The 57671-nt window shown below is 60.5% G+C and carries 45 protein-coding genes (1 of these 45 running past the window's edge); 27 read left to right on the top strand and 18 right to left on the bottom strand.

What is annotated here, in order from left to right:
• The 18 genes from D0N36_RS08545 to D0N36_RS08460 form a co-directional block, all read left to right on the top strand.
• Positions 1-852, top strand: the end of a protein-coding gene (locus D0N36_RS08545; RefSeq protein WP_116940981.1) for a TAT-variant-translocated molybdopterin oxidoreductase. The gene continues 2178 nt to the left of window position 1, outside the view; 852 of the gene's 3030 nt are visible here — the last part of the coding sequence; the start codon falls outside the window, past its left edge; its stop codon occupies positions 850-852.
• A gap of 114 nt (positions 853-966) precedes the next feature.
• Entirely contained in the window at positions 967-2421 is a 1455-nt protein-coding gene (nrfD, locus tag D0N36_RS08540; protein ID WP_242478851.1) for an NrfD/PsrC family molybdoenzyme membrane anchor subunit, read from the top strand.
• A complete protein-coding gene (locus D0N36_RS08535) occupies positions 2414-2938 on the top strand; it encodes a DUF3341 domain-containing protein (protein ID WP_116940980.1) in 525 nt (174 codons plus the stop codon). The genes nrfD and D0N36_RS08535 overlap by 8 nt, the downstream gene beginning before the upstream one ends.
• A complete protein-coding gene (locus tag D0N36_RS08530; protein WP_116940979.1) occupies positions 2938-3681 on the top strand; it encodes a c-type cytochrome in 744 nt (247 codons plus the stop codon). The genes D0N36_RS08535 and D0N36_RS08530 overlap by 1 nt, the downstream gene beginning before the upstream one ends.
• 9 nt (positions 3682-3690) lie before the next feature.
• Positions 3691-5034, top strand: coding sequence for a quinol:cytochrome C oxidoreductase (locus D0N36_RS08525; RefSeq protein WP_317191447.1), 1344 nt, complete (start codon positions 3691-3693; stop codon positions 5032-5034).
• 94 nt (positions 5035-5128) lie between these two features.
• On the top strand, positions 5129-6205 hold the full coding sequence (locus tag D0N36_RS08520; protein WP_116940977.1) for a cytochrome c oxidase subunit II: 1077 nt from the start codon (positions 5129-5131) through the stop codon (positions 6203-6205).
• A gap of 24 nt (positions 6206-6229) precedes the next feature.
• The gene (locus D0N36_RS08515) at positions 6230-8080 is read left to right on the top strand and encodes a cytochrome c oxidase subunit I (protein ID WP_242478850.1); all 1851 of its coding nucleotides are present in this window, start codon (positions 6230-6232) and stop codon (positions 8078-8080) included.
• A 255-nt stretch (positions 8081-8335) separates the two neighbouring features.
• The gene (locus tag D0N36_RS08510) at positions 8336-9418 is read left to right on the top strand and encodes a COX15/CtaA family protein (RefSeq protein ID WP_116940976.1); all 1083 of its coding nucleotides are present in this window, start codon (positions 8336-8338) and stop codon (positions 9416-9418) included.
• A gap of 57 nt (positions 9419-9475) precedes the next feature.
• A complete protein-coding gene (gene cyoE, locus D0N36_RS08505; RefSeq protein WP_116940975.1) occupies positions 9476-10327 on the top strand; it encodes a heme o synthase in 852 nt (283 codons plus the stop codon).
• Positions 10328-10481: 154 nt separating this feature from the next.
• Positions 10482-11069: a cytochrome c oxidase subunit 3 gene (locus D0N36_RS08500; protein ID WP_116940974.1), complete on the top strand. Its 588-nt coding sequence runs from the start codon at positions 10482-10484 to the stop codon at positions 11067-11069.
• A gap of 25 nt (positions 11070-11094) precedes the next feature.
• The gene (locus D0N36_RS08495; protein ID WP_116940973.1) at positions 11095-11868 is read left to right on the top strand and encodes a cytochrome c oxidase subunit 3; all 774 of its coding nucleotides are present in this window, start codon (positions 11095-11097) and stop codon (positions 11866-11868) included.
• 72 nt (positions 11869-11940) lie between these two features.
• Positions 11941-12270 (top strand): cytochrome C oxidase subunit IV family protein, encoded by a 330-nt coding sequence (locus tag D0N36_RS08490; RefSeq protein ID WP_116940972.1) that lies wholly within the window; start codon positions 11941-11943, stop codon positions 12268-12270.
• A 3-nt stretch (positions 12271-12273) separates the two neighbouring features.
• The gene (locus D0N36_RS08485) at positions 12274-12936 is read left to right on the top strand and encodes an SCO family protein (protein WP_147320802.1); all 663 of its coding nucleotides are present in this window, start codon (positions 12274-12276) and stop codon (positions 12934-12936) included.
• Complete coding sequence (locus D0N36_RS08480) at positions 12923-13483, top strand: DUF420 domain-containing protein (RefSeq protein ID WP_116940970.1); 561 nt, start codon at positions 12923-12925, stop codon at positions 13481-13483. The genes D0N36_RS08485 and D0N36_RS08480 overlap by 14 nt, the downstream gene beginning before the upstream one ends.
• 70 nt (positions 13484-13553) lie before the next feature.
• On the top strand, positions 13554-13832 hold the full coding sequence (locus D0N36_RS08475; RefSeq protein WP_199798318.1) for a hypothetical protein: 279 nt from the start codon (positions 13554-13556) through the stop codon (positions 13830-13832).
• The gene (locus tag D0N36_RS08470; protein ID WP_242478849.1) at positions 13822-14241 is read left to right on the top strand and encodes a DUF983 domain-containing protein; all 420 of its coding nucleotides are present in this window, start codon (positions 13822-13824) and stop codon (positions 14239-14241) included. The genes D0N36_RS08475 and D0N36_RS08470 overlap by 11 nt, the downstream gene beginning before the upstream one ends.
• A gap of 110 nt (positions 14242-14351) precedes the next feature.
• Positions 14352-18104 carry a sensor histidine kinase gene (locus tag D0N36_RS08465; RefSeq protein ID WP_116940968.1) on the top strand — a complete coding sequence of 1251 codons (3753 nt, stop codon included), beginning with the start codon at positions 14352-14354 and terminating at the stop codon, positions 18102-18104.
• A gap of 249 nt (positions 18105-18353) precedes the next feature.
• Positions 18354-22289: a hypothetical protein gene (locus tag D0N36_RS08460; protein WP_116940967.1), complete on the top strand. Its 3936-nt coding sequence runs from the start codon at positions 18354-18356 to the stop codon at positions 22287-22289.
• A 189-nt stretch (positions 22290-22478) separates the two neighbouring features.
• Here the strand turns inward: D0N36_RS08460 and D0N36_RS08455 are convergent, their stop codons facing one another.
• Positions 22479-24572 (bottom strand): beta-N-acetylhexosaminidase, encoded by a 2094-nt coding sequence (locus D0N36_RS08455; RefSeq protein WP_116940966.1) that lies wholly within the window; start codon positions 24570-24572, stop codon positions 22479-22481.
• A 140-nt stretch (positions 24573-24712) separates the two neighbouring features.
• Here D0N36_RS08455 and D0N36_RS08450 point away from each other — a divergent pair, with 140 nt between their 5' ends.
• On the top strand, positions 24713-26506 hold the full coding sequence (locus tag D0N36_RS08450; RefSeq protein ID WP_147320801.1) for a hypothetical protein: 1794 nt from the start codon (positions 24713-24715) through the stop codon (positions 26504-26506).
• A gap of 80 nt (positions 26507-26586) precedes the next feature.
• On the opposite strand, the gene D0N36_RS08445 is transcribed toward D0N36_RS08450, so the two are convergent.
• The 6 genes from D0N36_RS08445 to D0N36_RS08420 form a co-directional block, all read right to left on the bottom strand.
• The gene (locus D0N36_RS08445) at positions 26587-27939 is read right to left on the bottom strand and encodes a DUF58 domain-containing protein (protein WP_116940964.1); all 1353 of its coding nucleotides are present in this window, start codon (positions 27937-27939) and stop codon (positions 26587-26589) included.
• Between the two features lie 189 nt (positions 27940-28128).
• On the bottom strand, positions 28129-29022 hold the full coding sequence (locus D0N36_RS08440; RefSeq protein ID WP_317191448.1) for a MoxR family ATPase: 894 nt from the start codon (positions 29020-29022) through the stop codon (positions 28129-28131).
• A 363-nt stretch (positions 29023-29385) separates the two neighbouring features.
• The gene (locus D0N36_RS08435; RefSeq protein ID WP_116940963.1) at positions 29386-30681 is read right to left on the bottom strand and encodes a DUF4350 domain-containing protein; all 1296 of its coding nucleotides are present in this window, start codon (positions 30679-30681) and stop codon (positions 29386-29388) included.
• A 146-nt stretch (positions 30682-30827) separates the two neighbouring features.
• The gene (locus D0N36_RS08430) at positions 30828-31526 is read right to left on the bottom strand and encodes a DUF4129 domain-containing protein (RefSeq protein ID WP_190242581.1); all 699 of its coding nucleotides are present in this window, start codon (positions 31524-31526) and stop codon (positions 30828-30830) included.
• Positions 31527-31759: 233 nt separating this feature from the next.
• Positions 31760-32794, bottom strand: a complete 1035-nt coding sequence (locus tag D0N36_RS08425) for a hypothetical protein (RefSeq protein WP_116940961.1) — start codon at positions 32792-32794, stop codon at positions 31760-31762.
• Positions 32795-32915: 121 nt separating this feature from the next.
• A complete protein-coding gene (locus D0N36_RS08420) occupies positions 32916-33860 on the bottom strand; it encodes a stage II sporulation protein M (protein WP_116940960.1) in 945 nt (314 codons plus the stop codon).
• A gap of 95 nt (positions 33861-33955) precedes the next feature.
• On the opposite strand from D0N36_RS08420, the gene D0N36_RS19930 reads away from it, so the two are divergent.
• Positions 33956-34693, top strand: a complete 738-nt coding sequence (locus D0N36_RS19930; protein ID WP_116940959.1) for an RDD family protein — start codon at positions 33956-33958, stop codon at positions 34691-34693.
• 180 nt (positions 34694-34873) lie between these two features.
• Here the strand turns inward: D0N36_RS19930 and D0N36_RS08410 are convergent, their stop codons facing one another.
• Together D0N36_RS08410 and D0N36_RS08405 are read right to left on the bottom strand one after the other, a co-directional pair.
• Positions 34874-36904, bottom strand: a complete 2031-nt coding sequence (locus D0N36_RS08410) for a DUF4394 domain-containing protein (RefSeq protein ID WP_116940958.1) — start codon at positions 36902-36904, stop codon at positions 34874-34876.
• A gap of 294 nt (positions 36905-37198) precedes the next feature.
• Complete coding sequence (locus tag D0N36_RS08405; protein WP_242478847.1) at positions 37199-38842, bottom strand: bifunctional GNAT family N-acetyltransferase/carbon-nitrogen hydrolase family protein; 1644 nt, start codon at positions 38840-38842, stop codon at positions 37199-37201.
• A 216-nt stretch (positions 38843-39058) separates the two neighbouring features.
• Here D0N36_RS08405 and D0N36_RS08400 point away from each other — a divergent pair, with 216 nt between their 5' ends.
• Complete coding sequence (locus D0N36_RS08400; RefSeq protein WP_116940956.1) at positions 39059-39532, top strand: hypothetical protein; 474 nt, start codon at positions 39059-39061, stop codon at positions 39530-39532.
• 94 nt (positions 39533-39626) lie between these two features.
• On the opposite strand, the gene D0N36_RS08395 is transcribed toward D0N36_RS08400, so the two are convergent.
• From D0N36_RS08395 to D0N36_RS08355, 9 genes are all read right to left on the bottom strand, one after another.
• Complete coding sequence (locus tag D0N36_RS08395) at positions 39627-40283, bottom strand: 3-oxoacid CoA-transferase subunit B (RefSeq protein WP_116940955.1); 657 nt, start codon at positions 40281-40283, stop codon at positions 39627-39629.
• A gap of 141 nt (positions 40284-40424) precedes the next feature.
• Positions 40425-41123, bottom strand: coding sequence for a CoA transferase subunit A (locus tag D0N36_RS08390; protein ID WP_116940954.1), 699 nt, complete (start codon positions 41121-41123; stop codon positions 40425-40427).
• A gap of 203 nt (positions 41124-41326) precedes the next feature.
• Entirely contained in the window at positions 41327-42754 is a 1428-nt protein-coding gene (locus D0N36_RS08385) for a T9SS type A sorting domain-containing protein (protein ID WP_147320800.1), read from the bottom strand.
• Between the two features lie 80 nt (positions 42755-42834).
• Positions 42835-43788, bottom strand: coding sequence for a bifunctional riboflavin kinase/FAD synthetase (locus D0N36_RS08380; RefSeq protein WP_116940952.1), 954 nt, complete (start codon positions 43786-43788; stop codon positions 42835-42837).
• Between the two features lie 68 nt (positions 43789-43856).
• Positions 43857-44717 (bottom strand): tRNA pseudouridine(55) synthase TruB, encoded by an 861-nt coding sequence (gene truB / locus D0N36_RS08375; protein ID WP_116940951.1) that lies wholly within the window; start codon positions 44715-44717, stop codon positions 43857-43859.
• The gene (locus D0N36_RS08370) at positions 44714-45520 is read right to left on the bottom strand and encodes an undecaprenyl-diphosphate phosphatase (protein WP_116940950.1); all 807 of its coding nucleotides are present in this window, start codon (positions 45518-45520) and stop codon (positions 44714-44716) included. The genes truB and D0N36_RS08370 overlap by 4 nt, the downstream gene beginning before the upstream one ends.
• 158 nt (positions 45521-45678) lie before the next feature.
• Positions 45679-45999, bottom strand: a complete 321-nt coding sequence (locus tag D0N36_RS08365) for a DUF3098 domain-containing protein (RefSeq protein WP_116940949.1) — start codon at positions 45997-45999, stop codon at positions 45679-45681.
• A 215-nt stretch (positions 46000-46214) separates the two neighbouring features.
• Positions 46215-47102 (bottom strand): cell division protein FtsX, encoded by an 888-nt coding sequence (locus D0N36_RS08360; RefSeq protein WP_116940948.1) that lies wholly within the window; start codon positions 47100-47102, stop codon positions 46215-46217.
• 215 nt (positions 47103-47317) lie between these two features.
• On the bottom strand, positions 47318-51925 hold the full coding sequence (locus D0N36_RS08355) for a translocation/assembly module TamB domain-containing protein (RefSeq protein ID WP_116940947.1): 4608 nt from the start codon (positions 51923-51925) through the stop codon (positions 47318-47320).
• A 244-nt stretch (positions 51926-52169) separates the two neighbouring features.
• Here D0N36_RS08355 and tsaD point away from each other — a divergent pair, with 244 nt between their 5' ends.
• From tsaD to D0N36_RS08325, 6 genes are all read left to right on the top strand, one after another.
• Positions 52170-53171 carry a tRNA (adenosine(37)-N6)-threonylcarbamoyltransferase complex transferase subunit TsaD gene (gene tsaD / locus D0N36_RS08350; RefSeq protein WP_116940946.1) on the top strand — a complete coding sequence of 334 codons (1002 nt, stop codon included), beginning with the start codon at positions 52170-52172 and terminating at the stop codon, positions 53169-53171.
• Positions 53172-53321: 150 nt separating this feature from the next.
• Complete coding sequence (locus D0N36_RS08345) at positions 53322-53717, top strand: thioesterase family protein (RefSeq protein ID WP_116940945.1); 396 nt, start codon at positions 53322-53324, stop codon at positions 53715-53717.
• Positions 53718-53808: 91 nt separating this feature from the next.
• Positions 53809-55272, top strand: a complete 1464-nt coding sequence (locus D0N36_RS08340; protein ID WP_147320799.1) for a glycosyltransferase family 39 protein — start codon at positions 53809-53811, stop codon at positions 55270-55272.
• Positions 55273-55407: 135 nt separating this feature from the next.
• Positions 55408-55881 (top strand): SsrA-binding protein SmpB, encoded by a 474-nt coding sequence (smpB, locus tag D0N36_RS08335; RefSeq protein ID WP_116940943.1) that lies wholly within the window; start codon positions 55408-55410, stop codon positions 55879-55881.
• Between the two features lie 9 nt (positions 55882-55890).
• Positions 55891-56694 carry a C40 family peptidase gene (locus tag D0N36_RS08330; RefSeq protein WP_242478846.1) on the top strand — a complete coding sequence of 268 codons (804 nt, stop codon included), beginning with the start codon at positions 55891-55893 and terminating at the stop codon, positions 56692-56694.
• A 235-nt stretch (positions 56695-56929) separates the two neighbouring features.
• Positions 56930-57424, top strand: a complete 495-nt coding sequence (locus D0N36_RS08325; RefSeq protein ID WP_116940942.1) for an HNH endonuclease — start codon at positions 56930-56932, stop codon at positions 57422-57424.
• Positions 57425-57671: the final 247 nt, after the last annotated feature.

Below are 57671 nucleotides of genomic sequence, written 5' to 3'. Positions count from 1 at the left end.
AAAGTGTCGCTGTGGCAGGACTACGAGTACAAGAACCACCACTGGGGGATGGCCATCGACCTTAACTCGTGCATCGGCTGCGGTGCGTGCGTAGTTGGGTGTCAGGCCGAGAATAACGTGGCCGTAGTAGGCAAGCAGGAGGTTATCAACCGCCGCGAGATGCACTGGATGCGTATCGACCGCTACTATAGCTCCGACGCCAATAAAGAACAGTTTGAAGAGAAGGGCAAGCTCGACACCTACGCGGCTATGGAAGATCCGTCGGCCAACCCGTCGGTGGTGTTCCAGCCCCTCATGTGCCAGCACTGCAACCACGCGCCTTGCGAAACGGTGTGCCCTGTACTGGCTACTACCCACAGCTCGGAAGGTCTCAACCAGATGACCTACAACCGTTGCGTAGGTACCCGCTACTGCGCCAACAACTGCCCGTACAAGGTGCGTCGCTTCAACTGGTTCTCGTACTACAGCAACGAGAAGTTCGAAGCCGTAAACGGCCACATGTTCACCGACCTGGGTCGCATGGTACTCAACCCCGATGTAACGGTACGGGCCCGCGGCGTGATGGAAAAATGCTCCATGTGCGTGCAGCGGATTCAGCTTGGTAAGCTGGAGGCTAAGAAAGAGAAACGTCGTCCCCGGGATGGGGAAGTTGTTTCGGCCTGCGCTCAGTCGTGCCCTACCCAGGCTATCATATTCGGAGATATGCGTGACCCCGAGTCGCGCCTGTCGCAGCTGTTGCGCCGCGAAGATGGTGAGCGGGCTTTCCACGCCCTGGACTCCATCAACGTGCAGCCCAACATCACCTACCTGACCAAAATCCGCAACACGGATCAAATCGATTTCAACGTTTAATTATCGGTGCTTAGCTTGTTGGGGATTTAGGGAGTTGGTTTTTTAGCGCCAGTTCATTCGCCACGAAGCCAAGTTCCCGAGTTCCTGAAGCCCCAACACCCAAATTCAACCACTATGCAGCACGTATCACCTGTACGGGAGCCGCTCGTAACCGGGGGGAAAACGTACCACGACGTTACCCAGGACGTGTGCCGCCAGGTAGAAGCCGCCCCGAATATTCGGTGGATGGCCGCCCTGAGCGTCGCCCTTCTGCTCCTCGGCGTATTCTTCTACTCCGTTTATCGCACCCTGTGGTACGGTATCGGCGAATGGGGCCTGAACAAGACCGTTGGTTGGGCCTGGGACATCACCAACTTCGTGTGGTGGGTGGGCATCGGCCATGCCGGCACCCTGATTTCGGCTGTATTGCTGCTGTTCCGCCAAAAGTGGCGGACCTCCATCAACCGGGCTGCCGAAGCCATGACCATCTTCGCCGTAATCTGTGCGGCCATGTTCCCTGTGTTGCACATGGGTCGCCCGTGGCTTGCCTATTGGGTATTCCCGCTGCAGAACACGTTCGGCTCGCTGTGGGTGAACTTCAACTCGCCTTTGCTCTGGGACGTGTTCGCCATCTCGACTTACTTCACCGTGTCGCTGGTATTCTGGTACACGGGTCTGGTGCCCGACTTCGCCACCATCCGCGACCGGGCCAAGGGCCCGATTGCTAAGGTTGCCTATTCGATGCTGAGCATGGGCTGGACAGGTTCGGCCAAGCACTGGAGCCGCTACGAAACGGTTTCGCTGATTCTGGCCGGTGTCTCGACTCCGCTGGTACTGTCGGTACACACTATCGTATCGATGGACTTTGCCACTTCGGTGGTACCGGGCTGGCACACCACCATCTTCCCGCCGTACTTCGTTGCTGGTGCTATTTTCTCGGGTTTCGCCATGGTACTGACGCTGATGCTCATTACCCGGGTTGTATTCAAGCTGGAAGACTATATCACCATTGAGCACATCGCCCTCATGAACAAAATCATGATGGTAACTGGCTCCATCGTAGGTGTGGCCTACATCACCGAGTTCTTTATTGCTTGGTACTCGATGGTGGAATATGAGTCGTACGCTTTCATCAACCGGGCTACCGGCCCCTACTGGTGGGCTTATGCGGCTATGATGACCTGCAACGTGATTACGCCCCAGCTGGTGTGGTTCCGCAAGGTGCGCTACAGCATCCCGCTCACGTTCATCCTCTCCATTATCGTTAACATCGGTATGTGGTTCGAGCGTTTCGTGATTATCGTTACCTCGCTGCACCGCGACTACCTGCCTTCTTCGTGGGCCATGTTCTCGCCCACTATTATCGACGTTGGTATCTACGTGGGTACCATCGGTCTGTTCTTCACGCTTTTCCTGTTGTTTGCCAAGTTCTTCCCGGTCATCAACATGGCCGAAGTGAAGGCTGTGCTTAAGTACACGGTGGACAACGGCCCGACCTATACCGGCCAGGACCCGCACCACGCCCCTCAACCCGTTACCACCCACGGAGTGCCTGCCTCGGCCCCGGTAAACTACGATAAGCATGACTAAGCGCTTCGCCCTCGGTATTTTCGAAGACGAGGACGTGCTGCTGCACGCCGTGGAAAACGTTCGGGAAGCCGGCGTTAAAATCTACGAAGTCTTCACCCCGTTCCCCATCCACGGCATCGACGACGCCCTAGGCATCGAACGGTCGCGCCTGCCCATTGCTGCGTTCTTCTTCGGCCTCACCGGCCTGTCGTTCGCGCTCTGGATGCAGATTTACATGCTAGGCTTCGACTGGCCGATGATTATTGGTGGTAAACCGCACATTGCGCTGCCCGCCTTTATTCCGGTAACGTTCGAGCTAACGGTGCTTTTCTGCTGCCATGGCATGGTCATTACTTTTTATGCCATCAGCAAACTATACCCGCGCTGGAAAACCCCAGTACTGGATGTCCGCTCGACCGACGACAAGTTCGTGATGGCCATTGAGGTGAACGAGAACACCGATATGAACAAGCTCACGCAGATTCTGCGCGAAAATGGCGCGTCGGAGGTCAATCAAAAAGAAATGTCCAAGTTCTAATGATGCACTCGCTGAAAATATCGCTACAGGCGTCGGCGGTGCTGCTGGCTGCGGCGCTGACCACGGGCTGTAATCAGGCCAACGATACGGGCCTGGAGTACGCTCCTGAGATGTATACTTCCATCCCGTATGAGCCGTTGAGCCAGGTTGGTGCTAACCGCATCAACCCCATGGGCATCAACGAGCGCACACCGGCCGTCGGAACCATTCCACGCGGCAAGCTGGCCTACTACACGCACATCGCTAAAGATGATGTAGAAACGGCGGAGACTACGCTGAAAAACCCTTACGCCTATACCAAAACTCACTTGGAGGAAGGCAAGGTGCTGTATTCGCGTAACTGCCAGCACTGCCACGGTGAGCAGGGCGATGGACAGGGGCCGGTAGGCATCAAGTTCAAAGGGGTGCCCAACTACTCGGCAGGTGCTTACAAGAACCAGAATGACGGGCACATCTACCACGTAATTCAGTGGGGACGTAACCGCATGATGCCGCACGGCTCGCAGGTGAACCCCGAGGAGCGCTGGAAGATTGCCATGTACGTGCGAGCACTGCAGCTTGGCAAAGGCCCCGATGGGCTGGCTGATATGGTGAAAGTTGGCAGCCCTAACGCCAACGTGCCCACGGCCGACTCGACCATGTCGTCGGGGCAGATGAAAACGAACCCTACCAAAGCTGGTTCGAACGAGATGTCGAAGTACCCCGGAGCGGGTGACTCGGCACGTAACGGCGAAGCTATTTAATCCCCTGCTATGGCAACTCTGACGCATCAGGAAAGCGCTACGGCGGAATACCTGGAGGTAACTCCAGGCACTCGTAAGAACTTCATGCTCATTATCATCGCCGGTGTGGTTATGCTAATAGTGGGCGTTATTGTCTCGCTGTTTGGTGGCGGTGGCCACGAGGCGGCCGAAGGAGCCGCTGCTGCCCATGGAGCCACGGCTGCCCACGGGGCAGCAGCAGCTCATGGTGGCGGTGAGCATCATAGCAGCGCCCCTTGGCTCAAGCGCATTATTGTGAGCTTGTGGCACAACAACGTGTTCTTCACGGGCGTGTCGGCCATTGGCACCGTGTTCATGGCTATTCAGTACGTGGCTTACGCGGGCTGGTCGGTTGTGGTAAAGCGCATCAATGAGGCCCTTAGCGCTTGGTTGATTCCCGGTCTGGTGATTATGTTGGTCGTGTTCGGCCTCAACTTCATCAACTATGATCTTTTCCATTGGACCGTACCCGGCATAATGGAAAAGGGCAATGCTGACTACGACGCCATCATTGCCGGCAAATCTGGCTTCCTGAACGTGCCGTTCTATATAATCCGGATGGTCATTTACCTGGGCCTGTGGATTTACTTCACCAAGCGGCTACGCGACCTGTCGCTGGCCGAAGACCTGCACGGTGGTACAGCCTACTTCCACAAGAGCATCAACGTTTCGGCGCTGTTCCTGGTGTTCTATGCCGTAACATCGTCTATGTCGGCTTGGGACTGGGTAATGTCGGTTGACGTTCACTGGTTCTCTACCCTGTTCGGCTGGTATGTATTCGCTTCGTGGTGGGTATCAGGTATTGCAGCCGTTACGCTGTGTGCCATCCTGCTCAAGCAAGCCGGCTACCTGCCCCTGCTGAAAGACGGCCATCTGCACGACTTGGGTAAGTTTATGTTCGGCTTCAGTATTTTCTGGACCTACCTGTGGTTCTCGCAGTTCATGCTCATCTGGTATGCCAACATGCCCGAGGAGTCAGTATACTTCAACCAGCGTTTGGGGGGCTTTAACGGCCAGTATACATGGCTGTTCTATGCCAACCTGGCCATCAACTTCGTCTTCCCCTTCATGGTGCTGATGACCCGCGATGCCAAGCGTCAGATGATCATGCTTAAAATTGTAAGTATTGCTATTCTGATTGGCCACTGGTCTGACTTCTATTTGATGTTCATGCCCGGAACAATGAAGGGAGAAAACGGGTTTATTATCGAGATTGGTATTGCACTGATTTTCCTCGGTAGCTTCCTGATTTTGATGACCAAACGTTTGGCTCAGGCGTCGCTGACCCCGGTTCATCATCCCTTCCTCGACGAGAGCGTTCATCACACTACTTAATCTCAGACATGAGTATTGAGTAGTAAAAAGGCAGTCTTGTTTTGATGACAAGTACTCACTTTTAGCCTCTCAACTCTCACTTCTACCCTTGCAAATGACTACTCTGAGCATTGTTCTGGTTTTGGCGCTGTTACTGGTCGTATTCGGCCTGTTGTTTCGTCTCCAGATTCTGACTTCCATTTTCTCAGGCAGCTCTAATCGGGAGGTGGGCGTCAGTAACCGCGTGAATGCCATTCTGTGTATGGTGTTCCTGATAGGTGGTGGCGCTTGGTTCGCTTGGTCGTTCATTGAGAACTTCGACAAGATGAACCCGCCGATTGCTTCCGTACACGGTTTGGCTACCGATAAAATGTTTTGGGTGTCGATGGCCATTCTGGGTGTAGCCTTTGTGCTGACTCAGGTATTGCTGTTCTGGTACTCTTACCGGTACCAGCATAAGGAAAACCGTCGGGCCTTTTTCTTTCCCCACAACAACAAGATTGAGGTTATCTGGACACTGATTCCAGCTATTGTAATGGCGGCTCTGGTGTTTGCCGGCTGGAAGGAATGGACCCGTATCACTGGCCCCGCTCCCAAAGATGCGGTTGTGCTGGAGATAATGGGCAAGCAGTTCAACTGGCTGGTGCGTTATCCCGGTCGCGACCAGAAGCTGGGCGTAGTGAATTACCGCCTGATTGATGCCGTAAATGAGTTCGGCTTCGACCTGAGTGACCAGAACGGTATCGACGACTTCACAGCCGGCGAAATCCACGTTCCCAAAGGTCATCCAGTGTTACTACGCATCCGTTCGCGCGATGTACTGCACTCAGTATACATGCCCAACTTCCGGGTGCAGATGTACGCTGTGCCAGGTATGCCCACCAAGTTCTGGTTTACACCCACCAAAACGACTGATGAGATGCGGGCCCAAACCGGCAACCCGAATTTCAATTACGAACTGGCCTGCAACCAGATTTGCGGTCGTGGCCACTTCGCAATGAAGATGAGCATTATCGTGGATGAGCCTGACGACTATGTTAACTGGTTCGCCCAGCAGAAATCGTTCTCAGATCAGAATCCCGAAGTATTGGCCAGCTTCAAACAGAAGTCGGAAAAATTGGTTAACAAAGCACCAGCTGTACCGGCTGCTGCTGCGGTGGTAACGCCTGCAGCAGCCAAGGCTTCGCTTTAAACATTCTTACTGCACGTTTTACCTATGGCAGCTAACTTTCCCACGCAAGAGCAGGTGCAGGGTGGCATCGGGGCAACCGAACCGGGCCACGACCACGCACACCACGACGAGCACCACGAGCAGAGTTTTCTGCAGAAGTACGTTTTTAGCACCGACCACAAAGTAATTGCCAAGCAGTTCCTGATTTCGGGTATCATCTGGGCTGTTATCGGCGGTACGCTATCTAGCCTTTTCCGCTTGCAGTTGGGTTGGCCCGAGGCTACCTTGGAGTGGCTCACGCCGTTTCTGGGTAAGTGGATTGAGGCCGGCAAGCTGAACCCGGAATTCTACTTGGCGTTGGTAACGATGCACGGCACCATCATGGTGTTCTTTGTACTGACGGCTGGTCTGTCGGGTACATTCTCCAACTTTCTTATTCCGCTGCAGATTGGTGCCCGCGATATGGCGTCGGGCTTCATGAACATGCTCTCCTACTGGTTCTTCTTCGTGTCCAGTGTGATTATGTTCGCCTCGCTGTTCATCGAAACCGGACCTGCTGCGGCTGGCTGGACAATTTACCCGCCCCTCTCGGCGCTTCCCCAGGCTATTTCTGGCTCGGGCGCTGGTCAAACGCTTTGGCTGGTATCGATGGCGCTGTTCATTGTGTCGCAGCTGCTGGGCGGTGTGAACTACATCACCACCGTTATCAACCTGCGGACTCAGGGTATGAGCATGAGCAAGCTCCCCCTGACTATCTGGGCTTTCTTCCTGACGGCCATATTGGGTCTGCTGGCTTTCCCGGTACTGTTCTCGGCCGCCTTGCTGCTCATTTTCGACCGCTCGTTTGGTACTTCGTTCTTCCTTTCGGACATCTATATTGCTGGTCAGGCTCTGCCTAACACCGGTGGTTCTCCTATCCTGTTCCAGCACTTGTTCTGGTTCCTGGGGCACCCCGAGGTGTATATCGTGATTATGCCTGCTATGGGCATGGTGTCAGAAATTCTGGCTACCAATGCTCGTAAGCCCATCTTCGGCTACCGCGCCATGATTGGTTCGCTACTCGGCATTTCGTTGCTATCCTTCATTGTGTGGGCTCACCACATGTTTGTGACTGGCATGAATCCTTTCCTTGGATCGGTATTCATGTTCCTGACGCTTATTATTGCGGTGCCTTCGGCCGTGAAGGTGTTCAACTGGCTGGCTACGCTGTGGCGGGGTAATATCCGCTTTACTACGGCCATGCTGTTCTCTATCGGCTTTGTGTCGTTGTTCATTGCCGGTGGTCTGACGGGTATCGTTCTTGGTAACGCTGCCCTCGACATCCAGCTGCACAACACTTACTTCGTGGTAGCTCACTTCCACCTTGTAATGGGTTCGTCGGCCTTCTTTGGCCTGTGGGCTGGTGTATATCACTGGTTCCCCAAGATGTTCGGCCGCATGATGGACGAGAAGCTGGGTTACATCCACTTCTGGCTGACGTTCATTGGGGTATACTTGGTATTCCTGCCGATGCACTATGTTGGTATTGCCGGTTTCCCCCGTCGCTACTACGCCTGGACTGGTTTCGATACGTTCAGCCAGTTCGCCGACCTGAATAAGTTTATTTCGGTAGCTGCTATCGTGGCATTCATTGGGCAGTTCATCTTTATCTTCAACTTCTTCTACAGCATCTGGCGCGGCCGTCGTGCCACCGAGAACCCTTGGAACTCGACGACGCTGGAGTGGACGACACCGGTAATTCCCGGCCACGGCAACTGGCCCGGCGACATTCCCGCCGTGCACCGCTGGCCTTACGACTACAGCAAGCCTGGCGCTGAGGAGGACTTCATTCCGCAAACCGTACCCTACTCGCAGACGCAATCTTCGAATCTGCCCTACGAGAAGGAGATGGAATAAGCGCCATTCGGTGCATGTACTTGAGAACAGGCCGCCGTACCAACGGCGGCCTGTTTTTTTGCGCGACAATAGCTAATGGCTGCCCATCTGAATAAGGATAATTATAGTCCCTGCAGAGAAGCAATTTGCTTCTTAAATGGTTGTATATAACAGGGCAGGTAGCAGGGGTACAGCTCACCTGACGGGCCTTTGATTGCTCTTTAAGGCCGCTTTTTTCCGCTGGTCAACAGCTAACAGCCACCAGTTTCTCAATTAATGGTAATTCCTGCTTTTGTGCGCCGCTTCCGGTTCGTAGGTATCCTGACCGTGGCGGCCGTGTATGTTCTGATTCTGATAGGTGGCATTGTACGTAGCACTGGTTCGGGCATGGGTTGCCCCGACTGGCCCAAGTGCTTCGGTACCTGGGTGCCGCCTACGCACATCAGTCAGTTGCCGGCCGATTACAAGGATATCTATTTGGCCCAACGGGTGGCTAAGAATAAGAAACTGGCTGCCCGGCTCGAAAGCATGGGCTTTCATCAGGTAGCAGGCGATATTTTCGACCACCCTTCGCAATACATCGAAACTGATTTCAACCCGGTCAAAACCTGGATTGAATACATCAACCGCTTGGTAGGGGCGCTTATCGGGGTATTCGTGTTTGCCACCGTGCTATTTGCATTTCCCTACTGGCGGCGCGACCGGCCGGTATTCTGGCTGGCGTTGGGCTCGTTTCTGCTTACCGGTGTGCAGGGCTGGCTGGGCTCGTTGGTTGTTTCTACCAACCTGTTGCCCATTATGGTAACCGTACATATGGGCTTGGCCCTCGTGATTGTAGGGATGCTGCTGTATGCTGTGATACGCTCGCAGCGCCCGGGCAGCGGCGCCGGGCAAGAGATACAGGCGTTGCCGGGCCTGAAAGCCGCGCTGGTCGTGGCTGTGCTGTTCACCTTCGGGCAGATTGTATTGGGTACTCAGGTGCGTGAGGAAGTAGACTTGCTGGCTTCGGCCAACCACTACCTTGGCCGTGCTGGCTGGATAGACCAGCTGGGAACCACCTTTAAGGTACACCGCTCGTTTTCCATCCTGATTGTGCTGCTGAACGCCTACTTGGTGTACATGCTCTATAAGCTGCCTTCGCGGGGGCTGCATCAGCTGGCTACGGCCATTGCTGTGCTGGTAGTAGCCGAAATTGCGGCGGGTATCACGCTGGCTTACCTTGCCTTTCCGGCTTTCGTACAGCCCATTCACCTCACGCTGGCTACTGTACTCTTCGGGGCCCAGTTTCAGGCGCTGGTAGCCTACAACCGGGCTACGAAGATGCAGCCGCAGGTGGCTACTCCGGCCGTTGTTGCGTAGCTTTGCAGCCCCGTCAGGGGGCGGTTTTCCGCCATATATACCGTTTTTCTCCCGTTAATGAGTAAGGCTAAGGCGTACTTTCAGCTGATTAAGTTCCGGCTGGCCCTCACGGTGGCTTTCTCCAGCGCCATTGGTTATCTGCTGGGGGCCAACGAACTGCATTGGGGACGGGCACTGCTGGTAATGGTGGGCGGGCTGGCCGTTACGGGAGCGGCTAACACAATCAACCAGATTTTCGAAATCGACCTCGACCGCCAGATGAAGCGTACCGCTCAGCGGCCGCTGCCATTGGGTATTCTCAGCCCATTGGAGGCCTGGGGATTTACGCTCGTGCTGGGCGGGGCGGGGCTGACGCTGCTGGCGTTAATGTTCAATCCGCTATCGGCGGCACTGGCGCTACTTTCGCTGATTTTGTACGGGTTTGTGTACACGCCACTCAAAACTATTTCGCCGATTTGCGTGGCCGTCGGGGCAATTCCGGGTGGGCTGCCGCCGCTTATCGGCTGGGTGGCAGCTACCGGCTTTCTGGGCCTGCAGGGCTGGATTCTGTTCGGCATCCAGTTTATGTGGCAGTTTCCGCACTTCTGGGCTATTGCCTGGGTGCTCGACGACGATTACAAAAAGGCCGGATTCAAGATGCTGCCTTCGCCTGGCAAGAAGGATTTGCGCACGGCCTTCCAGATAATGACTTACACCATGGTGCTGATTCCGCTCAGCCTATTGCCCTTTTACTTCGGGATGACCGGAACTGTGTACCCGATGGTGGCGGCTGTATGCGGGGTGTTGTTTTTGATGCAGACGTTTTACCTGATGCGGACTGTCAGCAAAAAAGCCGCCATGAGCATCATGTTCGGCTCCTTTTTGTACCTGCCCATCGTGCAGATTGCGCTGGTGCTGGATAAAATATAGCTCTTTGTTTAGAAGTGAGATTTGAGACCTGAGAAGTGAGACAAAAGGCTCTTTTTCAGTGTTAAAAACAAACAGACGCAGGCCCCGGATTCTTCAAAATCCATGTCCCGCCGCCTGTCTCGCTTCTCAATTCTCATATCTCACATCCAAAAATATGCTTGCTAACGAAGCCCTGAATACCAAGGAGCCGGCTACCGGAATACATCCGACCCGGTTTCTGCTCATGCTGATGATGGTCAGTATCTTCATGATTTTTGCCGCCTATACGAGTGCCTACATTGTGCGCCGTAACGAGGGCAACTGGCTCGAATTTAATTTGCCACCGGGCTTCCTCTATACCACCGTGGTACTGTTGCTGAGCTCGGCAACGGTGCAGTGGGCGTGGGTGGCCGCGCGCCGCGACGACCTCAAGCAAGTGCGCTTGGCGCTGCTGCTCACCTTCGGGCTGGGTATGGCGTTTCTGTTGGGCCAGTGGATGCTCTGGGGCCAGCTGGTCGAAGGCCGCATCTTTTTTGCGGGCACCGACTCCAACCCTTCCGGCTCATTTCTGTATGTATTAACCGGAGTTCACGGTTTTCACCTCGTTACGGGCCTTATATTTCTGCTGGTTGTAGTGTGGAAAAGCTTTAAGTATCAGGTGCATTCCCGCCAGATGCTCTCCATTGGCAACGTTACCATCTACTGGCACTTCCTGGGCGTACTTTGGTTGTACCTGTATTTGTTCTTACTTTTGAACCACTAGATTGTTGTAAACTCCCCCGCACGCTATGTCCACCATTTCCCCGACGACGCAGGCAATTCCCGATTCCGCCCTGGACAAGCCCCGCACCGGCACCTGGGACGGCGGCAACGAGCCCTTCAATGCCAGCTACGGCAAGCTTATGATGTGGTTCTTCCTGCTGTCGGATGCCTTCACGTTCGCTGCCTTCCTGACCACCTACGGCCTTATCCGCCACCGGTATCAGCCTTACACCGGCTCGCCTGAGGCTTTCGAGTTCTCTACCGCTTACTGGCCCATTCCGGAAAAGGTGTTCAACTCCTTCCCCGGCCTGCATGGTGTCGACCTGCCGCTGGCCTTTGTGGCCCTGATGACGATGATTCTTATCTTCTCGTCGGTGACGATGGTACTGGCCGTAGAAGCCGGTCAGCGTTTCGATAAGAAGGACGTGCAGAAGTGGTTGCTATGGACGATTCTGTTCGGTACTATCTTCGTAAGCTGCCAGGCTTGGGAGTGGGGCCACTTCATCACCGGTACCGATAAGGGTACGCTGATGAATGACGGCACCACGTTCTTTGGGGCTAACCTGGCCATGAACCAGTACGGTCCGGTGCTGTTTGCCGACCTGTTCTTCTTCATCACCGGCTTCCACGGCACGCACGTATTCTCAGGTATCTGCCTGCTGGTCTACTGCTTCATTGCCACCACCAACGGCACGTTCGAGAAGCGTGGCCACTACGAGATGGTGGAGAAAATCGGCCTTTACTGGCACTTCGTTGACTTGGTGTGGGTGTTTGTATTCACCTTCTTCTACCTGGTTTAATTTTCTTGGCTCCGTGGCCGGCTGCCACCCCCTGGGGTGGCCAGTCGGTTATCGTGATTTCCCTCTACGCTCATGGCTAACCACACCACGCAGATGCCGGCCCATGCCGGTGAGATTCCGAAGCCCAACACGGCCTGGATCTGGAAAACCTTCTGGATCATCACGGCTATTACGGCGCTGGAATTCGCTATTGCCTTCATCATGCCTTCAAGCACGATGCGCAACTCGATTTTCATCATCCTGACCATCTTCAAAGCCTTCTTCATTGTGGCCGAGTTCATGCACCTGAAGCATGAAACCAAGGGCCTAATCTGGACGATTATGATTCCGATGGGCTTGTTAATCTGGCTGCTGGTGGCACTCATTACCGAGGGCAACGCCATTCACGAAGCTATTTTCTAGCCTATGCGGCCCCAACAAGTATTACTGTTGGGCCTGATGTTGCTGGTTCCGGTCCTGGCTTTTCTGTTTCTGAAAGGCTTCGGTACCAACCGTTACGCGCTGCCGTTTTACCTGCCCGAACGCGTTGACTCAACGCTGGTGGCCGGAAAATGGCAGCGCGATACTGTTTTCCACCAACTTGGGCCGTTCCGGTTGCGCGAGGGTGCCGGCGGGCGCGAGGTAACCGGCGCCGAGCTAAAGGCCCAGAGCCTGTACGTGCTAAGCACAATACCCCCCGGCTGCCCGCCCGAATGCCAGCGCCAGACGGCCCAAATGGTGCGTCTGCAGGAGAAGTACCGGCAGGAGCCCCGGGTGCGGCTGGCCTCAGTGCTTATCAGCCCCGAGTCGGTGGCCGCGGCAGCACGCTACGCTGAGCAGGCAGGAGCCATTGCCGGTAAATGGTTTTTTCTAACTGGAAACGAAAGCACGGTGAGCCGGTTAGTAGAGCAGGAACTCCGGCTTCTGCCTTCCGCTACAACCACCGGTGCCAGCACGTATCCGCTCGTTGTGTTGCTTATAGACCGCGACGGCTACGTGCGCGGCCGCTACAGCGGCGCCAGCGAGCGGGATATGAACCGGCTCATCACTGAAATCAGCGTGTTGCTGTACATCTATGACCACCCCTAATCCGCTTGCCAATCCTGCTGCCGGTGCTGCCAAGTACAAAGTGCTGGCCGCCGTGCTCGGTGCCGTTGTGCCCCTGGCAGTAGCCGTGTTGTACTTCTTCCCCGGCGTATTCGCCATTCCGGGGCTCAATGTGAAAGTCCTGCCCGCCGTAAACGCCGGGCTCAATTCGCTGACTGCGGTATGCCTGATGCTGGGCTACTACTTCATCCGCAACAAGCAGGTAGCCCGGCACCGCGCCATGATGGGGTTGGCCTTTCTGCTGGGCTCGTTGTTTCTGGTGTCGTATGTAACGTATCACTCGCAGGTTACCAGCACCACGTTTGGCGGCCAGGGGCTGATTCGGGGCGTGTATTACTTCATTCTGCTGACGCATATCGTACTGGCCGCCGCTACCGTGGGGCTGGTTCTGTTCACGCTTTATTTCGCCCTCACCGAGCAGTTTCAGAAGCACCGCCGTATTGCCCGCTGGACTTACCCGGTATGGCTGTACGTATCGGTAACGGGAGTTATTGTGTATTTCATGATTTCGCCCTACTACAGTTCCTAGAAAGAGTTGCGGCCGAACCTTTGGGGCCGGTTTCAGGGTTATACGAAGACACGCTTACCATCTCAACGCCATGAAGAAATTTGCTGTAATGGGGCTGCTGGCCCTGCTGGTAACGCTGCTACTGAGCGTGCTGGTCCCAGCGCCCGCCCAGGCGCAGTGTACGCTGTGCAAAACCCAATTAGTATCGGGTGGCAAAGACAAGGATAGCTACGATACAACGGGCCTCAACAAAGGCATTGTGTACCTGATGGCTATTCCATACCTGCTGATTGGCAGTGTGGGCTTTTTCTGGTACCGCCATACAAATCAGCAGAAGAAGAAAAAGAAAGCGGCTCAGAATGGACTCTGAGGCTTATCCTGCCGCGACTGACTCGATGCTGGCAGGCATTGTGCAGCAGCGCTGCCCGCGTTGCCGCCGCGGCCCGCTCTTCACGCACTCGGCGCTCAACTTGGCCCGTTTCACCGAAATGCCGGCTAAGTGCCCGGTGTGCAGTCAGGCCTACGAGCCCGAGCCGGGGTTCTACTGGGGCGCCATGTATATCAGCTTCGGCTTCTCGACGGGCATGATGCTGGTAATCGGCGTGCTGGTGTACCACCTGCTCGGCGACCCCGATACGTGGGTATACGTAACGGCCGTAGCAGTAATGGCCGTGTTGATGACGCCCTTTAACCTGCGCTACTCCCGCACGCTGATGCTCTATCTGTTTGGCGGTGTGGAGTATAATCCGCAGTATTCAGAAACCAGCCAGGTCCGCTAGGGGCGTGGGTACTCTGTGCAAAGCTGTTAAAATATACGCCGCCTTCGGGGGGCGTTTTTTTTGGCCCCAAGGTTGTAGGTTTACAGCACTGCCTTACTTGTGGTATCTGCTTGAAACTTCGTCGTAATCTTCCGCGCTGGCTGCTGCTGCTGGCAACGCTGTGCTTTGTGGGGGCGTACGCGAGCAACCGCTACGGCCAGGACCCCAAGCTGGTACTGCAGGCCTCGGCTACCCGGCTGCAGGAGGTGCTGATGGAAGCCGAGATGACGGGCGAGCGGGAATCGACGGATGTGCTGCAGCGCCTGGCTACGGGCCGGGTGGATTTCCGCAGCCTGACGAGCCACACCACTTACCCGACGTTCGTGTTCCGGGGCGAGCAGCTGCTGTACTGGTCCGACCACGCGGTACGGCCCGACGTGGAGCAGGCCACCCAACGCTACCACGAGCGGCTGCTGGAAACCCGCTTCGGCAAGTTTCTGGTGCTGCGCCACGCCGAGGGTCCGTACGTGTTGCTAACGTACATTCCGCTCGAAATCAGCTACGGCATCAGCAACCGCTACCTGCGCGATGGGAACGGCCAGGGTATTTTCCAGGGCCAGAACGTGCGGCTGTTGGTGGAGAAAACCGACACGGGCCGGCCCCGGGTGGTATCGAACGAGGGCAACTATCTGTTTTCGGTGGAAAGCCTGCAGGCTGATGCCATCACGGGCAAATACCTGCCGCTGGCGCTGCTGCTGCTGGGCGTGGGAGCCTATGTGACGGCCTGGCTGCTGTGGGCGCGCCGCCGGTTTGTCCGGGGCCATGCGCTGGCCGGGGTGCTGCTGGTGCTACTGCCGCTGCTGGCCCTGCGCGCAGTTATGCTGCAGTTAAGTCTGCCGTTTTCGTTACTGGAGTTCCGGCTCTTCGACCCGCGGGTGTATGCGGCCTCCTGGCTTTCTCCTTCGCTGGGCGACCTGCTGCTGAACGCCCTGCTGCTGGCCTTGGCTGCCTGGTACGGGCTGCGCCTGTTTCGGCGCTACGGGGTGCCGCGCCGGGTAGAGCGGCTGCAGCGCTGGCAGCTGCGCATGGCGTTGGGGGCCGGCGTAGTGCTGGGCTTCTATGGGCTGCTGGAGCTGCTCTACGATTTCTATAGCAGCAGCTTCAGCAACTCGCAGCTGCTGCTCGATATCACCCAGGACATTCAGGTGAGTCCGTTTAAGATATTGCTGGGCCTGGCCATTGTGCTGCATACCGGCAGCTATGTGGTGGGTTTTTATCTGTTGGCGCAGGTGTTTGTGCGGGTGGTGCGGCCTTCCACGCGCTATCTGGGGGCGGGGCTGCTGCTGCTCTCGGCCGTCGTGTTTCTGGCGGCTGGCCTGGGCTTGCAGCTGGTGCATATCACGCTGCTGGGATTTACGCTTGCCTTTTTTCTGGGGCTGCGGCTTACGGGGCTGGTAGCGGCCGCCGCCCTGCCGTACCAGCTGTACCTGTTCGTGTTTGTGCTGCTGGCTCTGAGCTCGGCTGTGGGGGCGTTGGCCCTCTACGAGCATTTCAACCGTCAGCTCACGCTCAACAAGCAAAGCCTGGCCACCAATCTGCTAACCGACAATGATTTGCAGGGAGAGTACCTGCTGGTGGAACGGGGTGGTGAAATGGCCCGCGACCCGGTGCTGCGCACGATGCTGGCCAGTCCCTTCATCAACCTCGACCTGATCAAGCAAAAGGTTGTGAAGTATTACCTGCGCGATTACTTCGACAAATACGAGGTGCGGGTGCTGCTGTTTCGGCCCGAAGGGCGGGGAGTAGCCATTGGGGGCAATTTGCAGACCACCCGCGACTATCTGCTGCGCAATGCCAGCCCCACCGACTATCCTAACATCTATCTGGTGCGCGAAGGCAACAGCGCCTTCGATTCGAGACGCTACGTGGCCTTTATTGCCGTGCCCGCCCCCGAGCCCGAGCAGGGCAACAGCACGATTGCGCTGGAACTGACGCTGAAAAAGCTGACTGCCAACAGTGTGGTACCCGAGCTGCTGGTCGACCAGAAGTTCTTTCAGCCCCAGCTGGGCACCGACCTGAGCTACGCGGGCTTCGAGAAAAACCAGTTGGTATATAGTGAAGGCGACTTTGATTACATCAACGAGCTGCTGCCCCGCCTCTTTGAGGATCCGCGCCTGTACTCCACGGGCCTGGTGATGAACGGCTACCACCACCTGGCTGTACGCGGACCCGGTACATCCGACCGGGTGGTTGTGGTAACAACGGCCACGTACTCGTTCACTGGCTGGCTGGCCAATTTCTCGTTTCTGTTTCTGCTCTACAGCTTCTGCTGGCTGCTGCTAATGGGGGCTATACTGCTGGCCCGCGGACGGTACCGCTCCATGCTGCGCACCAATTTCAGTACCAAAATTCAGGTGTTTCTGAACCTGGGAGTGCTGGTGCCGCTGGTAGTGGTGAGTGGCGCCATTGCCGGGCAGGTAACCAGCTCGTACAAGCGCGATTTGCTGCGCTCGTACCTGCGCCGAGGCCAGGCCGTGCAGGAAAACCTGCTGAAAAACCGGGCGCTGCTGGCCGAAGACGCCAACCGGGCCGACCTCGTGGAGCTGGCCGAAAACGTGGCGTCGCTCACCGAAACCGACCTCAACCTCTACGATGCCCGCGGCGAGCTGCTCGTGAGCAGCCAGCCGCTCATTTTCGAGGCCAGCCTGCTAAGCACCCTCATGAACCCGCGGGCCATTACGGAGCTCAGCGAAGATGGTCAGCCCCGCGCCCTGCTCACGGAGCAGGCGGGCACCCTTTCCTTCAATGCGTTGTACCTGCCGTTGCGCTCCAGCGTGGTACAGGATGGCCGTCCCGGGCCGGTACTCGGCTACGTGGGCATTCCATTTTTCGATTCAGAGAAGGACCTCGACAACAAGCTCACCGAGCTGGTGAGCACCGTGCTCAACATCTTCACGTTGATGTTCATTCTGTTTCTGGGGCTGGCCTTTATAGCCTCGCGCCTGCTTACCGAGCCGCTTAAGCTACTCACCGAAAAGCTCCGCCAAACCACGCTCACGGGCCAAAACGAGATGCTGGCCTACGAGTCGGACGACGAAATAGGGCTGCTGGTGCGCGAGTACAATAACATGCTGCTGAAGCTCGATGAGAGCAAGGAGGAACTGGCCATTCAGGAGAAAGAAGCCGCTTGGCGCGAAATGGCCCGGCAGGTAGCCCACGAAATCAAGAACCCGCTCACGCCCATGAAGCTGAGCCTGCAGTTTCTGCAGCGTGCCATCCAGGACCGGCGCCCCAACCTGGAGGAGCTGCTCACCAAAGTGTCGCAAACGCTTATCACCCAGATTGATGTGCTGACTGACATTGCTACCTCGTTCAGCAATTTCACCAACCTACCCGCCATGCGCCCCGAGCGGCTCGATGTGGTACCTATTCTGCGTCGCTGCGTGCATCTGCACCAGAGCCGGCCCGGCGGCGGCGGCATCCGCCTGACGCTGCCGCCCGAAACGGCCCCCGACCAGTACGTGGTGTTTGCCGACGAAAGCCTGCTGGTGCGGACGTTTAATAACCTAATTATAAATGCGTTGCAGGCGGTGCCGGAGGAGCGCACCCCCGAGGTAGTGGCCATACTGGAGCCCTTGGGCGACGAGCCGGGCCAGGGGCGGGTGCGCATCTGCATTGCCGATAACGGTACTGGTATTCCGGCCGAGGTGCAGTCCCAGATGTTTGTGCCCAACTTCACGACCAAGGAAACCGGCTCGGGTATCGGGCTGGCCGTGGTGCGGCGCGGCATCGAAAGTGCCGGCGGCCACATCTGGTTTGAAACCGAAGAGGGCGTAGGCACGCGGTTTTATATTGAACTGCCGCTGGCAGGGGGAGGGTTCTAAGCTGAATTATCGGTGCAGTAGCCGTCGTTTGGGGCTACTCACAGGGCCTGGACTTATTTATGATGCTCCGCCAACAACTGCTTAGCCCGCTGCGGGTGCTCGCGAAAACCGGTTGCTGGGGCCGCAGGCCTGGGGTAAAAGCCGAAGTTGGATAACGCCGGCAGAAGGGTGAATTTTACGGGAGCCGACAGACGTTGGGCTTGCGTCGGGCGTTAACCCGAAAACTCCGGTACGACGGTTTCTGGATGAATGATTTTTAGCCTCTCACTTTTACAGTTCACCCAAAACCCGCGCTTCTGGGCGAGGCTGGCGGGGCTATGGCTACTGCTGTGGCTGCTGCCAGCCGCGGCGCGGGCCCAGCAACGGCCCGCACCCGCCGCCGCCGACGCGCCACCCAGCACCCGTCGCTGCGTGTGGGTGCGGCTGGCAGCGGGGCAGGATACTACGCTTTTCGCCCTCAAGGATACGCTGACGGTAGTGCCGGCCTCGGTGAGCCTGAACGGCCGCTCGGTGGCCTACGACCCTGCCACCGACCAGTACCGCTACGTGCGGCCCTCGTCGCGCTTCCCCAGCCCCGAGCCCGGCCAGCCCGATATTGTGCTGCCGCCTGCCGGGCCCGACTCGGTGCGCGTGTGCTACCGGGTGCTGCCGTTGCGGCTGGCCGAACCCCGCTTCCTGCGGCCCCGCAGCCTGCTCGATACGCTGCAGTTCTGGCAACGGCCCACGTTCGGGACCCAGGATTTCTCGGTGAAGGAGCAGATCCTGAGCACCCCGGGCATCAACAAAACCGGCAACCTGTCGCGGGGCGTCTCGTTTGGCAATGCCCAGAACGTGTTCGTCAACTCCTCGCTCAACCTGCAGCTGGAGGGCAAGCTGACGGATAACATTGACCTGACGGCGGCCATATCCGACCAGAACGTGCCCTTCCAGCCCGAGGGCAACACCCAGCAACTGCAGGAATTCGACCGGATATACATCACCCTGACCAACCCGCGCTGGAGCCTGACGGCCGGCGACGTAGTGCTGCGCAACAAGCCCGACTACTTCCTGCGCTACTATAAAAACATCCAGGGCGGGGCCGGGGAGGTGAACTTTGGCCAGCTGCCGACGGGTGGCTTTGGCGGCGGGGCCGGAGCGGGCATCAGCAATCAGCAGCTTTTCCAGTATCCCAACGCGGCGGGCGGCAGCACCGGCACCTTCATCACCAGCCCGCCCACCATTGCCCCGGCGGCTGGCTCGGGCCAGCAGCAGCCCGGCATTCCCACCGTCGCCGACCCCTATGCGCCGTCGGGCAGCTCCGGCGGCGTGCTGACGCCCAACGGTATCGGGCCCAACACCAGCCAGAGCGTAACGACCCGCCGGGCCGGTGGGGTGCGGCAGCCGCTGCTGTCGGTGGCGAAAGGGGAGGCGTTTGCCACGACCTCGGTGGCAGCGGGCGGGGCCAAGGGCAAGTTTGCCAGCATTGATATTGCGCCGCTCGAAAACGTGCAGGGCCCGTACCGGCTGCGCGGGCCCAATGGCGAGCAGTTCATTATCGTGCTGGCCAACTCCGAGCGCGTGTATTTGGATGGCCGGCTGCTGGTGCGGGGGTTCGATGCCGACTACATCATCGACTACAACCAGGCCGAGCTAACGTTTTCGCCCCGCCACCTCATCACCAGCAACACCCGCATCAAGGTCGACTACGAGTATTCCGACTTCAACTACGCCCGCTCGCTGGTGCAGGCCAGCCACTACCAGCAGCTGGGCCGGTTGCAGGTGCACGCCAATTTCTACCGCGAAGCCGACAACCCCGACAACTCGCCCAACCTCACGCTGAACGACGGCCAGAAGGCGCTGCTACGCCGCAGCGGCAACGTGAGCCGCGTAACGGCCCCCGGCGATACGCTCGTGCCCTACAACCGGCGCCAGATTCAGTACCGCCGCGAAACCCGGCCCGACCCCGCCACCGGGCAGCTGACCAACGCTTTCGTGTACCCGCCGCTCGATACGCTGAGTCTGGTGTATAATGTGCAGTTCACCAACCTGGGGCCCGGCCGGGGCTCCTACAACCTGGGCACCACGCCCGGCGAGGCCAACGCCAACGGCCGCGTGTACACCTTCGTGGGCACCAACCGCGGCAGCTACGAGCCGGTGCGGGTGCTGCCCACGCCGCTCAAAAAGCAGCTGATAACGGTGGGCACCAGCTACGCCCTCGACTCGACGGCCACCGTGTTCGTGGATCTGGCCTCCTCGGAGCTGGAGCTGAACCGATTTGCCAGCGACGGAGCCACCGGCCAAGCCATGCGGGTGGGCTATGTGGTGCAGGACCGCCCCGTGAACCTGCCCGGGCTGGCGGGCTACCGGCTGCGCAGCAACGTCGATTACGAGTATACCAGCCGCCGTTTCACGCCCATCGACCGGTACCGCGACATCGAGTTTGACCGCAACTGGAGCACTGGCAACACGCTCATCGGCAACAACCAGACGCCCCGTGAGGAGAATATTTTCAATGCCGGAGTAGGGCTGATAAAAGACGCCGACAATGCCCTGGGCTACCGCCTGAGCCGCCGCTACCGGGCCGGTGAGGTGAGTGGAGTGCAGCACTGGCTCGATGCGGCCCACCAGTTTGGCCGGGTGCGGGTGCGGGGCAATCTGTTTCTGCTGAACTCGGAGGCCGGCCGGCGCGAGTCGCGCTGGGCGCGGGGCGAGGCGGGTGCCCGCTACGTGGGCGGGGCCCTGGAGCCGGGCTACGCCTACCGCTTCGACAAAAACCGAGTGGCCCGCGCCGATGGCGATTCGCTCACGTCGGCCAACTACTACGACGAGCACGCCCTGTTCGTGCAGAGCCGCGACACGGCCCGCCTGCGGTTTCGGGCCGATTACAGCTTCCGCCGCGACCAGACGCCCAACGCCGAGCAAACTGAGTTGCGCGAGCGGGGCCGGGCCCACACCTGGCAGGGCACGCTCAACTCGCACCTGAGCGCCACCCAGGACCTGAATATTCTGGCTACCTACCGCGACCTGAGCGCCCGTGACACTGTTGGCCAGACCCAGCCCGGCGCGTCCGCCCCCGGCTTCGTGCGCGACCGCACGGTGCTTGGCAAGCTCGACTGGAACGCCAGCTTCTGGCAGAACACGGTGCGCTCGGAGCTGAGCTACGCCGTGGCCACCGGCCGCGAATTGCGCCGCGACTTCGCCTATCTGGCCGTGCCCAACGGCCAGGGCACCCACTTCTGGAACGACCTGAACGCGGACGGGCTCCAGCAGAAAAACGAGTTTTTCGAGGCTCAGACGCCCGACGCGCAGTTCCGCACCTACATCAAAATATTTCTGCCCACCGACGACTACCTGCCCGCCTTCACCAACCGCTTCAGCTACCGCCTCACGCTCTCGGCCCCGCGCGAGTGGCGCGACGCGGCCGGCTGGCGGCAGCTGCTGGGCCGCTTCAGCACCCTGACCACCGTCACGCTGGACCGCAAGAGCACCGAAAATACGCTCAACGCCCGCCTCAATCCCTTCGCCTTCCAAACGGCCGACTCGTTGCTGCTAAGCCTGAACAAGCTGCTGCGCAACACGCTCTATTTCAATCGCTCCAACCCCATCTTCGGGGCCGAGTTCACGGTGCAGCAAACCCAGCAGAAGGTGCTGCTGACCCAGGGCTTCGATACGCGCAACCTGGCCAGCCAGAACCTGCTGCTGCGCCGCACGCTGGCCCAGTCGTTTACGGGCCGGCTCAACGGCACCCGCAGCATCCGCGAAAATCAGTCGGACTACTTGGAAAACCGCAATTTCCGGGTCGAGCAGTATGAGGTATCGCCCGAAATCAGCTACCAGCCTTCCACGGTCTGGCGCTTCACCACCACCTACCTGTTCACCACCAAGCGCAACCTCGCCGGCTCCGACCTGGGTACAAAAGGCACCTTCCACGAACTGGGCCTCGAAACCCGCATCAGCCAGGTGGGCAAGCGCACCGTGTCGGCCACCGGGCGCTACGTAGGCGTGGGCTTTGCGGGCAACCAACTCAGCCTCGTAGGCCTGGAAATCCTCAACGCCCTGCGCCCCGGCACCAACTTCACCTGGAACCTGAACCTGGAGCAGCGCCTGAGCAACGGCCTCAACATCACGCTGGCCTACGACGGCCGCAAGCCCCAGGGCCTGAGCGCCATCCACACCGGCCGCATGCAGGTGGCGGTGCTGTTTTAGGATGTAAAATGTTTCATCCTGAGTATTTTATACTTATAGAATGACCGATTGCGGAGGGCGATGTAGGGGCGGGGCTTGTCCCCGCCCGCCGTTGAACGATTCGGCAACGGGCCGTTGCGCAAACCAAGCGGCGGGCGGGGGCAAGCCCCGCCCCTACACCGCCCTCCGCAAGCTCAGTATGACAGGCGCCTACTTCAGCTCCACCAGCCGCCGGATAGCCGGCAGCACCGCCAGTTCTGTCTGGCCGGCCGGTTTGTTCAGCGCATCGAGCTGCTTGAGGGCGGCGGCCTGCCACTCGGCCTCGGGTTTCTGCTGCTTTTCCAGCAGCGCCAGCCGCTCCAGGCCCAGGGCGGCGGCGGCGCTCAGGGCGGCCGATAGCGGGGCATACTCGGTTAGGGTGGGGGAGGAGCCCAAGCGCGGAATCAGCTTGGAGTGGTTGGCCTGCCAGGTTTGCAGCTGCTGGCGCATAGCCACGGCATTGCGGCGAGTTGCTATCATGGTAAATACCGACCCGCGGTCAGCAAGCGCCCCGGTCGCTCCCATCAGCGAATCGACCCGACAGTTGAAGTCGCGGGCCACGTCCGATTCGGCGGGAGCGGCATCGACAAGGCGGTTTAGGGGCGTGCTGGGCGTGTAGGTGAATCCCTGGAAATGGCGCTTGTACTCCTTCACCGGCTCCAATACCTGGGCCAGCGTGCGCAGCGGGCCCACGTCGGTGGGGCCGGCCAGCTGCCGCAGCAGCTGCTCGGGGGCGCGGCGATGCTGCAGGCCCAGCCCCTCCAGCTGCCGCGACACGGTGGCCAGGCGGCGGTACATATCCGGCGTGCTGGTTACCTCGCGGGCCGACCACAACCGCTCGGCCACGGCCGCGGCGCGGGGCCAGATGCGCGAATCGACGATTACGCTGTCGGCAAACTCGCTCCACATTGTGGCTTCGCCGCCCATAATAAGGCGCTGCTGGGCCACGCTGAGCGGGTTATCGACGGGCAGCGGGTCGGTGCCGTAGGCGTTGGCGGCCGACAGGTAGAGGTCGAGGTAGTAGCCGTTGGAGAGAATAGCCCGGTTGCCGGCCTTGGCCGCATCGTAGAGGCCTTTTTTGCCGCGCCAGCTCTGGATTACGGCATTTTTGGGCAGGCCAGGGCCTAAAATTTCGTCCCAGCCCACCATCTGCTTATTGTACTTGGTGAGGATGGTGAGCACCCGGCGGTTGAAGTAGGTTTGGAGCGCGTGCTTGTCGAGGGTTTTGCCATCGGGCTTGAGCATCTTTTTCGCCTTGGCAAAAGCCATAATGTGCGGGTTGCCGCGCCACTGGCGCCCGTCGTTTTCGTCGCCCCCGATGTGGAAGTAAGGGTCGGAAAACAGGGCCGTCATCTCGCCAAACAGCGTGTCGAGCAACTTATAGGTGGTTTCCTTGGTGGGGTCAAAGGCTACGTTGGCGAGGCGCCAGCTCTGGTACACGGTTTTGTAGAGCGTGTCGCCGGAGGCCAGTTGCGGGTAAGCGGCCTGCCACGCAATGGTGTGGCCGGGCACGTCGAACTCGGGCAGCACCCGGATGCCGCGGGCAGCGGCGTAGCGCAGCACCTCGCGCACCTGCGCCTGGGTGTAGTACTGCCCGCTTACTTCGTGCAGGCGGGGTAGCGTCTTGCTCTCCACCCGAAAACCCTGGTCGTCGGAAAGGTGCCAGTGCAGTACATTGAGCTTCACGGCCGCCATGGCGTCGAGGTTGCGCTTGATAACGGCCACGGGCATAAAGTGCCGAGCCACATCAATCAGCAGCCCCCGCCAGGCAAAGCGCGGCTGGTCTTGGATATCCACTTCAGGCAGCACCATGTTGCGGCCTTCCCGCTGCGGCAGTTGTTCCAGCGTGGCTAAAGCGTGCAGTACGCCCAGGGTGGTGGGGGCATCAATCGTGATGCCGGTGGGCGTTACGCGCAAGCTGTAGCGCTCCTCATCAAACTGTTCGGGCCGGCCCACTTTGCCGTAGTTAATCTGCAATGGCAGTGTAGTGGCCGACTGGTTCTTGATTGGTGCGGTCAGCCCTAATCGAGCCAGTGTTCGGGTTACGGCCGCGGATGTGGCCGAATCGGGCGGCCCTTGGAACTGCGGCCGTAGCGTCGTTCTGGGCTTCAGCGTGGCTGTGCCCCAGCGCACCGTAGTAGGCACCGGCAGCAGACTGCGGGTGTCGGCGGTAGGCTGGGCTGGCTGGGCCAGTGCGGTAGAGGCCATCAGCAGCACTAAAACCAAGGCGGACAACTGGCGGGGCAGAGCAGAAAGAAGACGCATACGTAGCACTATAAGCAGCAATGGGTGGGTGGCAAGGTACGCACGAGCGTGCGACAGCCGGATGCCCGCGCGCAGGACCCGGCCGCCGGCAAGTTCGAAACTACCCGGAGCAATCCGTTTCCTGGCCGTACTTTCAGGCCATGAAATCTGCTTCTTGGTGGGCTTGGATTATGTGCGCAGCCCTGATACTGGGCGTGGCCTGGTGGTACTACCCGCCGCCCCAGCCGAACAAGTCGCGGGTGCTGCAGTGGGACGCGGCGGGTTACTACCTCTACCTGCCGGCCATTTTCGTGCACCACGACCTGCGCGACCTGAAGTTCCGCCACCAACTCGTGCGCGATTATGCTCCCTCTGGGTCGGGCTTCGACTCGGCCTTCCCGCACCCTAGCAGGCATATGGTTATGAAGTACCCCGCCGGCCTGGCCGTGCAGGAGCTGCCGTTTTTCCTGGTGGCCCACATCCTGGCCAGTCCCCTGGGCTATGCGTCCGACGGCTATTCGGAGCCCTACCAACTCGCCATGAAGCTGGCGAGCCTGCTGGTAGCCGTGCTGAGCCTGTGGCTGGTGCGCCGGGCGCTGCTGCCCCGCTTCGGGGAGTGGGCCACGGCCGGTACGCTCCTTATTATAGTATTGGGTACCAACTACCTCAACTATAGCGCCGGCCAGGGCTCCCTCACCCACAACTGGTTGTTTGGCTGGTACGCGGCCCTGCTGCTGCTCACGCCCGCCTACTACGCCCGCCCCACAGCCGGCCGCGCCGCCGCCATCGGGGCCATTGTGGGCCTGATGACGCTCACCCGGCCCACCGAGTTGCTGGCCGTGCTGCTGCCGCTACTGTGGGGGCTGCGCTGGTCGCGGGCCGGCCTGCGCACGCAGCTGGCCTTTTGGCAGCAACACGCCGGCCACCTGCTGCTGGCGGCCGGACTTGGCGCGGTGGTGCTCAGCATTCAGCCCCTCTACTGGTATTACGCCAGCGGCGAGTGGATCGTGTATAGCTACCAGGAACAGGGCTTTAGCTGGCTGAAACCGCACCTTTGGGAAGGTATTTTCAGCTTCCGTAGTGGCTGGCTCATGTATTCGCCGCTGCTGCTCACGGCCCTGGTGGGCTTCGGGCCGTTGCGCCGCCAGCAGCCCGCGGCTTTCTGGCCCATGCTTATTTTCGTGGTGCTGTTTATCTATGTGGCTTTTGCCTGGGATGAGTGGACTTACGGCGGCGGTCTGGGCCAGCGGGCAATGGTGCAAACCTACGCGGTGCTGGCCTGGCCGCTGGCCGCTGCCTTGCGCTGGCTGCTGGCGCGCCCGGTATGGGCCGCTGCCTACGGCGTACTGGCCGTGCTGGGCTGCGCCTACGGCTTCTGGCTCACCCAAATGGCCTTGCCCGGCGGCCTGCTGGCGGCCGGCGACATGACGCGCACCTACCTCTGGCGCATCTTGTTCCGCTACCAGGTGCCGCCCGAAACCCAGCTGTTACTCGACAGCAATTCCGAATTTACCGGCACGCCCCGTAACCTGCGCGTGCTCTGGCAGCAGAGTTTTGAGCAGCAGCCCGCCGCTACCTGCGGCGCGCCGGCCCTGGCGGGCAACTGTTCGTTGCGGCTGAATGCCAACCACCCGACGAGCACCGAATACCGCATCCCCGCCCGCCCCGGCACGTTCACTTGGCTCCGGGCTTCGGCCCTGGCGGGGGCAACGGGCCGCGAGTGGGATGTGGGCCGCATGACGCAGTACGTGGTGCGGTTCTGGGACGGCCCCACTATTGTGAAGGAGCGTACCGTGCGCCTGCAACGCGCCCTGGAACCCAACTGGCCCCGCACCCTCAGCTTCACCATCCGCCCCCCGCGGCAGCCGTTCGACCACGTATCCATCGTCTTTCTCTACTACGGTACCACCACCAACCTATTGCTGGACAACGCCCAGCTGGAAGCGTTCGACTGAATCACAGCTGGTGCAGAGGCCGCCACCGATACCACAGATTCGTTTTGCGGTATCGGGGGCGCCTCTGCACCAGCTGTGATTTATATGAGGCCCCGGGCTTTGAATTCGAGGTATTTATTGATGGTGTTGGCCGTCAGGTTTTGGGGGGCGGTGAGCAGGGAATGGATGCCGTACTGGTTCAGTTCGCGCACAATCTGGCGCTTTTCCTGAGCGAATTTCTCGGCGACGGTCTGGTTGTACACTTCCTGGGTAGTGGTGGCGGGGGCGTTCAGGTAGGCGTTCAGCTCGGTGTTTTCGAAGAACACGACCAGCAGCAGATGGCTCTTGGCCAGCCGGCGCAGGTAGGGCAACTGGCGCTGCATGCCGTAGAGCGTTTCGAAATTGGTGAACAGAATCAGCAGGCTGCGCTGGCGGATTTGGTGGCGCACCGTGAGGTAGAGCCGCTCGTAGTCGGTTTCGAGGTACTTGGTTTTCTGCCGATACAGCACCTCCAGCAGCTTGCGCAACTGCCCGCTGCGGCGGTCGGCGGGCACCATCGCGCCGGGCTGGTGCGAGAAGGTGATGAGCCCGGCCTTGTCGTGCTTGAGCAGGGCAATGTTGCTGACGACCAGCGTGGCGTTGATGGCGTAGTCGAGCAAACTCAGGCCCTCGAAGGGCATGCGCATCACCCGGCCCTTGTCAATGAGGCAATACACCTGCTGGGCGCGCTCGTCCTGGTAGTGGTTCACGGCCAGCGCGTCGGTGGCTTCGGGGGTGGTGGCGCGGCGGGCCGTGGCTTTCCAGTTGATGCGGCGCGGGTCGTCGCCGGGCACGTAGGGCCGAATCTGGTCGAATTCCAGGCTCTGGCCCACCCGCCGGATGCGCTTCACGCCCACTTCCGTCAGGCGGTTGCTGGCGGCCAGCAGCTCGTACTGCCGCATCTGCAGAAACGACGGATACACCGGCACCATGCGGTTTTCATCGAACCGGAACCGTCGTCGCACCAGCCCCAGCGGCGAGGTAGCGTACACGTTCAGGGCCCCGAACTCGTACTCGCCCCGCCGGGTAGGCCGCAGCTGGTAGCGAATCACGCTCGTTTCGCCCGGCTGCACCAGCGCCCGAAACAGCACGTCGCGGCGCTGAAACTGATGCGGCACCTCGTCGATGGTTTGTGTCTGCAGCGGAAAGCGGTACCGGTTTTCGAGGTAAACGGCCACGTCGTTGTCGGAGCCGTTGGCCAACTTGTCGCCCAGCACCCGCCGCCCGAACACGCCCCCGCCGGTACCATACAGCAGCGCCGCATCCAGCAAAGTCAGCAGCGCCAGCAGGCCCAGCAGCAGCTGCAGCGGCACCAGCCAGCCCGGCAGGAAAAAGGCCACGGTCAGCCCGACTACCAGCGCCGTAAGGGCCAGGAAGAAGCGGCGAGTAAGGAAAAAGCTACGCAGAAACTGCATCAGTAATACCAGAGCTAAAAGCTAGTTCCCCTCCTCAGCTGAAGGGGGATTAGGGGTGGTTGACTCGTTGCACGGAACAGCAGTAATTCGTTCGCCGGGCCGTACAACGAGCCAACCTCCCCAGCGGCGGTTGAGCCGCCGCGCGCCCTCCTCGGCTGAGGAGGGGAGTGTCGTTTATTCCCTTGGTACTTACCGAGGCACCTCAATCTGCTGCAGAATCTGCTTCACTACGTCGTCCGGGGTGCCGCCTTCCATCTCGCGCTCGGGCGTGAGCTGGATGCGGTGGCGCAGCACCACCGGGGCCAGGTACTGGATGTCTTCGGGTGTGATGAAGTCGCGGCCCCGGAGGGCAGCCAGGGCTTTGGAGCCATTGAGCAAAGCCAGCGAAGCGCGGGGCGAAGCACCCAGATACAGGCCTTTGTGGGCGCGCGTCTGGCCCACGAGCCGGGCAATGTACTCCAGCAGCTTGGGCTCGACGTGCTGGCGGCTTACCTGCTCGCGCAGCTGCCGCAAATCGTCGGCCGACACCACGGGCTGCACTGCCTCCAGCGGGGTACCGCCAAACCCGGCGTGGTGGCCCTGCAGAATAGCCACTTCCTCCTCCATAGTCGGGTAGCCCACGCTCAGCTTAAACAGAAACCGGTCGAGCTGGGCCTCGGGCAGGCGGTAGGTGCCTTCCTGCTCGATGGGATTCTGGGTGGCCAGCACCACGAAGGGGGTGGGCATGGCGTAGCGGACGCCGTCTTGGGTTATCTGCCGCTCCTCCATCACCTCAAATAGCGCCGACTGCGTTTTGGCCGGGGCGCGGTTGATTTCGTCAATCAGCACTACGCTGGCGAAAATAGGGCCGGGCCGAAACTCAAACTCGCCCTTCTGAGGACGGAAAACGGAGGTGCCCAGCACGTCGGAGGGCATCAGGTCGGGCGTGAACTGCAGGCGGCTGAACGGGACGCTGAGGGTGCGAGCCAACAGTTTGGCAGTAAGGGTTTTAGCCACACCGGGCACACCTTCGAGCAGCACATGGCCGTCGGCGAGCAGGGCCGTGAGCAGCAGCTCGGCCAGGTCGCGCTGCCCCACAATCACTTTGCCTAGCTCGCCCCGAATAGCGTCGGCGTGGCGGCTCAGGGAGCTCAGGTCGGTTCGTGGGGCAAAGGCGGCCGGAGCCTCAGTGCCTGCCGCTGCATCAGCAGCCGCGTCGCTGCCAGCAGTTGGCTCACTAGAAGCAGAAGCCGGTCTGCTGGAGGGTGGCATGGGGGAGGGCAGATGCTCGGCAGAATCTATGTTCAGGTTATTCTCCATATTGGGGCTTGATTTGCAAAGAGAAGACGGTATAGTCTTAATAGGTTTTACAAAATGTTATTAATAAATAGCTAATGAGGTGCTTTGAAACAAGTTATTAGAATAGTCATAAATAAGAAAAAGTCAATTTAGGTTGATAGTGCAATTTCACGCGGCTTGCTGGCGGAAGCGGCTGATGGCCTGATTCAGCGCCAGCAATTCCTCATCCGAAACCTGGCGCGCAGTGAGGGTGCGGTTCATGCGGCGCACCAGCTCATCGAGCTCCGGGCGCGGCACGCCGGCTTTCTGGGCCAGTCGTTCGCGGGTCGGCTCGTCGGTCAGGTCGAGGCCGGATTCATGGTATCGAGTGCGCAGGAAGTCTTGGAACAGCCCGATTTTCTTTTCGGCAATCAGCGCGTGGTTGCTGCCCTGCCGGTAGAGGCTGGCCACGGTACTCGTAAACAGCAGCGTGGTGTTAGGCAGCGGCCTGATGATGGGGATGATGCGCTGCCGCCGCCGGGCCTCAAACAGCACGAACAGCACCAGTCCCGCCAGCCCCGTCCAGAGGGCCCAGCGCAGCGGCTCGTGCGCCGCCAGCACCCGCAGCAACGACTGTTCGCCCAGCGGCCCCTGCTTCTGGTACTCATCCCAGAAAACCGGCTGGCTCGCCGGCAGCCCCGATAACGCCGCAAAAGCAAAGCCCGCCGTGGCCGGCCGCAGCAGCCGCAGGTTGCTGAACGCGGCCGGCGTCGAACTCAGCAGTATTTCGCCCTGGCCCACCGGCACGCGCACCAGCACCGGCCGGCGACGGGCATCGTGGGCCAGCACCGTGGCCCGGCTGCCCGCCGTAGCCCGGAAGAAATACGCCACCTCAGCGGCCGGAAACGGGTAGCTTTTGGCGGCCCCGGCCGGCGGGTTTACCAGCGTGAGGGTGGTGGTACGGGCGCGGGCGCCGCTACCAGCCGGCAGCCCGCCACGCCGCAGCCGCCGCAGAAGCAGCAGGCTATCCAACTCCAGCACCGGGCGTAGCTCCAGGCGCAGCGAATCGAGCAGCGCGCCGCTGATATTCTCGCCCGTAATGAGCACATGGCTGCCCCGGGCTACGTAGCGCAGCAGCGCGTCCCGGTCGAGCGGCGAGCAGAAGAAGCCGTCGTTGATGAACAGGTAGCTGGCCCGGCCGGGGCGCAGGGCGGGCGCGGTGCTGCTAACGGTGGTATCGGTGTTCACATCGGCCCCCAGGCCGGGCAGCAGCTGGTTGGCAATGGGCAGGCGCACCGTGCTGATGGGCTGGCCCGGAAACAGGGCCGGCAGCTGGTCGTAGAGCGCGTAGGTGCCGTAAGGGATTTTGTCGCGGTTGATGAACGTGGGAGTCCAGTTGGTGGGCTGGGGCCGGAAGTACTCCACCGCCACAAACGCTACGAACAGCGCCACCAAACCCAGCAGTAAAGCACGAAAACGAGTCATTTTGTTGATCTATTAGCTGACAGCGGCTAGCTGTCAGCTTTTGTTCGGTAGGATTGGGTCAAGCAAGGTAACCAAGAAGAGAATAGCGGTTTGGGCATAGAAATCAGGATGGTTCGGGGGCGGAAAAAGACCTGGCATGAAGGAAGCTAACCGCTAGCTACCAGCCGCTTACCAGCTAGTTGTCGGATGAATGTCTGCTGCTGCTCGCGTAGCTCCGGGTACTGGTCGGCTGCGAGGGGCAGCTCGCCATACCAGACGTATTCGAACTGCCGGGTGAGGGTGCGGAAACCGGCGGCCTGGGGCGTGCCGGCCAGTTCACGCAAGTAGTCTTGGTTGGTTTTTTCGGGTTGCCATTGAATGAGCGCCCGGTCGGTGAGGTGGCGCAACGTGTGCAGGTAGCCCAGGCGCAGGGCCAAGCGGTAGTTGCCGGCCTGCTCAGCCCGGTCCAGCTCCGTCACGAAATCAATGCCCCGAATATCTTCGGTCAGCGCCTCGTAGGGGAGGGGCAGCGTGCGGCCGCGCCGGCCCAGTAGCCCCGTTATATCCAGCCGCAACAGGCGGAGCAGCACGTAGCCGAAAGCCGCCGCAAACAGGGCGTACACCACGTAGCGGCCCCGCGTCTCGTAGGTTTTTCCCGAAAACAACCCGGCAATCCGCCGCCAAAGCTCCTGCCAAAACCGCGACCACACGCTGTCGGAGCTGCTTTGCTCGGGCTCGGGCTCCACGTACTGGAACTCGGACTGCCGACGCAGGTTGGCCAGCCGGCCGGCCGCCGGCTGCCGTAGCGTGCCGGCCGGGGCGGTATCGGCTCGCAGGCGCACGTAGCGCGGCGCGGCAGGCGCCACCCACCGAGTCGGGCGCGGGCGACAGTACCGGCGGGCGGGGTGGCGCCTGAGCACGGCCGCTCGCCGGGGCCAGCAGTAGCGCCAGGCCCAGCAGCCCGGGTAGCAGGGCGGCTGGGCAGAGGTGGCGCAGGGAAGGAAGCTGGGGCATAGTGAAGGAGAGTGCAGCGTTGGCCGGGGCGTTGGCCTGATTGGCCGGGACCAGAGGGCGCGGCCGGCCGCCGGGCGCGGTAGGGCTAGTATTCGCCCTCGTCATCGGGCCGCAATGCCTGGGCGGCGGCAACGGGCACCGGCGCGCCAATGGCCTCCACCATCAGCCGGGTGCCGGTGCCATCGAGGCGCTCGACGAGGTTGAAGTACTGAAAGCTGATGGCAACGAGAATAAACGGATAATACACCAGCGTAACCAGGCTTTGCAGGGCCGAATACACAATCAGCAGCACCCGTGTCGAACTGGCATCAGGCTCAACGCTTACCAGCCCTCCAATGGGCAGCCCCACCACCGACAGCAGCCCCATCGACAAAAGCAGAATCAGGTACATAATCAGCGTGATGACCACCAGCAGTCCAAACGTGGACCACCACTTGCCCCACACCAGCCGAAAGCTCCGGCCAATACTGCCGAAAAAGCCCCGCCCTTCGCGCAGCCAGACGATAAAAAACAGGCTCAGCGGCGCAATGGCGTAGAATATGGCGATGTAGAAGAAGAAGACAGGCAGCAGAGAAAGCGCGGAGGAAACGGACTGTAACAGCATCCCGAACCCGGCAATAAAACCACCCATGAGCAGTAGCCCCGCTACAAACAGCAACCCGAGCCCGACAAGAGAACCTATCATCCCCAGAAACCGGGACTTTACCACCTGCCAGACCTCACCCGCCGTTATCGGCTCGTCAGTGGTGCGTTCGGCCTGCAGAATGACGTAGCCGAATACCGTCAGGTGGACCACTGCAAACAACAGCATGCCCGAAAGCATGGTCAGCCAGAGAGTGGGCGAAGTAAAGAACTCAGGCATTATATTGTTGCTGTAAGGGGCCTGGGTGCCCATATTCTTATGGCGGACAACCGACGCCAGAAAAGTCAGCATCTGGCCCTGCAACAGGCTGGTGCCGATGCCGGTGAGCAGCGCCAGCGGCAGTACTAATACTACCAGCACCCGCACCAGCGGCGTGGCGTGGGCCCGGATGAAGTCGAAGGTGGCTTCCATTTTCTGGCTGAAGTCGCGGCGGCGCAGAAAATCGGTGGGCCGGTTGAAGGCAAGGTGACGACGCATGTTTTTGAGCTTTTAGCTGTCAGCTGCTAGCTGTTAGCTTTTTTTGTTCAATAATGATTGATGTTCAGATGATTGCCTATTTTCAGCTAACAGCTAACAGCTAACAGCTAACAGCTAACAGCTAAGTAGCCCGCCGCGCCAACCACCACGGGTAAGCCACAAAGTAGCCTATAATGAGGGCCGCTGAGGTGCCGATGATGCTTAGGCTGGCGTAGAGTGGCATTTCGGTGTGGCGCGTCACGAAGCCTTCGAGGAAGCCGGCCAAGATGAATACCGGCACCAGCGCCAGCACCAGCTTCATGCCGTCGCGGGCGCCGCGGCGCAGCGAGTCGCGGCGCGAGTAAGTGCCCGGAAACAGCAGGCTTTGGGCCATGATGGCTCCGGCCCCGCCAGCCAGTACAATGGCCGAAATTTCGAGCGTGCCATGAATCCAGATGGTGAGCACCGAGGGTAGCAGCAGGCCTTTCTGGTGGAAGAAGAACTGAAATGCACCCAGCATCACGCCGTTGCGAAACAGCATGAAGAAGGTAAACAGCCCCGCCGTAATGCCCCCGGCAAAGGCATAAAGCGCAACCTTCACGTTGTTGAGCGTGATTTGCAGAAACATCAGGCTCTCATCGGTGCCCTTGTACACGGCCATTGGGTCGCCCTTCTCAATGTTGGCCAGCGTCTGGTTCACGTAGGCGTCGCCGAGTATCAGGCGCACAAATGAGTCGTCGTAGGCCGCCGACAGGGCCCCGATAAAGCAGGTGAGCAGGAAAAACACCAGTGTGGCCAGCAGTATGCGGTGGTGGCGAATGATGATGAATGGCAGCTCGCGGAGCCAGAAATCGGCGAAGCGGCCGTGCTCCTGCTTTTTGTTTTTATAGAGCGACTGGTGTAGCTTGCCCGTCAGCGCGTTCAGGTAGGCCGTGGTGCCCGATTCGGGGTAGAAGGTCCGCGAATAGGCCAAATCGTCGGTTAGCTCTACGTAGCGCCGGGCCAGCTCGTCGGGGCCGGCAGGCGGTTGGGCCTCGTAGCCATGCCAGCGGGCTTCGTTGAGCCGCAGAAAGACCGTTTCGCGCATCGCTTTTGCTGCTTGTGTTGAAAAGCAGACCAGTCCGCCGGGCTAAATATACAGGATTCCAATGGGCCGTTACGGCTCTTTTTTACGCTTTTTTTATGAGTACGATCCGCATCCAGACCACCCAGAACGTGGTGCTCGAATACGAGGCTGCCAGCGTGGGCGACCGGGTGCTGGCCCAGGTGCTCGATGTGCTGGTAATGGTGCTGTGGGCGGCGGTAGTCAGCTTCCTGATCAAGCAGATAACCGAGTCGGATGATGGCCGGCAGATTATGGCCTACGGGCTGATTTACGTGCCGTTGCTGGTGTACCATCCGCTGTGCGAAATCTTTTTCAATGGCCAGAGCCTGGGCAAGCAGGCCCGTAAAATCAAAGTCACCCGCCTCGATGGTACCCGCCCCGGCACCGGCGACTACCTGCTACGCTGGCTTATCGGGCTGTTTGAAATCGGGATGACGGCGGGTTCGGTGGCGTTGGTGGCCACGCTTTTCAACGGCCGCGGCCAGCGCCTGGGCGATATGGCCGCCGGCACCACCGTGGTCAGCCTGCGCCCCCGCGCCCCCGATGTGCACACGCTCACGGCCGAAACCCTGGTGCCGGCCGGCTACCAGCCCGTTTTCGAGCAGGCCCGCCACCTCTCCGACCACGACGCGACGCTTATCCGCCAGCTGTTCCGCCAAGCCGGCTCCCAGGGCGACTACGCACTGCTCAACGAGCTGGCCGGCAAAGTCAAAACCGTCACCACCATCTCCACCGACCTGCCCGACGAGCCCTTTATCCGCACCGTGCTCCGCGACCACGCCTACTTCGCCGCCCAGGAAAGCCCGCACGGCTAGCGGTAGGCGCGGTATGAACTACCCCCGTTATGGCGAGCATCCCGCATATGGAGCGGCGGCGAAGCAAGTTAGGGTGTACCAAATCGACAAGCTGCCAACAGCAAAAAGCCCCTGACGCCGGCAAGGACGTCAGGGGCTTTGCAGTTAATTCTGCCCCAAAGTGAGAGGCAACGCAGCTACTTACTTCGCTACCACGATGCGCTGTACGCCGGCCGACTGGCCATCGACGAGCAGACGGAGCAGGTAGATGCCGGCACGGTGGCTGGCTGGGTTCCAGTTGAGCGAGTGCGCACCGGCAGCGCGGTTGCCCAGGCTCTGGCGCTCCACAATGCGGCCCAGCGCGTCAGTCAGCACCAACTCGGCGGCACCAGCACGGGGCAGACGGAAGCTAATCTCGGCCCGGTCGGCCACCGGGTTCGGGAACAGCACGAAGCCCGTAGCCACGGCCTGGCTGCGGATACCGGTCGTTACGCCCGCACCGGCCGCAATGGCCAGGTCACGCACCGTCAGGCCCAGGCCAATCTGGCGGGGGCCGGAGGCAGCGCCGGTGGTCAGGTTCAGGTTGTAGAGGCTGGAGTTGGCCGATGTGCCGGTGGTAGCCACCAGGTAGGCCGTGTTGGCGCCCTCGGCGGTGCTGTAAATGTCCATGTCCACGTTCGGACCGGCCACTACGGTTACGCCCGAAGTGCCCACAGTAGCCAGCGTGCCGGCGTTGGCGGGGTTCTGGTTGGCCAAAATGTTCAGCGCCTCATCGTAGGCAAACAGCTGCGTAGTGCGGGGGCCGGTAGCGCCAGTAGGGTTGCCCGGGCCGCTGTAGCTGTTGGTGTAAGCTACCGAGCCAATGGCCGGGGTAGCGGCGGCGTTGGCATCGCCCGTTGCGTAGGCCAGGGTGCCGTCCACTGTGGGGGCGGCGGTACCGTCGTTGGGGTTGATACGGAAGTTAGCGCGGTTCACGCCCTCCACCCGAATCCGGTCGACGGTGGGGTTGAAGTCGAAGGCTATGCTGCCCGTGCCCAGGGGCAGGCTCAGGTTGGTCGTACCGCTGAGGTTGGTGGCCACGCCGGTTGCGGCGTTGATGGTGTAGAGCTGGCCGGTTTGGGTGGTGGGGTTGTAGCCCAGCGCGTACAGCGCATTGTTGAGAGGCCGTACATCCATGCCCACCAGCGTCTGGCCGGTGGCCACGCCCGTAATGCCCACCGACGTGCGGATAACGCCGGGCAGGTCGGTGTCAAAAGAAAGCAGGTTGCCGCCAGCCAGCGCGTAGGCCAGGTTGCCGGTTACCGCCGCGAGTGTCGCGGGGCGCACAATCTGCAGTGCAATATCGGTTACGGCCACCAGCGTACCCGTACCCACATTGTTCACCAGCGTCGCTGCGCCAGTCGTCAGGTTCACCGTGTAAAGCTTGGTAGCAGCCGAGAAGGTCGCGATGTTGATTTCGGCCACCGTCAGATAGGTCGTCTGGACGCCGGTAACGGGGTTAAAGTAGATGTCGAAGTCGGAAACCGTGGTGCCGCCGTTCGTGGTTACGCCCAGCGGGCCCACGGTTACCAGCTTGCCGTCGTTGGGCGGATCCTGCTTCACGAGGCGGTTGTTGGCCTCGTCGAGCCCGTAGAGGACAGTGGCGGTGGTGCCGATGTAACTGTTGGTGTAGGCCGAGGAGCCCACGCCGGGCGTCTGGCCGAAGTTGGGGTCGCCGGTGGCGTAGGCCAGCCGGCCATCGGTGGCCGCCAGAGCGCCGTTGTTGGGGTTGAGGCGGAAATCGGCCCCGTTACCGGCCGTCACCCGAATCCGGTCTACGGTCGGGTTGAAGTCGAAGCCAATGCGGTTGATATCAGTGCCCAGGTCGAGGGTGATGGCCGGGCCGGCGGCCGTGGCGACGGCCGTGGTGCGGCTGATATTGTACACCTGCACCTGCGTGCCGGTGGCATTGTAGCCGAGCCCAAACAGCTCGCCGGTGTTGGGCCGGAAGTCGATGCCCACCAGGTTCTGGCCGGTCGTGATGCCCGTAACCGGCAGGTTAGTCAGGAAAACGCCCGGTGCCGTAATGTCAAACGTTACCAGGTTGGTTGTCAGGCTGGTCGTCAGCGACAGGCCAAAGGCGGTGGTAGTATTGGTCTGGGCCGACACGGAGCCAGCGGCCAGCAGGCCCAGGGTAGCCAGCAACAGGCCATTGCGCCGGGCCTTTGGCCGGAGAGTAGAGAAGGAGGGCATACGCGGGTAGAGTTTGGTGAATGGGGTAGGATTAAATAAGCACGGAGTAGCCCGTGTCCGCCACTACTTACGGGGCAGCGCTTACGGTTGGGTTAGGATACTTTCACATTTAATTCGGCTTTAACCCAAAAGTGCCTGCCAACCCCATTTTTAGTTCCAAGAAGCCTAAATTATGTACATATTCAAAAGTTTATAGCACACTAAAGCCAAAAGCCGCCCGCCTGGAAATGGCGGACGGCTTTTGGCCTGATTAAGAGATGGTACAGCTAAACGCACAGCTGAGCCGTAGCAGACCTACGCCACCGTAATGGGCGGGTGGAGGGTGGACGTTTTGGGCGCGCGCTCCTCGCCCTGGCTCAGCAGCTCGTCGGCGCGCTCCGAGTTCTTCACCCAGCTCACCGAGTACAGGTCCTTGCGCCGGTCGCGCAGGTTGCGCACGGCCCCGCTAGTGTTCAGGTCTTTCAGCAGGTCCAGGTTAAGGTCGGCAATAAGCGTCATCTCAGTGTTGGGCGTCGCCTCGGCCACAATCGAGTCGTGGGGGAAGGCGAAGTCGGAGGGGCTGAACACGGCGCTCTGCGAGTATTGGATGTCCATGTTCTCGACCCGCGGCAGGTTGCCCACCGAGCCGGTAATGGCCACGTAGCACTCGTTCTCGATGGCCCGGGCCTGGGCGCAGAGCCGCACGCGCTGGTAGGCGTTCTTGGTATCGGTCCAGAAGGGCACGAACAGGATTTTCATGCCTTCGTCGCTCAGCATCCGGCTCAGCTCGGGGAACTCCACATCGTAGCAGATGAGGATGCCGATTTTGCCAAAGTCGGTGTCGAAGCAGCGCAGCTTATCGCCGCCGCGCATGCCCCAGTAGCTGGCCTCGTCGGGCGTTACGTGCAGCTTGTACTGCTCGTCCACGGTGCCGTCGCGGCGGCACAGGTAGCTGACGTTGTGCAGCTTGCCATCCTCGTAAAGCGGCATCGAGCCGGCAATGATGTTGATGTTGTAGCTCACGGCCAGCTCCATCATCTTGATTTTGATGGGTTCGGTGAAGGCCGACATCGAGCGGATGGCCACCGAGGGCGACTCCTCGTTGGTCAGGGCCATCATCGGGGCGTTGAAGAACTCGGGGAACAGCACGCAGTCGGACTTGTAGCCCGATACGGTGTCCACGAAAAACTCCATCTGCTGGAAGAAGTCCTCCAAATCCTTGGTGGCGCGCATCTGCCACTGCACAATGCCAATGCGCACGTTCGACTTCTGGTTGCCGATGAGCTTGTCGGTTTCCTCCTCGTAGTACACGTTAATCCACTCCAGCAGCGTGGCGTAGGCCTTGCTCTCGGAATCATAAGGCAGGTAGCCGCGGATGATTTTACGAACGTAGAAGTCGTTGGCCAGCTGGAAGGTGAGGATGGGGTCGGTCAGCTCCTTATTACGCACCATCTCCACGTACTTGGCGGGCGTCATCTCGCCCGAGTAGTTGCTGTAGCCCGGAATGCGGCCGCCGGCCACCATGGCCCGCAGGTTAAGGTTCTCGCAGAGCTCCTTGCGGGCATCATACAGGCGGCGGCCCAGGCGTAGCGAGCGGTACTCGGGGTCCACGAACACATCGACGCCATACAGCGTGTCGCCGTCGGAGTCGTGGGTGTCGAACTTGCCGTTGCCGGTTATTTTAGCGTAGGTGTGCTTGTCGCCGAACTTGCTGTATTCCACGATGATGGCTAAGGCAGCGGCCACGATTTTGCCGTTGTCCTCGATGCAGATCTGGCCCTCCGGGAATTTCTTGATCAGGGCATTGTACTCGTCCTGGGCCCAGGAGCCCTCCATGTTGGAGTACACCTTGTCCATGATGGTTTTTACCTCCTTGAAGTCGTTGCGGCGCAACGTGCGCAGCACCAGTTTGTGGGAGGGTTCGGGCGTAGGCGTATTTGGCTCAGGATGCGCAGGCATGCCGGGCAGTGTATTCTTTTTGGCGGCCTTACCGCCGGTTTTTCCGTGTGAACTCGCGGCCATATACTCAGTTGCTGATTACAGAAGATTGTACCCAAAGGTACGGAAGGGGAGATGGTGGGTTGGCGAAAGAAGGAAATGGCGGGTGGCCCCGGTGTAGTCTGAGCAGGTCGCGCACTCACCAACTCCCTGTTTCACCGTGCGTACCTTTGCCGCATGTCGCCGCTGCCGGAACGCCGTTTGCAAACCCTGGCCGCCGTGCTCGAAGACCCGCAACGGTTTCCGGCCACGGCTTGGCTGTGCGCGCCGCCCCTGCTGCTCGGCTGGGCCCCCGAAAGCCCCGCCGCCGTGCTGCTCACCGCCGCCCCGGGCCAGACGGTGCCCTGCCCACCCGGCCTGGCACGTCTGCTGTTCATGGATGAAGTGCAGCTGCTAATGGAGCGCCTGACGCGCCAGGTGCCCGGCGCTACCGCCGAGCTGCGCGTGCAGGTGCTCTACCGTTACAAAACCCAGCATGAGTTTCCCGCCCTCACCAGCCACCCCGACGAGCTGGCGGGCCACCTGGCCGCCGCCGTAAAAGCCGGCTCGTTATCTGCCCCCGCTGCGTTGGCCCACTTCCAGAAGTGCTTTTCCCACTTCACCCTCGAAGCCGTCCGGCACATACTGGCCCAAGCCATGCTGCGTATTTAGAGCAATAGGCGGAACGCTGTAGCTATGGAGGGTAGTGTAGGGGCGGGGACAAGCCCCGCCCCTACACTACCCTCCGCAACTCATCCAACTAAACTCAGATAACCATTTCCGGCACTCCGCCTTCGGGGATAACCAGTTTGCCGGCGGTGGCGGCCTGTATCTGCTCCACGCTCACGCCGGGCGCCCGCTCGCGGAGCACGAAGCCGTCGGGCGTCACGTCGAGTACGGCCAGCTCGGTCACGATTTTCTTCACGCAGCGCAGGCCGGTGATGGGCAGCGTGCAGGCCGGCAGCAGCTTGCTGGCGCCGTCGCGCGAGGTGTGCTGCATGGCCACGATGATGTTCTTGGCCGAGGCTACCAGGTCCATGGCGCCGCCCATGCCCTTCACCATCTTGCCCGGAATCTTCCAGTTGGCAATGTCGCCGTTCTCCGACACCTCCATGGCCCCCAGAATAGTCAGGTCCACGTGCTCGCCCCGAATCATGCCGAACGAGTCGGCCGAGCTGAACAGGCTGGAGCCGGGCAGTGTGGTCACCGTCTGCTTGCCGGCGTTGATGAGGTCGGCGTCCACCTCGTCCTCGGTCGGGAAGGGCCCCATGCCCAGCAGCCCATTCTCGCTTTGCAGCTCCACGTTGATGCCCGCCGGGATATAGTTGGCCACCAGCGTCGGAATGCCGATACCGAGATTGACGTACGAGTTGTTTTCTACTTCCTGCGCAATGCGCCGGGCAATACCGTGTTTATCGAGCATGTCTTTGGGGAATTGTGGTTGTCATGCTGAGCATAGCGCAGCGAAGTCGAAGCATCTCTACCGCAGTAGTAATTATATACTTTGGCGGTAGAGATGCTTCAACTACGCCTGCGGCTACGCTCAGCATGACGGTTGGGTTGATTACGACTGGCGAACCGTCCTTTGTTCGATGCGCTTCTCGTAATCTTTGCCTTCGAAAATGCGCTGCACGAAGATGCCGGGGGTATGGATATGGTTGGGGTCCAGCTCGCCGGCAGGCACCAGTTCCTCTACTTCGGCCACCGTTATTTTGCCGGCCGTGGCCATCATGGGGTTGAAGTTGCGGGCCGTGCCCTTGAAGATGAGGTTGCCGGCCGTGTCGCCGCGCCAGGCCTTGACGAAGGCGAAATCGGCGTGTAAAGCGTGTTCGAGCAGGTACATTTTGCCGTTGAACTCGCGGCTTTCCTTACCTTCGCCCACCTCCGTGCCGTAGCCGGCCGGCGTGTAGAAGGCCGGAATGCCCGCCCCGCCGGCCCGGCAGCGCTCGGCCAGCGTGCCCTGCGGAATCAGCTCCACTTCCAGCTCGCCGGCCAGCAGCTGGCGCTCAAACTCGGCGTTTTCGCCCACGTAGCTCGAAATCATCTTGCGCACCTGCCGGGTCTGGAGCAGCAGCCCAATGCCGAAATCATCGACGCCGGCGTTGTTGCTGATGCAGGTGAGGTTCTTCACGCCCCGGCGCAGAATTTCCTGGATGGAGTTCTCCGGAATGCCGCACAGGCCGAAGCCGCCGAGCATGAGCGTCATGCCATCGGTAAGGCCCTCCAGAGCCGCCTGGGGGCCACTTACTGTTTTGTCTATCATATTAGGTGGGAGTTAGAACTGGCAAGGTAGCATTTCCCTCCGCGCACTTCTGCACCGAATGCCCAATACGCTGCCAGCACCGCTTCAGTATCCTGTACCAGTTGGCCGTCTACTTCTCCAGCCCACGAATTTATGTTTGTTACGCATGCGGGCAATGGTCGCGAGTTGGCTGCCCTCGAAGCCAATCAGGTAATGTCAGCCGGTTACTTTTTCAATACCCTCAGCACGGAGCGCTGGCCCTGTGAGTCGGTGAGCTGCAACTGATAAAGGCCCGCAGTTAGCCCCGACAACGATAAAGCGTAGCGGCCTGGGGCCGTGAGTTGCATGCGTCCGCTGCGCACGACGCGGCCCTGCATATCGGCGAGCAGATAGGGGCCGGTCAGCGGGACGGGGGCTATAATGGTCAAACGCTCCGCCTCCGTTATTGGATTGGGGTAGAGCTGGGCAGCTGCCGCCGCCGTTGCGGGTGCCGCCGCCAGCACGGCATCTCCACTCAAACCAACCATCTCGTAATCCCCGCTAATACTAGTGGCCAGGGCGAATTGGCCAGTTACCGGATTCACCTGCATAAGCGCTTTATCGGGGGTGCCGAGGTCTAGGCCTGAAAAATAGAATCCGCTACGGAGCGGCGTACCATCGGGTAAAACCCAGAGCAGGTCCACCTTTACAGAATGGGAGCCCTCACCAGAAATGGTTACAAACACGTAATTCCCGCTGGTAGTACGGACGCCCTGCAACAAGGCCCTGGCCCCAGGACTGCTCGGAGAGGCCTTAAAATCTTTCCTCGTCCATAGGGTGGTAAAGGTGGGAGAAAGCTTGGTGGCAGCACCGGAATCAACCACTAAGAAATTACCGTCCTCGACGGGAAGGAAGCTTCGGATACCTCGGCCGGGAAGAAGATTATGAATCGAATTACCATAGGGGATTCTCAAAGACGTGAGGTACTCGGTGCCGCGGACGCCGGCATCACTCACAAACACCATCTTGATAGTACCGGAATCGGTGCTGCTGGTCGAGGAGTTTACGGCCACCCAATAGCCACCCGCGCCACGGGCCATGCGGGTAACGCCGCCGGGCTGGCCGGGGGCATAGTCCACGGGGGTTTGGCGGGTAATCTGGCCGGCGGCCGACATGCGCACCAGGTAGGGGCGGCCCTCGATGTTGGCCGTCAGCACGTAGTCGTTGGCCGGCGTCCAGGCCAGATCGGTGTAGTCGGGGGCCGTAGGTCCTGTCAGCGTCCGGGTCCAAATCGTGTCGCCGGTGGCCTGGTTGAGCAGCACCAGGAAAGTAGCGGTTGCTACGCCCTTATTTCCGGTGCCAATGAGCAGCAGATGGCCCTGTTCGTCTTCGCGCAACAAGTCAGTGGCTTTCACGGAAGTGAGCTGCTTCATCCTGAGCTTTTTAGTCCAGATGGTATCGCCTTGGTCTTTGGTCCGAACCAGGAAAAGGCCGGAGCTTTCAGTGCCACTGAGCAGATAGCCCCCGCTGCGCATGATTAGCGTACCTTGCAAATTATCCTGGACCGGGGAGCGGTAGCGACTCTTCCATAGCTGTGATTGAGCCTGGACTGGCATGGCCCCGACGCATAGCAATAGCAGCAGCGTAAACAGCAGGGGTGTATAGGCTTTCATATAGGATATTTTAGGGGGGAAACGGCCCAACAACTTACCCAAAGAAAAGCGCACTTCCTATACCAACCAGTAACGTGGCTCTAGTCGCCCGCTAAGTGTTGCCGGGCTTCCTCAGCATCCAGCGCCAGCTGGGCTTTCAGCGCATCGAGGCCATCGAACTTCTGCTCGTCGCGCAGGCGGGCCACAAATTCTACGGTCAGCGGCTGGTCGTACAGGTCGCCTTCAAAGCCTAACAGGTTCGCCTCCACTGTCTGGGCCAGGTTGCCGGCTACGGTAGGTCGCACACCGATGTTGAGCATGGCTGGCCAAGTTTCGCCAGCCGCGGTGGTGGCGCGCACGGCGTACACGCCGCGAGCGGGCACCAGCTTCAGGTCTTCGGCGCAGACTAGGTTGGCCGTGGGCCAGCCGATGGTGCGGCCTAACTGCCGGCCCCTTACTACGGTGCCCGTGAAGGGGTACTGGTAGCCCAGGTAGCGGTTGGCGGTATCCACGTCGCCAGCCTCCAGCGCCCTCCGGATGCGGGTGCTGCTCACGCCCACCGCGTCCACATCCTCGCGCGGAATCTCCTCTACGCTCATGCCGTAGCGCCCCGAATGCTCGCGCAGGTAATCAAAGCCGCCCTCGCGGTTGCGCCCAAAGCGGTGGTCGTAGCCGATAACCAGCTTGCTGGTGCCCACTGTGTCGAGCAGAATGCGCTGGATAAACTCCTCCGATGACCAAGCCGCGAACTCGCGGGTAAACGGGATGATGAGCAGGTAATCGACCCCGAACTCGGCCAGCCGGGCGGCGCGCTCCTCCAGGGTATTGAGCAGGTAGAGGTCGAGCGGCTCGGGGTGGGAGGGGGGCGGCGCCAGCACCAGCCGCGGGTGGGGCCAGTAGGTAATGACCACGGCCGGCCCGCCGCTGGCCCGCGCCACCTCGCACAGCCGCGCCAGAATCTGCTGGTGGCCCACGTGCACGCCATCGAATGTGCCGCTGGTAACCACGGCATTGCCGAGGTAAGGAAACTGGGCCGGGTCGTGAATTACCTCCATTAAATCACTGGTTCGCGCTGGTTTTATTGATTACGCTGATTTTTGCTGGCTGGCCGAAGATAGCGCCATTACTCCTCGGTATTCGCGGCTGGATCAGCCGCTGCCGGGCCTGTCGAATCCGGCGTGTCGGCGGCGGCGGCGGGGGTGGCGTGGGTGTTGTTGAAATACTCCAGGCCGGCGCGGCGCTCGGGCAGCCGTTCGCGCCGCGGCCGGCGTGCGGCGCGGTCGGCTTCGCCTTCGGGGCGGGGCGGGCGCAGGGCCTCCAGCTGGGCCATCGTGAGGGCGTCGTCCAGCCGGTACTCGCCGATGCGGGTGCGTACGAGCTTCGTGAGGTGGGCCCCGCAGTGCAGGGCCTCGCCCAGGTCGCGGGCCAGGCTGCGGATATAGGTGCCCTTGGAGCAGCTGATGCGGAAATCCAGTTCGGGCAGCGCAATGCGGGTCAGCTCGAACTCGGCAATCGTTACCTGCTTGCTCTTGATAACGGCCTCTTCGCCCCGGCGGGCCACCTCGTAGGCCCGTTCGCCATTCACCTTCACGGCCGAAAACAGTGGGGGCGTCTGGGTGATTTCGCCTATGAACTGCGCCACAGCAGCCCGTATTTCGGCCTCGGTGAGGTGCTCATAGGGCCGCTCCTGGTCGACGGGCGTTTCCAGGTCGAAGCTGGGCGTCGTCTGGCCGAGGCGGAAGGTGCCGGTGTACTCCTTCTGCTGGGCCTGAATGAGGTCGATTTGCTTGGTTTTCTTGCCGGTGCACAGAATCAGTAGGCCGGTGGCCAGCGGGTCGAGGGTGCCGGCATGGCCGATTTTGGGAATGCGCAGCGTGTTCTTCACCTTGCGCACCACATCAAACGACGACCAGGTTAGCGGCTTATCGACGAGCAGGACTTCCCCGGTTTCGAAGTCAAAATCGGCTACTGTTTTCTCGCTCATATCAGTTGTAAGTCAACGCCCAGGCCAATCATCAGCAACAGAATGCCGCCCACGATAATGCGGTAGATACCGAAGGCCCGAAACCCGAATTTGGTAACGAAGCCGATGAAGAGCCGGATAGCCAGCAGCGCCACCACAAAGGCCACCACGTTGCCGAACAGAATCAGCTGCAGGTCGGCCCCGGTGAGGCGGCCGCCGTCCTGGTAGAAGTCGAGCAGGTCTTTGGCGGCGGCGGCGGCCATGGTGGGCATGGCCAGGAAAAAGGCGAATTCGGCGGCGGCTTTGCGGGTGAGTTTCTGGGTGAGGCCGCCGATGATGGTGGCCGCCGAGCGGCTCACGCCCGGCACCACGGCCAGGCACTGGAACACGCCAATTACAAAAGCCTGCCGGAAGCCGGGCGTTGTAACCGGGCTGCCGCCCTCCTCAACGCTTTCCTGCGGAAACCATTTGTCCACAAACATCAGCACAATGCCGCCCATCAGCAGCATCAGCCCCACCGTCGTCACCGATTCGAGCAGAATGTCGATATACTTCTTGAGCGTGAGGCCCACTACCACTACCGGCAGAAAAGCCACCAGCAGCTTGAGGTAGAAATCGAAGCTCTGGAAAAACCGCCGCCAATACACCACCAGCACCGAAAGGATGGCTCCGAGCTGAATAACGACCAGGTAGAGCTTGGTAAACGGGGTGGCCGGAATGCCCATCAGGGCCGAGGCAATAATCATGTGCCCGGTGCTGGAAACCGGCAGAAATTCGGTCAGGCCTTCGATGATGGCCAGAATAAGGGCTTGCCAGTAGGTCATTTCAAAGGGCTGGGTAACATAAGGTCCGGGGAACAGGGGTGCGGGGCAGAAAACGCCTGTCATCCCGAGCCACGCGAAGAATCCGGACAGAAGCCAGCCTGTAGCTTCGGTATAGATGCTGCGCGCAGCTCAGGATGACAGCGGGTTGCTTTTGCCGACTACCGCTTATAAGTAGGTGCGGCAGGAGCGGCCGGGGCAGTTGTGGCCGGTGGCACGGGCTGCGAGGGCACGGTGGTTACCGTGGCTTCGTCGCGGGCTACGGGGGCAGTAGTGCCGGGGCGGGCCATAATGGCCCAGAACTCAATCAGAAAGCCCACGGCCAGCAGAATTGGGCCCAGCGTAATACCCAGAAACCCTTCGCCGTATTCTTCAGAATCGAGGGTCATGGTGATGAAGCCGGCCGCCAGCACGGCCAGCCCGATAAACATGAGGCGGTAGTTACGCGGCCCGAAGGCGAAGCGGGGAGTAGTCGATTCCATGAGGGCAAAGGTAGCGGAGTTGCGGCAAGCCGCCGCCGAAATTCAACCAATAAGGGATTTGGGAGAACGAGTGGATGATCAGGCATCGGAAAGAACGTCATTCAGAGCGCAGCGAAGAATCTCGCGTGCTGACGTTGCAAGACCGTTATTCAACGGAGCACGCGAGATTCTTCGCTGCGCTCTGAATGACGTTTTCCCAAGCTCCCAATTACTTCCTAATACAGCTCGTCCAGCGACATGCCGGCGTACTTGCGCACGGCGCGCCAGGAGCTGAGGAAACCGATGCCCATGCCCAGCGCCACCAGCATAATGCCCAGCGCCGCAAACAGGCGGTTGTCTTCGAGCAGGCGCAGCTCGCTAAGCTGCAGGTAGGCGTACTGCAGCAGCGCCGCCAGTAGCAGGCTCGCCAGTATACCACTTACGAGGCCCTGCCACACCGCCCGGCGCAGAAACGGCCACTGGATAAAGCCCGGCGTGGCGCCCACCAGCTGCATGCTGCGAATCAGGAAACGCTGGGAAAACAGGGCCAGCTTGATGGTATTGTTGATGAGCACCACCACCACAAACGTGAGGATGGCCGCGAAACCGATGAGCACCAGGCTGACGTTGCGCAGGTTCTCGTTCACCGACGTAATCAGGCTCTCCACGTAATCGACCTCGAACACGCCCGGCATCTGGCCCAGCTCCTGCTTGATGCGGGCGAGGTTTTTGGCGTCGGCGTAGTCCGCATTCAACTTGAGCAGGTAGGCGTCGCGCAGGGGGTTGTCGCCCAGAAACTGCTGGAAATCCTCGCCGGTCTGGTCGATGAGCTGGCGGGCGCCTTCTTCCTTGGACAGAAAGCGCACCTGGGGCTCGTTGTTCTTGCGGGCCACGTAAGGCTTGCGGGCCAAATCCTGCTGCAGCTGCAGCAGCTGGGTTTCGGGCAGGTCGCGCTGCAGGTACACCTGCATCTCCAGGTTCTCCTTCACCAGCGTCGACACCTTGTGGGCATGAATCAGCAGCAGCCCGAACAGGCCCACGACCAGCAGGGCCAGCGTAATGCTGAACACCACCATCAGGTGCGGATAACTACCGAGCTTCTTTTTGCGGGTGGGCTGCTTCATGCGGTGAATTAGTTGATGTTTTGGCGTTGCGCCTCACGTGCGCCTCACCCCCTAGCCCCCTCTCCGAAAAAGGAGAGGGAGAACTAGATTTCAGTTTCTAGAACTAAAAACAGAACGCTTAAAGCTAGAACACTAGATGCAAAGTTAGCAACTAGTTCCCCCTCTCCTTTTCCGGAGAGGGGGCTAGGGGGTGAGGCGCGACGATAGAACGAAGCTTATATTTCCGTGCGCGGGTCGTTGTCTACCTGCAGCTCGCGGGCTTTGCGGGCGTCCCGGTCGCGGCGGCTCAGGCGCTTGCGGGCAAACAGCTCGCGGAAGGTGTCGAACTGCTCGGTGTGCAGCAGCGAGATGCCGGCGCGGGCCTGGTTCACGTTCTGGCCCAGGCCGGTAAAGTCGCGCGGAGTGGTTTCGTAGCGCAGCTTGGCCCGGAATTTTCCGTCGGGGCGCAGGTAGTACTCCAGGCTCAAATCACCGATAACCGAGTTCTGGCCTGTGCCCACCGGTGCGCCGCCCGCGCTGGTACCCGCGTTGCTGTTGCTGCCGAAGCTGCCGTCGCGGGTGATGCGCAGGCGGCCGTTGAGGAAGGAGTAGCTCAGCCGCAGCTGCAGGGCCGCCAAATCGTCGGCCGAGAGGCCATTGATGTTGAAGCTGATTTCCAGGTTGGGGTCAATCTGGGAGGTCAGCAGCCCGAGCTGGGTACTCAGAATCTGGCCCAGACTGTTGCCCAGTGCATTGTTGCCGCCGTCGAGGCGGGTAACGGCCAGCGAGCCGGGCGGCGTAAGCTGCCGGAACACCACCAGGCTGAACACCTGCCGGTTCAGCTCCTGCTCGTCGTTGCGGATGGCCGACAGGAAAGGGGCCAAGTCGCCTTCCAACGACGAAGGAATATCGTTGAATTCGAGGTTGAGCTTGATAATGGGCTGCAGAATCGGGCCGGTCAGGTTCATCACGGCCGTTACGGGCACGAGCGACGTGTTGGGCGCCGTATTGCCGGTTTGGTAGAGCACGGGGGCCAGGCTGGTGCGCTGGGTGTAGGTAGCGGTTACGTTCAGCTCGCCGGCCAGCGGGTCGCCGTTCCAGGCAATGGTGCCGCCGGGCCGCACCACAAATTCCTTGTTTACCAGCCCCTGCAGCGTGAAATTGTAAGCCCCGCGCACAATTTCCACCTGCCCGTACATGTTGAAGTCGCCCCGGGTATCGATGTTGAGCCGCAGCTGGCCGGTGGCCGTGCCCCGAATAATGTCGCCGGTGCTTTCATCAAGCAGCAGCTCCACGTAGGCATCGGGCGTAATGTCGAGGTTCATGTTCAGCCGCAGGCCCGACAAATCGACCTTGCCCGTGGTGACGCCCTTGGGGTTCTGGGCCGCCAGCACCGCCCGCGCCGAATCGGAGAGGTTGCGGTTGACAAACTTGATGTAGCTGGCCTGCTCGGCCTTGGCGGCGTTGTCAAACGGCAGCGACATGCGCGTGCCGGCCTCGCTACGGGCCGTTACGTTGATGAACAGGTTATTGGCCGGACCGCGCACCACGGCGGTGCCCGTAGCGTAGGCCTGCCCAAAATACAGCTCGTTGTCGCGGCGGGTGGTATTGAGCACCTGCAGCTTACGGAACGAGGCGCTCAGATCCAGCCGCATGTTCTGGAAGCCCCGCTGGTAAATGTTGCCGTTGATGACGCCCGAATTACCTTGGGGGTCGCGTAGCGTAATGTTCTGGAGCGCAATCCGGTCTTCCAGAAACCGGATTCGGTCGGCAAACCGGTAGGTGGTACCTAGGTAAATGAACGTCATTTGCCCATCCGACACATCAATGTTGCCGGTGAGTACGGGAGCCGCAAACAGCCCGTTTACGCGCAACGTGCCCACGCCGGTGCCGCTCACATCTTTAAACAGCGTGTTGAGGAAAGGCTCAGCCAGTTTGATGGGCGTCTGCTCCAGCACCCCGCTCAGGTTGAGCTGCTGGGTGTCGGAGCCGGGCGCGATGTAGCCGGTTACGGCCAGCACCCGGCGGGCGTCGCGGGCCACATCGAGGTTCACGTTGAGCCGGCCGAGGGTGTTGTCCCAGTCGCCGCGGCCCTCCACGTTGCCAATCAGCGTCTGGTCAAGCGTCAGCGAATCCACTTTCAGCGTCGAGTTGATGACCAGCGGGCCGAACACGCCGCTAACGGTACCCAGCGCATTCACCCGGCCCCCGAATTTCTGGGTGCCGGTGAGGCCGTTGAGCGTGGCCAGCTCAAAGTTGGTGACCGTGAGGGCCAGCGGCTTGGCAGGATTTTGCGATATAAACCCCTGGGCACTCACGCTTTGCTCGCCGTTGCTGAGCGTCACGTTCTGGAAGTCCAGCTCGCGGCCGCCACCCGAAATTACCAGCGAGTTGTCGGGCGCAATCGTCCAGTTCTTGCCCAGCAAATTCACGCCCGACTGCCGGAAGATGATTTTCACGGCGTCTTCCAGAAACACCAGCGCCCCGTTTATCTGGGCCTTGTTAGTGGTGCCGGTCTGAGCCAGCGAGGTCGAGAAGTTGATTTTCTCCTGGTCCCACACGCCTTCCACGTAGAAGTTCTCGGTGGCCCCCAGCCCCGGCAGCCGCTGCCGCTCCGAGGTAACGCTGGCCTGGGCCAGAATTTCGGGCTGGTAGGGCAGCTTGGAAGTCGTCAGGTCCACATCGGCATTGAATACCTGCACGCTGTCGTACTGTACGCGGGCCATTTGGCCACCCAGCTGGAAAATAGAGGTCTGTCCGTTGCGGAACGAGCCGTCGAAACGGGCAGAGTCGGCAATGCTGAGCTGCGGCACAAACAGGTGCAGCACCGGATTAAACCGCTTCAGGTACAGGTTGAGGCCAATCTGATAGTCGGGTAGCGGCTGCTGGCGCTTGCGGCGGTAGTAGGCGGCAATGGCGTCGTCGTTGCTCTCGAAGTTGAGCTTGTACTCTTGCACCAGCGTTTTCACGTCGCGGATAACGGTGCTGGGCGTAAAGTCGCCGGCCAATGAAAGGTTAAGCACCTCCGAGCGTACCCGCACCTGGCGCTGCCCGGCTTCCAGCTGGCTCAGTATATCAAGCGTGTCGATGTTCACGGTGCGGCCGGCATAGCCCACGCGCGAGTTGCGCAGGTGGGCATAGCCCAGCAGCGCATCGAGGCGAAGGCCCTGAAATTTGACGTCGGCGGTGGTGGCTACCGTTACGCTTTCGTTAGTGAGGCCCAGGGCCCGCAAGTCGGCCTTCTGCACCCGGGCCCGCAAGTCAAACGCCTGCTCGCGGGGCCGCAGGTTAATGGTGCCCTCGGCGTTGAACTTCAGATTGGGGTCGTTGGCCGCAATCTTACCCGTAAACGAGCGGCGGCTGAACACGCCGTTGGTAGTGATGTTGCGGTAGCGGTAGCCGTTGAGCCAGATACTTTGCACGTTGGCGTTGGCCGTGAGACGCAGGCTGCTGGCTTCGAAACCCACGCCTTCTATCCGGCCGTTAAACGCCACATCGCGCACGAGGCTTTCGTCGCCCAGCAGCTTCCCCAGTTGGAAGCCGTTGGTGCGGATTTTTCCCTCGTAGCTGGACAGGCGCGGATTATCTTTGAGCTTGATGTTGACGTCGGAGGTAACCGAGCCCAGGGCCGTCTGGAACGAGCCGTTGGCTACAAAGTCGTTGTAGAAGCCCAGAAACTGGCCGTTCAGCTTCACCGTGCCCAGCCGCTGCACGTAGGGCCAGCCTTTGGCCGGGATGTAGCGCCGCAAATCGGTACCGCGCAGCACCGAGGGCTGCAGCCGCATCACAATAAAGCTTTCCTTGAAATTGGGCAGCCCTTCCACGTTGATGTCGCCGCGCACCCGCGTGCCCTTGCCGTAGCTGATGTCGAGGTTTTTGGTGGTGAAGTTGCGCACGTAGCCCTTCGCCTGGCCCGAAATGAGGATGGTTTCCTTCAGGTCGCGCACGCTGGGCTGGGGCGCGAACTTGGCAATGTCGTCGGAATACAGGCGGCTCGGCTGCAGCCGGGCAATCACCTTCACCGAGTCGTTGAAGCTGGTAAAGTTCAGGAACCGCTCGTACTCAAAACGCAGGTAATCGTGGATTTTGCTTTCTCCCACCCGCAGCATCAGCTTGTCAAACTCCCAGAACTTGCTGGCGTAGGTCATGTTGGCAGTCAGCTCGCGCAGGCGGGTGCCCGAGGGTGTGTCCACGGTGCGCAGGCCCGTGATGTTGGCATGGATGGAGTCGCCCCGCAGCCAGAGCTGGTCGGCATCGACGTAGATGCTGTCGAGCTGCATGTGGGCGTAATCCATCGCCCGGCCGTACTCCGGAATGCGCGGCACGTCCTGCCGGTCCAGCACAAACTGTCCGTTGCGCAAGCTTAAGGCCTCAATCTGAAAGTTGAAGGGCTTGCCGGTTTTGGTGGTATCGGAAGGCCCCAGCAGGCGCTTAACGGAGCTGATGAACTGGTCGAGCGTGGTTGAATCGGGGTTGTTTTTATAGGTAACCAGATGAAAGCGCGGCTCCTCCAAGGTAAGCCGCCCGATGTGCAGCTGGTTGGGGTCGAAGATGCTGAAGAGCTTGATGTCGGCATCGGCCCGGCCGATGTTGAACAGCTCGTTGCCGCGCTTGTCGAGCACCCGTACGCCTTCGAGCAGCACCCGCGAGAAGGGGCGCACGTCCACGCGGTTCACCAGCACCTTCTGGCCGAGCTTTTCGGTGAGCATGCGCGCGGCCCGCTGGGCCAGGTTGGTTTGCACGCTCGGCACTCGCAACGCCACCAGCGTGCCCACCACGGCCAGTACCACCAGCAGCAGCAGGCCAAACAGCACTTTTAGAATAATGGACAGAAACCGGGGCACGGGACAAAGATAGGAGCTAGAAGTCAGGATTTAGGAGCCAGAATCGGGCGAGGAGGAACGAGGGGGCCCGAACGATGCAGGGGCGGGGCTTGCCCCCGCCCGCCTCTGCAACTGCGGCATTACGCATCGTTCAACGGCGGGCGGGGGCAAGCCCCGCCCTTACATCGTTCGGGCATCGTGTTGCTTCGTTGTAGTTTTGCTTCTGAATTCCAGCTCCTCGCTCCCAACTCCTAGCTTCTCCAAAATGACCATCCTCGCCATCGAATCATCCTGCGACGACACCTCGGCGGCCGTACTCGTCGACGGCGAAATACGGTCGAACGTGGTAGCCACCCAGCAGGTACACGTGCAGTACGGCGGCGTGGTACCCGAGCTGGCCTCGCGCGCCCACCAGCAGCACTTGGTGCCGGTAGTGGACGCGGCCCTCAAGCAGGCCGGCATCACCAAAACTGACCTCGACGCGGTGGCCTTCACGCAGGGGCCGGGGCTGCTGGGTTCGTTGCTGGTAGGCGGCATGTTCGCCAAAACGCTGGCCCTGGCGTTGGGCAAACCGCTGATTGCCGTCAACCACATGCGGGCCCACATTCTGGCCCACTTTATTGAGGAGCCCCGGCCCGAATTCCCGTTTCTGTGCCTCACTGTAAGCGGCGGCCACACCCAGCTGGTGGTGGTGCGCGGGCCGCTGGACATGGAAATCATCGGCCAGACCATCGACGATGCGGCTGGTGAGGCCTTCGACAAAACGGGCAAGCTGCTCGGGCTGCCCTATCCTGGCGGGCCCCACCTCGACAAGCTGGCCCGCCAGGGCGACCCGCTGCGCTTTCCTTTCCCGGTCGGCACCATGCCAGGCTACGATTTCAGCTTCAGCGGCCTGAAGACTGCCGTGCTCTACTTTCTCAGGAAAGAAACCACCAAAAACCCCGATTTCGTGCAGCAGAACCTGGCCGACCTCTGCGCCAGCATCCAGCACACCATCATCCAGACGCTGCTGCGCCAGCTGCGCCGCGCCGCCGCCGACCAAAACCTCGCCCAGATTGCCCTGGCCGGCGGAGTGGCCGCCAACAGCGGCCTGCGCCAGGCCCTGCAGGACGAAGCGGTTGCCCAAGGTTGGCAGGTGTTCATCCCCGCCTTCCAGTACTGCACCGACAACGCCGCCATGGTCGCCCGCACCGCCCAGTTCCAGTACGAAGCCGGCGACTTTGCCACCCAGCTTGTCAGCTCCGACCCGCGGCTGAAACTGGTGTAGGGTTCAGTTGTAAGGACAGAAAGAACGTCATGCTGAGCGGAGCCGAAGCATCTCTACCGCATTGCCAATCCTGACGTGAGAACATTGCGGTAGAGATGCTTCGGCTCCGCTCAGCAAGCAAGATTCTTCCCTAATCCCTAATCCCTCCCAATGACCAATCCTTTCCGGCCCGGCGATGAGCAGACGTACCAGCTGACCGTAACGGCGGCCGACTTCGCGGTGCTCAACGGCCGGCTGATTCATCCGGTGCTGAGTACGTTTGCGCTGGGACAGGCGCTGGAATGGACCAGCCGGCAGTTTGTGGAGCAGATGATGGAAGCGGGGGAGGAGGGCATTGGTACGCTGCTGACGGTGGAGCACCGCGGCCCGGCCTTCGAGGGTGAAACGGTGGAGTTTCGGGCGGTTTTTGAGGAGTTGCGCGGCGCCGAGCTACTGTGCCAGGTAGAGGCGCTGGTGGGCGCACGGCTGGTAGCCACCGGCCGCACCGGCCAGCGCATCGTCAGTAGCGAGAGGCTGCAGGCCCGTTTTCGGGAGCTGCGGGGGTAGGCCGATAAGGAAGCAGTTCACTGGTTCTCGTAACAGCTTCAACGGCGAGGCGCGTATGTTTGCCTGCCGAAAAGCATTTTGTTGCCCCCTCATGCCCTTTTCCTCGCCGTCCGCTCGTTTGCTGCCCCCGCGCTTCTATTATGTAGCCCTGCTGGTTGTGTTGGCACTATTTGCGGCTTCGCTGGTGGGGCGATACACGCATTTCGATGATGCCTGGTCGGCAGAGGAGGCTTTTTGGCTGCTGCGCGACGGGTACGTGCATTCGGAGCTGTTCCGGGGGTTTGGTGGTTGGGAAAACCGGCTCTACATCTTTCACAAAGGCTATATCTACCTGATGGCGGCCGAGCTGGCGGTGCTGGGCGAAAGCCTGGTGGCCGTGAAGTCGGTCGCCCTGCTTTCGGCTGTTGCCACGCTGGGGCTGCTGCTGCGCTACTTTAGGGCCGCGCCCGCCGAGGCCCGCTGGCTGGCGGCGCTGCTGTACGTGGGCTGCGGTTCGGTGATGATGTTCGGCTTCGCGGGCCGGCCCGAAACCACGGTGGCACTCTGCGGATTCGCCTCGTACCTGGTGCTGCACCGGGCCGACGGCCGCCTGGGCCGCCTCGCTGCTGCTGGCGCACTGGCCGGTCTGGCCGGCCTGGTGCACCCGAATGGCACCTTGTATATGGCTGCCGGGGCCCTGTGGCTGATCTGGTACCGGGCCGGCTGGCGGGCGTTGTTCAGCTTCTCGGTGCCCGCCGCGGCGGTACTAGCGCTGTTTGCGCTCGATGCCGCTTTGGTCGGAGAGCTGCCCGTGCTGGCCGACCAGTTCGTGAACTACCCGGTAGTGGCTCCCAACCTGCACCTGAGTGATAAGCTGCGGGTAATGGCCCGCTACCACAGCATTTTCTTTCATAGCGCGGGCGAAATTGCGCTTTCGGTGGTGGCGCTGGTGGCCCTGGCCCTGGCCTGGTGGAGCCGCCGCGCCACTGTAGGGCTGCCGCCGCTACCGAAACCGGTTTTGCGCTACATCGTGCTGTTGCTGGGGCTATTCTGGCTGCTCACCAAAAGCCCCACGGCCTATTACTACCTGCTATTTGTGCCGTTTCTGGTAGTATTGGTGGTTGAAATTACCCTGTCGGCCGGGCAATGGAAGCCGGGGACGCGGCGGGTGCTGCTGGCGCTGGTGGTGCTGTATCCGGTGGGCACACTGGCCCAACTCCTGTACGTGCGCCAGCTCAACCAGCGCAGCCCCGATATCATGGCCCTCAACGCCCGGCTGGCCGCCCAAATGCCCGTGCGCGGTGCCAAAGTCATTGCGCCACTCGACTTCATTTTCGGGCAGATTGATAATTACCGGATTCGTGGCCTCACCTTCCTGACTGCCCCGGCTACGCCGCTCGACTCGGTTTTTGCCCGCGCCGCCGCCGACTCGGTGCAGTATATTATCCCCGACTACAACACCAGCAACGACGTCTACCACATTCCGCCTACTGCCCCGGCCCGCATCGGCGAGTACCAGCGCGTGTACCAAGACCAGTGGCGGGCGCTGTACGAGCGGCAGCCCGCGCAGCCTTAAGGCTGGGCCGGACATCGGACGGCGCATCTTCCAACCCCCGACGGCGGCCAGCCGTTAAGCCTTTTTTACGTTCCTTGCGCGGCGGCAAGGCTCCGGAGCCATTTTCGGGGCGGGCCGCTGCCAGCTTTTTATCCTATGGCCCACGCCAAAGACGACAAACCCAAGCACATCAACATCCAGAACCGCCGCGCCCGGTTCGAGTACGCCTTTCTGGTCAATTACACCGCCGGCATAGTCCTGAAGGGTACCGAAATCAAAAGCATCCGTGTTGGTAGCGTACAGCTGGCCGACGGCTTCTGCGTGTTCCACCCCGATGGCAGCCTGTGGGCCCACAACATTACTATTGCCCAGTACACCGAAGGCACCTACAACAACCACGAGCCCACCCGGCCCCGCAAACTGCTGCTCAACAAGCGCGAACTGAAGCAGCTGACCGGTAAAAACCAGGAGCAGGGCCTCACCATCATTCCCGTGCGCCTGTTCGTAAGCGACCGGGGCTTTGCCAAGCTCGAAATTGCGCTGGCCAAGGGCAAGAAGCTCTACGACAAGCGCGACGACCTGAAGGCTAAAGACCAGAAGCGCGAAATGGACCGCGCCCGGGACTTTTAATTGACGATTGTGGAACACGGAATTTGCGCCCTGAGCGCCGTGCCGGTACGGGCCGAGGCCACCGATAAGGCCGAAATCGTCACCCAGCTCATTTTCGGGGAGTGCTACTCGGTGCTGCTCGTGCAGGGCAACTGGCTGCAAGTACGCCTGGCCGCCGACCAATATGTGGGCTGGATGGATGCCAAGCAGCATCGCCCCGTGTCGGCCGATTATTTCCGGCTCTGGCAGGCCGAAGACCATCCCCGCACCCTCGATGTGGTGCAGATGGTGAGCGACGACAGTACTAAAATGCCCGTTACGCTGGGTACCCGGCTGCCGTTTTTTGATGGTATGACGCTGCGCCTCGGCGACCAGCCCTACTTCTACAACGGCTCGGCCACCAACCCGCGCAACGGCCACGGCCCCCAGGGCCCCGCCGATATGCGCCTGAAGCTGCTGCAGAAAATGGCCCTGCAGTACCTGAAAGCGCCCTACCTGTGGGGTGGCAAAACGCTGTTCGGCATCGACTGCTCGGGCCTCGTACAGCAGCTCTACGGCCTGATAGGCGTGCAGCTTCCGCGCGATGCCCACCAGCAGATTGAGGCGGGCCAGCCGGTACACTTTGTGGCCCAGACCCGCCCCGGCGACCTGGCCTTCTTCGACAACGCCGAGGGCCGCATCGTGCACGTGGGCCTGCTGCTCGACGACCAGCAGATTCTGCACGCCAGCGGCGAGGTGCGCATCGACCCGCTCGACCACAACGGCATCTTCCGCCGCGACCAGCAGCGCTACAGCCACAAGCTGCGCCTCATCAAGCGCATTCTGAGCGAGTAATAAGACGGGTAAAGGATACGAGTAGTAGAAGCAACCGGTCATTCTGAGCGGAGCGAAGAATCTCGCGAGCAATGGTAATTCCATTATCGGAAGTTGCCATTGCTCGCGAGATTCTCCGCTCCGCTCAGAATGGCAGTTCCATCCATCCCGCCGCAACCAGAACGGGTTGCCTATTGTTAATGCGCTTAGAATCATCTAGCTTTCTGGCAGAGTAGGTTCTTTTTCTTCGCGCTGTATGGACCACAAGGTGCTTGTACTGAACGGCGACTACACGGCCATTACGCTGTGTAGCGTCCAGAAGGCTTTCGTGTTGCTTTATCTTGAAAAGGCCGAGCTTATTGCTAAGTCGGAGCACGGCGTGCTGCGTACTGTGAGCCGGGCGTATCCTAAGCCCAGCATCATCCGGCTGCAACGCTACGTGCGCGTGCCCTACAAAGGCATTGCCCTAAGCCGCCACAACGTAATGAAGCGCGACAACTTCGAGTGCCAGTACTGTGGCTCCACGAAAAACCTGACCCTCGACCACGTAATCCCCCGAAGTAGAGGCGGCGACTCCAGCTGGAGCAATCTGCTCACGGCCTGCTCGCGCTGCAACCACGCCAAAGGCCACTACACGCCCCAGGAAGCGGGCCTCACCATCCGGCAGCAGCCCAAAAAGCCTACCCTCACCGGCTTCCTCAAGCTCAGCGCCGGCACCCTCGATCAAAACTGGCACCCATACCTGCAATAAACCCGGCAGCCTAACGGCTGGCCGGGTTTTTTAGTGGAGCTTTTCAGAAAGTCGTTGCTAACCCAAGTTGCGAGGTATAAATAAGGCCAAAAAAAAGTCTGTTCGGCGTGAACAGACTAGGTTTGAAGTATTCGACCCCTTCAAGCCCTGCCGACCATGCGCGAACAGACCGTTGCAATGTACTGTGTTCTCGATGATTTGATTCGTTTTACCCGCCCCACCGGGACTCCGCCCCCGCCCTCGGGCC

The organism is Hymenobacter lapidiphilus, assembly GCF_003417065.2.
Classification (GTDB): Bacteria; Bacteroidota; Bacteroidia; order Cytophagales; family Hymenobacteraceae; genus Hymenobacter.
The sequence above is the reverse complement of the archived record's forward strand: the minus strand, read 5'-3'. Positions and strand labels throughout refer to the sequence as shown.

What these genes read in the sequence shown, in the direction of transcription:
- D0N36_RS08390 (WP_116940954.1), bottom strand. Translation starts at nt 41,123, where the DNA reads ATGATAGACAAAACAGTAAGTGGCCCCCAGGCGGCTCTGGAGGGCCTT.
- D0N36_RS08405 (WP_242478847.1), bottom strand. Translation starts at nt 38,842, where the DNA reads ATGCCTGCGCATCCTGAGCCAAATACGCCTACGCCCGAACCCTCCCAC.
- nrfD (WP_242478851.1), top strand. Translation starts at nt 967, where the DNA reads ATGCAGCACGTATCACCTGTACGGGAGCCGCTCGTAACCGGGGGGAAA.
- D0N36_RS08410 (WP_116940958.1), bottom strand. Translation starts at nt 36,904, where the DNA reads ATGCCCTCCTTCTCTACTCTCCGGCCAAAGGCCCGGCGCAATGGCCTG.
- D0N36_RS08395 (WP_116940955.1), bottom strand. Translation starts at nt 40,283, where the DNA reads ATGCTCGATAAACACGGTATTGCCCGGCGCATTGCGCAGGAAGTAGAA.
- D0N36_RS08510 (WP_116940976.1), top strand. Translation starts at nt 8,336, where the DNA reads ATGGTAATTCCTGCTTTTGTGCGCCGCTTCCGGTTCGTAGGTATCCTG.
- D0N36_RS08495 (WP_116940973.1), top strand. Translation starts at nt 11,095, where the DNA reads ATGTCCACCATTTCCCCGACGACGCAGGCAATTCCCGATTCCGCCCTG.
- D0N36_RS08525 (WP_317191447.1), top strand. Translation starts at nt 3,691, where the DNA reads ATGGCAACTCTGACGCATCAGGAAAGCGCTACGGCGGAATACCTGGAG.
- D0N36_RS08485 (WP_147320802.1), top strand. Translation starts at nt 12,274, where the DNA reads ATGCGGCCCCAACAAGTATTACTGTTGGGCCTGATGTTGCTGGTTCCG.
- D0N36_RS08520 (WP_116940977.1), top strand. Translation starts at nt 5,129, where the DNA reads ATGACTACTCTGAGCATTGTTCTGGTTTTGGCGCTGTTACTGGTCGTA.
- D0N36_RS08490 (WP_116940972.1), top strand. Translation starts at nt 11,941, where the DNA reads ATGGCTAACCACACCACGCAGATGCCGGCCCATGCCGGTGAGATTCCG.
- D0N36_RS08460 (WP_116940967.1), top strand. Translation starts at nt 18,354, where the DNA reads ATGATTTTTAGCCTCTCACTTTTACAGTTCACCCAAAACCCGCGCTTC.
- D0N36_RS08400 (WP_116940956.1), top strand. Translation starts at nt 39,059, where the DNA reads ATGTCGCCGCTGCCGGAACGCCGTTTGCAAACCCTGGCCGCCGTGCTC.
- cyoE (WP_116940975.1), top strand. Translation starts at nt 9,476, where the DNA reads ATGAGTAAGGCTAAGGCGTACTTTCAGCTGATTAAGTTCCGGCTGGCC.
- D0N36_RS08475 (WP_199798318.1), top strand. Translation starts at nt 13,554, where the DNA reads ATGAAGAAATTTGCTGTAATGGGGCTGCTGGCCCTGCTGGTAACGCTG.
- D0N36_RS19930 (WP_116940959.1), top strand. Translation starts at nt 33,956, where the DNA reads ATGAGTACGATCCGCATCCAGACCACCCAGAACGTGGTGCTCGAATAC.
- D0N36_RS08420 (WP_116940960.1), bottom strand. Translation starts at nt 33,860, where the DNA reads ATGCGCGAAACGGTCTTTCTGCGGCTCAACGAAGCCCGCTGGCATGGC.
- D0N36_RS08345 (WP_116940945.1), top strand. Translation starts at nt 53,322, where the DNA reads ATGACCAATCCTTTCCGGCCCGGCGATGAGCAGACGTACCAGCTGACC.
- D0N36_RS08455 (WP_116940966.1), bottom strand. Translation starts at nt 24,572, where the DNA reads ATGCGTCTTCTTTCTGCTCTGCCCCGCCAGTTGTCCGCCTTGGTTTTA.
- D0N36_RS08360 (WP_116940948.1), bottom strand. Translation starts at nt 47,102, where the DNA reads ATGAAGCAGCCCACCCGCAAAAAGAAGCTCGGTAGTTATCCGCACCTG.
- D0N36_RS08470 (WP_242478849.1), top strand. Translation starts at nt 13,822, where the DNA reads ATGGACTCTGAGGCTTATCCTGCCGCGACTGACTCGATGCTGGCAGGC.
- D0N36_RS08500 (WP_116940974.1), top strand. Translation starts at nt 10,482, where the DNA reads ATGCTTGCTAACGAAGCCCTGAATACCAAGGAGCCGGCTACCGGAATA.
- D0N36_RS08515 (WP_242478850.1), top strand. Translation starts at nt 6,230, where the DNA reads ATGGCAGCTAACTTTCCCACGCAAGAGCAGGTGCAGGGTGGCATCGGG.
- D0N36_RS08450 (WP_147320801.1), top strand. Translation starts at nt 24,713, where the DNA reads ATGAAATCTGCTTCTTGGTGGGCTTGGATTATGTGCGCAGCCCTGATA.
- D0N36_RS08325 (WP_116940942.1), top strand. Translation starts at nt 56,930, where the DNA reads ATGGACCACAAGGTGCTTGTACTGAACGGCGACTACACGGCCATTACG.
- D0N36_RS08445 (WP_116940964.1), bottom strand. Translation starts at nt 27,939, where the DNA reads ATGCAGTTTCTGCGTAGCTTTTTCCTTACTCGCCGCTTCTTCCTGGCC.
- D0N36_RS08340 (WP_147320799.1), top strand. Translation starts at nt 53,809, where the DNA reads ATGCCCTTTTCCTCGCCGTCCGCTCGTTTGCTGCCCCCGCGCTTCTAT.
- truB (WP_116940951.1), bottom strand. Translation starts at nt 44,717, where the DNA reads ATGAGCGAGAAAACAGTAGCCGATTTTGACTTCGAAACCGGGGAAGTC.
- D0N36_RS08380 (WP_116940952.1), bottom strand. Translation starts at nt 43,788, where the DNA reads ATGGAGGTAATTCACGACCCGGCCCAGTTTCCTTACCTCGGCAATGCC.
- D0N36_RS08435 (WP_116940963.1), bottom strand. Translation starts at nt 30,681, where the DNA reads ATGACTCGTTTTCGTGCTTTACTGCTGGGTTTGGTGGCGCTGTTCGTA.
- D0N36_RS08535 (WP_116940980.1), top strand. Translation starts at nt 2,414, where the DNA reads ATGACTAAGCGCTTCGCCCTCGGTATTTTCGAAGACGAGGACGTGCTG.
- tsaD (WP_116940946.1), top strand. Translation starts at nt 52,170, where the DNA reads ATGACCATCCTCGCCATCGAATCATCCTGCGACGACACCTCGGCGGCC.
- D0N36_RS08530 (WP_116940979.1), top strand. Translation starts at nt 2,938, where the DNA reads ATGATGCACTCGCTGAAAATATCGCTACAGGCGTCGGCGGTGCTGCTG.
- smpB (WP_116940943.1), top strand. Translation starts at nt 55,408, where the DNA reads ATGGCCCACGCCAAAGACGACAAACCCAAGCACATCAACATCCAGAAC.
- D0N36_RS08370 (WP_116940950.1), bottom strand. Translation starts at nt 45,520, where the DNA reads ATGACCTACTGGCAAGCCCTTATTCTGGCCATCATCGAAGGCCTGACC.
- D0N36_RS08365 (WP_116940949.1), bottom strand. Translation starts at nt 45,999, where the DNA reads ATGGAATCGACTACTCCCCGCTTCGCCTTCGGGCCGCGTAACTACCGC.
- D0N36_RS08480 (WP_116940970.1), top strand. Translation starts at nt 12,923, where the DNA reads ATGACCACCCCTAATCCGCTTGCCAATCCTGCTGCCGGTGCTGCCAAG.
- D0N36_RS08425 (WP_116940961.1), bottom strand. Translation starts at nt 32,794, where the DNA reads ATGCGTCGTCACCTTGCCTTCAACCGGCCCACCGATTTTCTGCGCCGC.
- D0N36_RS08385 (WP_147320800.1), bottom strand. Translation starts at nt 42,754, where the DNA reads ATGAAAGCCTATACACCCCTGCTGTTTACGCTGCTGCTATTGCTATGC.